At 66.4% G+C, this 55,749-nt stretch carries 58 protein-coding genes (2 of these 58 cut by a window edge); 28 read left to right on the top strand and 30 right to left on the bottom strand.

From position 1 onward, the window contains the following. The 4 genes from KHO41_RS15505 to KHO41_RS15490 all read right to left on the bottom strand — a co-directional run. Positions 1–450, bottom strand: the 5' portion of a protein-coding gene (locus tag KHO41_RS15505) for a 2-dehydropantoate 2-reductase (protein ID WP_211954166.1). 474 nt of this gene lie to the left of the window's left edge; only the first 450 of its 924 coding nucleotides appear in the window; its start codon is at positions 448–450; its stop codon lies off the left edge, out of view. A 14-nt stretch (positions 451–464) separates the two neighbouring features. After that, a complete protein-coding gene (locus KHO41_RS15500) occupies positions 465–1,649 on the bottom strand; it encodes a thiolase family protein (RefSeq protein WP_211954165.1) in 1,185 nt (394 codons plus the stop codon). 302 nt (positions 1,650–1,951) lie between these two features. Next, a complete protein-coding gene (locus KHO41_RS15495; RefSeq protein ID WP_211954164.1) occupies positions 1,952–2,206 on the bottom strand; it encodes a hypothetical protein in 255 nt (84 codons plus the stop codon). Positions 2,207–2,399: 193 nt separating this feature from the next. Next, entirely contained in the window at positions 2,400–2,873 is a 474-nt protein-coding gene (locus KHO41_RS15490; RefSeq protein ID WP_211954163.1) for an OsmC family protein, read from the bottom strand. A 234-nt stretch (positions 2,874–3,107) separates the two neighbouring features. On the opposite strand from KHO41_RS15490, the gene KHO41_RS15485 reads away from it, so the two are divergent. Next, positions 3,108–3,533, top strand: a complete 426-nt coding sequence (locus tag KHO41_RS15485; RefSeq protein WP_211954162.1) for a YybH family protein — start codon at positions 3,108–3,110, stop codon at positions 3,531–3,533. A gap of 30 nt (positions 3,534–3,563) precedes the next feature. Here the strand turns inward: KHO41_RS15485 and KHO41_RS15480 are convergent, their stop codons facing one another. The 9 genes from KHO41_RS15480 to KHO41_RS15440 form a co-directional block, all read right to left on the bottom strand. Beyond that, positions 3,564–4,406, bottom strand: a complete 843-nt coding sequence (locus KHO41_RS15480; RefSeq protein ID WP_211954161.1) for an IclR family transcriptional regulator — start codon at positions 4,404–4,406, stop codon at positions 3,564–3,566. A gap of 13 nt (positions 4,407–4,419) precedes the next feature. Next, the gene (locus KHO41_RS15475) at positions 4,420–5,394 is read right to left on the bottom strand and encodes a tripartite tricarboxylate transporter substrate binding protein (RefSeq protein ID WP_211954160.1); all 975 of its coding nucleotides are present in this window, start codon (positions 5,392–5,394) and stop codon (positions 4,420–4,422) included. Then, positions 5,391–6,566: a CaiB/BaiF CoA transferase family protein gene (locus KHO41_RS15470; RefSeq protein WP_211954159.1), complete on the bottom strand. Its 1,176-nt coding sequence runs from the start codon at positions 6,564–6,566 to the stop codon at positions 5,391–5,393. The genes KHO41_RS15475 and KHO41_RS15470 overlap by 4 nt, the downstream gene beginning before the upstream one ends. 45 nt (positions 6,567–6,611) lie before the next feature. After that, positions 6,612–7,856 (bottom strand): CaiB/BaiF CoA transferase family protein, encoded by a 1,245-nt coding sequence (locus tag KHO41_RS15465; protein ID WP_211954158.1) that lies wholly within the window; start codon positions 7,854–7,856, stop codon positions 6,612–6,614. Positions 7,857–7,918: 62 nt separating this feature from the next. Then, on the bottom strand, positions 7,919–9,112 hold the full coding sequence (locus tag KHO41_RS15460) for an acyl-CoA dehydrogenase family protein (RefSeq protein WP_211954157.1): 1,194 nt from the start codon (positions 9,110–9,112) through the stop codon (positions 7,919–7,921). 27 nt (positions 9,113–9,139) lie between these two features. After that, complete coding sequence (locus KHO41_RS15455) at positions 9,140–9,595, bottom strand: MaoC family dehydratase (protein ID WP_211954156.1); 456 nt, start codon at positions 9,593–9,595, stop codon at positions 9,140–9,142. 21 nt (positions 9,596–9,616) lie between these two features. Next, positions 9,617–10,507, bottom strand: coding sequence for an HpcH/HpaI aldolase/citrate lyase family protein (locus KHO41_RS15450; protein WP_211954155.1), 891 nt, complete (start codon positions 10,505–10,507; stop codon positions 9,617–9,619). A gap of 510 nt (positions 10,508–11,017) precedes the next feature. Continuing rightward, positions 11,018–11,614: an AraC family transcriptional regulator gene (locus KHO41_RS15445; protein ID WP_211954154.1), complete on the bottom strand. Its 597-nt coding sequence runs from the start codon at positions 11,612–11,614 to the stop codon at positions 11,018–11,020. 147 nt (positions 11,615–11,761) lie between these two features. Beyond that, positions 11,762–12,715 (bottom strand): LysR family transcriptional regulator, encoded by a 954-nt coding sequence (locus KHO41_RS15440; protein WP_211954153.1) that lies wholly within the window; start codon positions 12,713–12,715, stop codon positions 11,762–11,764. Between the two features lie 321 nt (positions 12,716–13,036). Between KHO41_RS15440 and ybaL the strand changes: the two genes are divergently transcribed. Beyond that, positions 13,037–14,776 carry a YbaL family putative K(+) efflux transporter gene (gene ybaL / locus KHO41_RS15435; protein WP_211954152.1) on the top strand — a complete coding sequence of 580 codons (1,740 nt, stop codon included), beginning with the start codon at positions 13,037–13,039 and terminating at the stop codon, positions 14,774–14,776. Positions 14,777–14,873: 97 nt separating this feature from the next. Further along, positions 14,874–15,791 (top strand): cysteine synthase A, encoded by a 918-nt coding sequence (gene cysK / locus KHO41_RS15430; protein WP_211954151.1) that lies wholly within the window; start codon positions 14,874–14,876, stop codon positions 15,789–15,791. A 40-nt stretch (positions 15,792–15,831) separates the two neighbouring features. Here the strand turns inward: cysK and KHO41_RS15425 are convergent, their stop codons facing one another. Next, positions 15,832–16,662 (bottom strand): universal stress protein, encoded by an 831-nt coding sequence (locus tag KHO41_RS15425; protein ID WP_211954150.1) that lies wholly within the window; start codon positions 16,660–16,662, stop codon positions 15,832–15,834. 261 nt (positions 16,663–16,923) lie between these two features. Between KHO41_RS15425 and KHO41_RS15420 the strand changes: the two genes are divergently transcribed. The 4 genes from KHO41_RS15420 (at position 16,924) to KHO41_RS15405 (ending at position 20,099) form a co-directional block, all read left to right on the top strand. Continuing rightward, complete coding sequence (locus tag KHO41_RS15420) at positions 16,924–17,379, top strand: universal stress protein (RefSeq protein ID WP_211954149.1); 456 nt, start codon at positions 16,924–16,926, stop codon at positions 17,377–17,379. 92 nt (positions 17,380–17,471) lie between these two features. Continuing rightward, positions 17,472–17,993: a hypothetical protein gene (locus KHO41_RS15415; RefSeq protein ID WP_211954203.1), complete on the top strand. Its 522-nt coding sequence runs from the start codon at positions 17,472–17,474 to the stop codon at positions 17,991–17,993. A gap of 97 nt (positions 17,994–18,090) precedes the next feature. Further along, positions 18,091–19,347, top strand: coding sequence for a phosphoglycerate dehydrogenase (gene serA, locus KHO41_RS15410; RefSeq protein ID WP_342344461.1), 1,257 nt, complete (start codon positions 18,091–18,093; stop codon positions 19,345–19,347). A 416-nt stretch (positions 19,348–19,763) separates the two neighbouring features. Beyond that, on the top strand, positions 19,764–20,099 hold the full coding sequence (locus KHO41_RS15405) for a hypothetical protein (RefSeq protein WP_211954147.1): 336 nt from the start codon (positions 19,764–19,766) through the stop codon (positions 20,097–20,099). A 98-nt stretch (positions 20,100–20,197) separates the two neighbouring features. Here the strand turns inward: KHO41_RS15405 and KHO41_RS15400 are convergent, their stop codons facing one another. The 10 genes from KHO41_RS15400 to KHO41_RS15355 all read right to left on the bottom strand — a co-directional run bounded on the left by KHO41_RS15400 (position 20,198) and on the right by KHO41_RS15355 (position 31,159). Next, positions 20,198–21,838, bottom strand: a complete 1,641-nt coding sequence (locus KHO41_RS15400; RefSeq protein ID WP_211954146.1) for a GMC family oxidoreductase — start codon at positions 21,836–21,838, stop codon at positions 20,198–20,200. Between the two features lie 16 nt (positions 21,839–21,854). After that, positions 21,855–23,303 (bottom strand): aldehyde dehydrogenase family protein, encoded by a 1,449-nt coding sequence (locus tag KHO41_RS15395; RefSeq protein ID WP_211954145.1) that lies wholly within the window; start codon positions 23,301–23,303, stop codon positions 21,855–21,857. 29 nt (positions 23,304–23,332) lie between these two features. Beyond that, entirely contained in the window at positions 23,333–24,247 is a 915-nt protein-coding gene (locus KHO41_RS15390; RefSeq protein WP_211954144.1) for a TauD/TfdA dioxygenase family protein, read from the bottom strand. Positions 24,248–24,334: 87 nt separating this feature from the next. Then, positions 24,335–25,336 carry a Bug family tripartite tricarboxylate transporter substrate binding protein gene (locus KHO41_RS15385; RefSeq protein ID WP_211954143.1) on the bottom strand — a complete coding sequence of 334 codons (1,002 nt, stop codon included), beginning with the start codon at positions 25,334–25,336 and terminating at the stop codon, positions 24,335–24,337. A 101-nt stretch (positions 25,337–25,437) separates the two neighbouring features. Then, positions 25,438–26,586, bottom strand: a complete 1,149-nt coding sequence (locus KHO41_RS15380) for an acyl-CoA dehydrogenase family protein (RefSeq protein WP_211954142.1) — start codon at positions 26,584–26,586, stop codon at positions 25,438–25,440. Between the two features lie 18 nt (positions 26,587–26,604). Continuing rightward, the gene (locus tag KHO41_RS15375; RefSeq protein WP_211954141.1) at positions 26,605–27,435 is read right to left on the bottom strand and encodes an SDR family NAD(P)-dependent oxidoreductase; all 831 of its coding nucleotides are present in this window, start codon (positions 27,433–27,435) and stop codon (positions 26,605–26,607) included. A gap of 52 nt (positions 27,436–27,487) precedes the next feature. After that, complete coding sequence (locus KHO41_RS15370) at positions 27,488–27,904, bottom strand: MaoC family dehydratase (protein ID WP_211954140.1); 417 nt, start codon at positions 27,902–27,904, stop codon at positions 27,488–27,490. Positions 27,905–27,914: 10 nt separating this feature from the next. Then, the gene (locus tag KHO41_RS15365) at positions 27,915–28,358 is read right to left on the bottom strand and encodes a MaoC family dehydratase N-terminal domain-containing protein (RefSeq protein WP_211954139.1); all 444 of its coding nucleotides are present in this window, start codon (positions 28,356–28,358) and stop codon (positions 27,915–27,917) included. Between the two features lie 19 nt (positions 28,359–28,377). Next, positions 28,378–29,565 carry a lipid-transfer protein gene (locus KHO41_RS15360; RefSeq protein WP_211954138.1) on the bottom strand — a complete coding sequence of 396 codons (1,188 nt, stop codon included), beginning with the start codon at positions 29,563–29,565 and terminating at the stop codon, positions 28,378–28,380. A gap of 37 nt (positions 29,566–29,602) precedes the next feature. Continuing rightward, positions 29,603–31,159 carry a long-chain-fatty-acid--CoA ligase gene (locus KHO41_RS15355; RefSeq protein WP_211954137.1) on the bottom strand — a complete coding sequence of 519 codons (1,557 nt, stop codon included), beginning with the start codon at positions 31,157–31,159 and terminating at the stop codon, positions 29,603–29,605. 282 nt (positions 31,160–31,441) lie between these two features. Here KHO41_RS15355 and KHO41_RS15350 point away from each other — a divergent pair, with 282 nt between their 5' ends. The 21 genes from KHO41_RS15350 to KHO41_RS15250 all read left to right on the top strand — a co-directional run bounded on the left by KHO41_RS15350 (position 31,442) and on the right by KHO41_RS15250 (position 51,584). Continuing rightward, positions 31,442–34,165 carry a LuxR C-terminal-related transcriptional regulator gene (locus KHO41_RS15350; RefSeq protein ID WP_244873856.1) on the top strand — a complete coding sequence of 908 codons (2,724 nt, stop codon included), beginning with the start codon at positions 31,442–31,444 and terminating at the stop codon, positions 34,163–34,165. A 158-nt stretch (positions 34,166–34,323) separates the two neighbouring features. Then, positions 34,324–34,875, top strand: coding sequence for a hypothetical protein (locus KHO41_RS15345; RefSeq protein WP_211954135.1), 552 nt, complete (start codon positions 34,324–34,326; stop codon positions 34,873–34,875). Positions 34,876–35,127: 252 nt separating this feature from the next. After that, a complete protein-coding gene (gene napE, locus KHO41_RS15340; protein ID WP_211954202.1) occupies positions 35,128–35,292 on the top strand; it encodes a periplasmic nitrate reductase, NapE protein in 165 nt (54 codons plus the stop codon). A gap of 92 nt (positions 35,293–35,384) precedes the next feature. Further along, a complete protein-coding gene (locus KHO41_RS15335; protein ID WP_211954134.1) occupies positions 35,385–35,723 on the top strand; it encodes a chaperone NapD in 339 nt (112 codons plus the stop codon). Then, positions 35,695–38,190, top strand: a complete 2,496-nt coding sequence (napA, locus tag KHO41_RS15330) for a periplasmic nitrate reductase subunit alpha (RefSeq protein WP_211954133.1) — start codon at positions 35,695–35,697, stop codon at positions 38,188–38,190. Before KHO41_RS15335 ends, napA begins: the two co-directional genes overlap by 29 nt. Positions 38,191–38,221: 31 nt before the next feature. Continuing rightward, on the top strand, positions 38,222–38,722 hold the full coding sequence (locus KHO41_RS15325; RefSeq protein ID WP_211954132.1) for a nitrate reductase cytochrome c-type subunit: 501 nt from the start codon (positions 38,222–38,224) through the stop codon (positions 38,720–38,722). 21 nt (positions 38,723–38,743) lie between these two features. Next, on the top strand, positions 38,744–39,331 hold the full coding sequence (locus tag KHO41_RS15320; protein ID WP_211954131.1) for a NapC/NirT family cytochrome c: 588 nt from the start codon (positions 38,744–38,746) through the stop codon (positions 39,329–39,331). A gap of 3 nt (positions 39,332–39,334) precedes the next feature. Further along, complete coding sequence (gene ccmA, locus KHO41_RS15315) at positions 39,335–40,015, top strand: cytochrome c biogenesis heme-transporting ATPase CcmA (RefSeq protein WP_211954130.1); 681 nt, start codon at positions 39,335–39,337, stop codon at positions 40,013–40,015. Positions 40,016–40,022: 7 nt separating this feature from the next. Beyond that, entirely contained in the window at positions 40,023–40,691 is a 669-nt protein-coding gene (gene ccmB, locus KHO41_RS15310; RefSeq protein WP_211954129.1) for a heme exporter protein CcmB, read from the top strand. Between the two features lie 5 nt (positions 40,692–40,696). Further along, complete coding sequence (locus KHO41_RS15305; RefSeq protein WP_211954128.1) at positions 40,697–41,488, top strand: heme ABC transporter permease; 792 nt, start codon at positions 40,697–40,699, stop codon at positions 41,486–41,488. Next, a complete protein-coding gene (locus KHO41_RS15300; RefSeq protein WP_211954127.1) occupies positions 41,485–41,631 on the top strand; it encodes a heme exporter protein CcmD in 147 nt (48 codons plus the stop codon). Before KHO41_RS15305 ends, KHO41_RS15300 begins: the two co-directional genes overlap by 4 nt. After that, on the top strand, positions 41,628–42,107 hold the full coding sequence (gene ccmE / locus KHO41_RS15295) for a cytochrome c maturation protein CcmE (RefSeq protein WP_211954126.1): 480 nt from the start codon (positions 41,628–41,630) through the stop codon (positions 42,105–42,107). The genes KHO41_RS15300 and ccmE overlap by 4 nt, the downstream gene beginning before the upstream one ends. Then, positions 42,104–44,125, top strand: a complete 2,022-nt coding sequence (locus KHO41_RS15290) for a heme lyase CcmF/NrfE family subunit (protein ID WP_211954125.1) — start codon at positions 42,104–42,106, stop codon at positions 44,123–44,125. Before ccmE ends, KHO41_RS15290 begins: the two co-directional genes overlap by 4 nt. Beyond that, a complete protein-coding gene (locus KHO41_RS15285) occupies positions 44,122–44,661 on the top strand; it encodes a DsbE family thiol:disulfide interchange protein (protein WP_211954124.1) in 540 nt (179 codons plus the stop codon). Before KHO41_RS15290 ends, KHO41_RS15285 begins: the two co-directional genes overlap by 4 nt. Then, a complete protein-coding gene (locus KHO41_RS15280; protein ID WP_211954123.1) occupies positions 44,654–45,145 on the top strand; it encodes a cytochrome c-type biogenesis protein in 492 nt (163 codons plus the stop codon). Before KHO41_RS15285 ends, KHO41_RS15280 begins: the two co-directional genes overlap by 8 nt. Then, positions 45,142–46,359 (top strand): c-type cytochrome biogenesis protein CcmI, encoded by a 1,218-nt coding sequence (gene ccmI / locus KHO41_RS15275; RefSeq protein ID WP_211954122.1) that lies wholly within the window; start codon positions 45,142–45,144, stop codon positions 46,357–46,359. Before KHO41_RS15280 ends, ccmI begins: the two co-directional genes overlap by 4 nt. A 92-nt stretch (positions 46,360–46,451) precedes the next feature. After that, on the top strand, positions 46,452–47,342 hold the full coding sequence (locus KHO41_RS15270) for a LysR substrate-binding domain-containing protein (RefSeq protein ID WP_211954121.1): 891 nt from the start codon (positions 46,452–46,454) through the stop codon (positions 47,340–47,342). A gap of 180 nt (positions 47,343–47,522) precedes the next feature. After that, on the top strand, positions 47,523–48,272 hold the full coding sequence (locus tag KHO41_RS15265) for an SDR family NAD(P)-dependent oxidoreductase (protein ID WP_211954120.1): 750 nt from the start codon (positions 47,523–47,525) through the stop codon (positions 48,270–48,272). 84 nt (positions 48,273–48,356) lie between these two features. Then, entirely contained in the window at positions 48,357–49,685 is a 1,329-nt protein-coding gene (locus KHO41_RS15260; RefSeq protein WP_211954119.1) for an MFS transporter, read from the top strand. Positions 49,686–49,743: 58 nt separating this feature from the next. Continuing rightward, positions 49,744–50,589 (top strand): transketolase, encoded by an 846-nt coding sequence (locus tag KHO41_RS15255; protein WP_211954118.1) that lies wholly within the window; start codon positions 49,744–49,746, stop codon positions 50,587–50,589. Next, on the top strand, positions 50,586–51,584 hold the full coding sequence (locus KHO41_RS15250) for a transketolase family protein (RefSeq protein WP_211954117.1): 999 nt from the start codon (positions 50,586–50,588) through the stop codon (positions 51,582–51,584). Before KHO41_RS15255 ends, KHO41_RS15250 begins: the two co-directional genes overlap by 4 nt. 25 nt (positions 51,585–51,609) lie before the next feature. Here KHO41_RS15250 and KHO41_RS15245 read toward each other — a convergent pair whose 3' ends face one another. The 6 genes in view from KHO41_RS15245 to KHO41_RS15220 are tightly spaced (at most 27 nt apart) and all read right to left on the bottom strand, a layout consistent with a single transcriptional unit that may run on beyond the window. Then, entirely contained in the window at positions 51,610–52,032 is a 423-nt protein-coding gene (locus KHO41_RS15245; protein WP_211954116.1) for a PaaI family thioesterase, read from the bottom strand. 14 nt (positions 52,033–52,046) lie between these two features. Then, on the bottom strand, positions 52,047–52,817 hold the full coding sequence (locus tag KHO41_RS15240; protein WP_211954115.1) for an enoyl-CoA hydratase/isomerase family protein: 771 nt from the start codon (positions 52,815–52,817) through the stop codon (positions 52,047–52,049). 16 nt (positions 52,818–52,833) lie between these two features. After that, the gene (locus KHO41_RS15235) at positions 52,834–53,496 is read right to left on the bottom strand and encodes a 4-carboxy-4-hydroxy-2-oxoadipate aldolase/oxaloacetate decarboxylase (RefSeq protein WP_211954114.1); all 663 of its coding nucleotides are present in this window, start codon (positions 53,494–53,496) and stop codon (positions 52,834–52,836) included. A gap of 2 nt (positions 53,497–53,498) precedes the next feature. Next, entirely contained in the window at positions 53,499–54,161 is a 663-nt protein-coding gene (locus KHO41_RS15230; RefSeq protein ID WP_211954113.1) for an RraA family protein, read from the bottom strand. A 13-nt stretch (positions 54,162–54,174) separates the two neighbouring features. Continuing rightward, the gene (locus KHO41_RS15225) at positions 54,175–54,837 is read right to left on the bottom strand and encodes an RraA family protein (protein ID WP_011300897.1); all 663 of its coding nucleotides are present in this window, start codon (positions 54,835–54,837) and stop codon (positions 54,175–54,177) included. A gap of 27 nt (positions 54,838–54,864) precedes the next feature. Then, positions 54,865–55,749: the 3' portion of a DODA-type extradiol aromatic ring-opening family dioxygenase gene (locus KHO41_RS15220; protein WP_211954112.1), read on the bottom strand. The gene runs 114 nt beyond the window's last position; the window shows 885 of its 999 coding nt (coding positions 115–999); its start codon lies beyond the right edge, outside the window — the gene reads right to left on this strand; its stop codon occupies positions 54,865–54,867.

Here is a 55,749-nt window from a genome sequence, read left to right as displayed (position 1 = left end):
CCGTGCACCGACGATCAGCCTGTCGTGGCTGCCCGCGTGGGTGACCGTCCCATCGTCAGCGAGCGTCGTCGCGATGTACGACACGCCACCAAGCACGCGCTTCCTGCCGAAGCGCGCGTCGAGCTGGTCATAGGCGGACATCCCGTTGAGCAGCGGCAAGATGGCCGTGTCACTGCCCACGGCCGGGGCAATCGCCAACATGGCGTCTTCGAGGTCATAGGCCTTGCACGCCATGAGCACGAGGTCGTACTCGGGCCTGACCGCCCCCGCCTGCACCGTCTTCACGGCGCGCTTGAAATCACCAAGCGCGCTGCGTACGACCAGTCCATGTTCCGCCAGCGCTTGAGCACGTCCCGCACGCACGAGGAACGTGACATCAGCGCCGGCCTCGATCAGGCGTGCGCCATAGTAACCACCCATGGCGCCGGCACCTAGCACAAGTATCTTCATTAGGTCTCGCCTGTTCAGAGGGATTCGATGGCAAGCGCAATGCCCTGCCCGCCGCCAATGCACAGCGTGACAATGCCGCGCCGGATGCCATCCGACTGCATCGCATAGAGCAGCCGCGTCGTCAGCACCGCACCGGTCGCGCCGATCGGATGCCCGTGCGCAATGGCACCGCCGTCCACGTTGATGATGTCGTGCGGCAGGCCTAGCTCGGCCGCGACTGCGAGCGGCACGGCAGCGAAGGCCTCGTTGATCTCGATACGCTCGATATCGCCGAGCGTCCAGCGGGCGCGCTCGAGCGCCTGGCGCACGGCAGGAACAGGGCCAAGCCCGAACAAGCCCGGTTCCACCGCGCCGACACCGTAGGCAACCAGCCTTGCCATCGGCTTCATGCCCTGGCTTTCAGCAAAGGCGCGCTCGGCCACGAGCATGGCGGCGGCGCCACTGTTGATGCCGGGTGCGTTGCCGGCGGTAATCGTCCCCCCCTCACGGAATGCCGCCTTCAGTCGCGCCAGTGTCTCCAGCGTGGTATCGGGACGATTGGCCTCGTCGACCTTGAACGCGGCCGGAGCGCCCTTGGCCTTCACGGCGACTTCAACGATCTGCGACGCGAACCGGCCTTGCTCCTGCGCTCTTGCAAAGCGCTGCTGCGACCGCTCGGCCCAGCGGTCCTGGGCATCGCGGCTAAGCTCGTAGCGGGTGGCGAGTTCTTCGGTATGCCAGCCCGAGTGCTGGCCGGAGAACGCATCCTGCAAGCCGTCGAACAGCATGCTGTCATGCATGACCGTATCGCCCATGCGTTGCCCCCAGCGGCCGGACGGCACGAGGTACGGCGCGCGGTCCATGTTCTCCATGCCGCCGGCGACCGCGACATCGGCATAGCCGAGCCTGACCTCGTCCGCGGCGGTGGCAATGGCCTGCGCACCGGACCCGCACACGCGGTTGACGGTCATGGCCGGGACGGATACCGGCAAGCCCGCGCGGATGGCGGCCTGCCGTGCGGGGTTCATCCGGTTGCCGGCCTGGATCACGTTGCCGAACACCACGCTGCCGACGCGGCCGGCATCGATACCCGAACGCTGGAGCGACTCTGCGATTGCCGCTGCCCCAAGCTCAACCGCTGGCGTGCCTTTCAAAGTGCCGTTGAATGCACCGATCGCGGTGCGGACGGGGTGACACAACACGACTTCGCGCGTACTCATGAAACTGCCCTCCTACGGACATCGACGACGGTTGCCGGCGCCACAAGCGGCACCTGCGCGCATTGACACAGCGGTAGCGTCAGTTCGGCCACCCATCAACTAGCATTATGCTAGTAACTACTCTAGCCTAACTTTCAACATGAAAGCAATAGAAGTTTCGGGAGTTCCGTGGCGCAGGAAGAAGCATGGACATCGCCCGGGTGCCCCGCCGGTTTGGCCAGGCACTCCAGACGATGTCCATGGTGCGGTCGCTCTGCTGCCCGGCGCTTGACGCGTCCAGGCAACCGAGGAGGGACAGGTGCTTACAGCGGCACGATGTGAGGCGGCTTGGGCTGGAACGGGAATCCCGGCGGAAACTCGGGCAGCTTCAGCATCGGCGGGAGCGATGGCAGCGGTGGCATCGAAGGCAACGACGGCCCTGGCAGGTGCCCGTTCGGGTCGGGCTCGCCCACCGCGATGGAAGCAGGCATGTAGGCAACGCCGCCGCGGATGGCAGCACGGGCAGCCCGGTCCAGTTCGAGGACGCGGGGCAGGTTTTCGATCAGTAGCGTGGACATGGGAATCTCCTGTAGTCATGGAAAGCGAACGGCGGATACGACGTTCACCCTTGACTATGCAGATGCCATGCCACCGACTGCGCGCGCTCTCAGGTGTAGGCAACGGCCTGTCAGAGGCTGATTTTGGTGGGCAACGGCCAACAGGCGCACAAAGCGTCGGGGCGGCCCGAACAGCGGGACCGCGACGCTTGGTCTAAGCGGGCGACTGCTCGAAGGTCGGCTCGCACAGCACCGGAAAATTGAGCGAGTTGGCGATAAAGCATTGTTCGTGGGCGGCGTGATGCAACCGCGCTGCCAGTTCCAGGTCATCGCCCGCGCGCACGGTGACGCGCGGCCGCAGGACGATCCTTGTGAAGCGGCCCGACTGCGCTTCGATCATCGTGCCTTCCGCATCATCGACATACGCAAGCACGACAATGCCCGCGTCGGCGCACAGATGCAGGTACCAGAGCTTGTGGCACGCCGCGGCGGAGGCCACGAGCAGGTCCTCCGGATTCCAGCGCGCCGCATCGCCGAGAAATGACGGGTCCGATGAGCCGGGGATGACGGGCTTTGCGCCCGAGCGGATCACATAGTCGCGCGCATAGGCGCGGTAGCCCGACGTCCCGCTGCCCTTGTTGCCAGTCCACTCGACCGAAACCCGATAGTGATGCTCTCGATCTGCCATGTCTGTGTCCTCCGCCGATTCAGTGATTGCGCCAGTCCCTCATTATTCCCCATCGTGGGATGACGATGACCAACTGACTGCCTCGGCTTCCACTGTACGGAACCTTGCGCGTCGCACACCGCCCGCTCCCGCGATCCGGACTTACGATGGAACTACGGCACGACCGCATATGGTGGTTGCTGCCGGACAGAATGAATCCACGGCAATCAGGAATCAGGAATCAGGACGGAAGACATGACTAGCGCCAACGCAGCCCCCGCCAGTACCCACGATACCGTGCATGACGTGGCGAACCGGTGGAATGCCGCGGCGGCCACTTGGAATCCCGATGCGCTGGCAGCGCTGTACGCGCCAGAGGCTGTGTTCTTTGGCGGCAGGCCCGGCCATGCTGTCGGGTATCAGGCAATTCTGGGCTACTTCGTTTCCTATGCCGAGACACTACGGTCGGCGCACATGAGTCTGGTGGAACCGTGCGTGATCGAACTCGGCCCCGATACGCTGCTGATGCAGGGGCATGCCGACTTCCGCTTCGTACTCGCTGATGGCAGCGCAACGTCGTCGACGCTGCGGGCAACGTGGATTCTGGCCAGGCGACAAGGCGCGTGGCAGATACTCCAGCACCACGTGTCGCCAACGCCGGAGGCTCCGCCTATCCGATGACGTGAAGGGTTGAAGGGTTGCGCGGTGCGCTTAACACTGCATACCCTGCAACGTCCGCGCCGTGTCAGCCAGGCGGGGGCCGAGATCGCGCTCGACGCGCGCACGAGGCATGCTGCCGCTTCGGCCCACGCACGCCAGCACTGCCGGCGGGTGATCCGGCACCTGGACGGGAACGGCCACCGACACCAGGCCTGCCTTCTCGTCCGCGAGCGATGTGCAGAAGCCCTGCCGCAGCAGTTGCGACATGCCTTCGGCCATGCGGCGCCTCAGCACGGGCCAGTCGCGGCCGCTGCGGCGCTCCAGATGATCCTCGAGATAGAAGCGCTCCTGCTCCGGCAGCGCTGCCAGCAACGCCCAGCCCATCGGGCACGAGGCGATCGCAAGCCGGCTGCCGGCGCTGAGTTGCAGGTCAAGCACGGCCTGCTCGCCGACCTGCGTCTCCAGCACGCTCACATCGAGCTTGTCGCGCGTACCGAGGATCATGTAGGTGTCGGTTCCCTCAGCAAACCTGCGCATTTCGGCGCGGACGGCCCCCGGTGCCTCCGCATCCGCGATCGCGGCGTAGCCGAGCGACAGCGACGCAGCCGCCAGCCGGTACTTGCGGCGTCCGCTGTCGTAGTGAAGGTAACCGAGCGTGGTCATGGACGCGAGCATCCGCGACACCGTGGGCGCGGGCACGCCGGTACGCTCGGCGATCTCCTGGCTGCCGAGCCACTGTTGCTCCGGACTGAACGTCGACAGCATGGCGAGTCCGCGGGCCAGCGGCACAATCCGGGCATCGCCATGCCGGTCGTCACGTCGAGGCGCCACACGGCGGGCCGCTTCAACGGCGGGCCGACCGGCAGCGCCGCTGGTAACGTTGGTGTGCAGCATGGTTTTCCTCCAATCAGCCTGATTTCGTCTGGCTCAGTGCCACGAGCTTCTTCCACCGCTCCAGTTCAAGCGGGGCTCTTGCGCGCGCCGTCGCGGCATCCTGGATATCGACTTCCAGGCCTTGTTCATGGCAGAACGTCTTGAAGCCGGGCGTCGCGGCGGCCTTCGTCAACGCATCGGACAACTGCGCGATGATGGCCGGCGGCGTACCGCGGCGGGCCAGCGCCCAGATCGGCGACACGAGTTCATAGCCCTTCAGGCCGACCTCGTCCATGGTCGGCGCATCCGGGAAGTAGGTCGACCGGCGCAGGCTGGTGACGGCAAGCACCCGCAGCCGTCCGGCCTTTACCAGCGGCAGCGATGTCGCCACGCCGCCGAAGCCCACGTCGAGCTGCCCGCCCGCGACATCGACCACGACCTGCGACGGCGCCTTGTACGGCACGTGCGTCATCTGGATACCCGCCTTGCTGCTCATCAGCGCCGCGGCCATGTGTGCCGTGGTGCCGTTGCCGGGAGAGCCATAGGACAGGCCACCCGGCTTGCGCTTCGCGGCGGCAATGAAGTCCTGCACCGTGCGGTAGGGGGAGTTGGCGGCGGTGACCAGCACCATGGCCGACGTGGCCAGCCTGGCGATCGGGTCAAAGTCGCTGACCGCGTCGTATGGGGTCTTCTCGACGAATTGGTTCGAGTAGTGCGCCGCATAGCTGAACAGGATCGAATAGCCGTCGGCGGGCGCCTTGGCCACGAAATCCGTGCCGATGATCCCGCTCGCGCCAAGGCGGTTCTCGACCACGAACGTGCCGCCGAGCGAGCGCGACAGTTCCGCGCTCATGTAGCGCGCCACGATATCGGAGCCCGAGCCTGGACTCACGGGTACGACAAAGCGCACCGGGCGGGACGGGTACGTTTGCGCGCGCGCCGACAGAGGCAGCGATGCCAGCGCCGGCAGCGCCGGTAGCAACAGCAGGCAGGTACGGCGTGAAATCATTTCATAGTCTCCAGTTGGTTTTGTCTGGCGGCCCCGCCCGCGCTCGCGGCGGCCAGCGCGGCAAGTTCGTCTGGCGCGAACCATTCAGCAAGTGCGGCGGCCTCGTTTTCCGCAGTGATGGCGGCGGGCGGCCGCGGTTCTGCCGGCCGCGTGCGCGAGAAGCGCGGCGCCGGCGCCGGCTGCATGACGCCGCCCACCTCGACAAAGGTCCCGCGCGCTTTCAGGTGCGGATGCGCAACGGCCTCGTCCAGGTCCAGCACAGGCGCAAAGCAGGCATCGGTGCCTTCCAGCAGTTCGGTCCACTGCGCACGCGTCCGGGTCTTGAAGTGGGCGGCAAACAAGCGCCGCGCGGCGGGCCAGCTGGCACGGTCTTCGGGATTGGCCAGCTCGGGCGCATCGAGTCCGATGCGGTCCAGCAGCAGCCGGTAGAACTTCGCTTCGATTGGCCCGATGGAGATGTACTTGCCATCGGCGCATTCGTAGGTGTCGTAGAACGGGGCGCCGGTATCGAGCAGATTGGTGCCCCGCTCGGGCCCGACCAGTCCGGCCGCGCGCAGGCCCGTCTGGATGGTCAGCAGCGAAGCAACGCCATCGGCGATTGCCGCATCGACGACCTGCCCCTTGCCCGACGAACGCGCTTCCAGGAGCGCGCTGACAATGCCGAGCGCCGCATACACCGAGCCGCCCGCATAGTCGCCGACGACATTGAGCGGCGCCGTCGGCGCCTGTCCTGCCCGTCCGATTGCACTCAGCAGCCCGGTGATCGCAATGTAGTTGATGTCATGGCCTGCCGACTGCGCGAGCGGCCCGTCCTGACCCCAGCCGGTCAGCCGCCCGTAGACGAGCTTTGGATTACGGGCCAGACATGCATCAGGACCAAGGCCAAGGCGCTCGGTCACGCCCGGACGGAAGCCTTCGATCAGCGCGTCGGCCTTGTCGATCAGCGCGCGAACCAACTCCAGGCCAGCCGGGTCCTTGAGATCGACACGGATCGACTTGCGGTTGCGCAGCACGAGGTCGAACTGCAGCGGGCGCGACAGGCCGAGTCCCGACGGCTCCTTGCGATCGACACGGATCACGGTCGCGCCGAGGTCGGCCAGCAGCATCGCGCAGAACGGCGCCGGGCCAATCCCTGCCAGTTCCACGATCCGCACTCCTTGAAGCGGTCCCAATTTCTGTCTCCTTGTGTTGGTGCTTGCGGTTCGGCACTGGCTGCCTTAAACCACGCCCACTTCCTCGAGCGCCGCGATCTCCTGCGGACTCAGCTTCAGCAGCCCGCCATAGATCTCCGCATTCGCCGCGCCGAGCGCCATGGCCGGCTGGTCGAACTGCGAGGGCGTGGCCGAGAAGCGGATCGGCAGGCCCATGCCTACCGCACCGATCGGCCCGAACTCGGGATGGACCAGATCCATCACCGCGCCGCTGTCATGCAGGCGACGGTCGTGCAGCACCTGTGTCGGCGTACGCACCGGCGCGCACGGTACGCCGCGCTTGTCGAGCAGTTCGCCGACCACCTCGCGCGTGCTGTGCTGCCTGGTCCAGGCTTCGATGACCGCGTTCAGTTCGCTGGCATTGCGCATGCGCGGGCCGCGGGTGCTGAAGCGCGGGTCGTCCAGCAGTTCCGGCTGGCCGACCGCATCGAGCAGTCCGCGCATCCAGTCCGGCTGGAACGCCACGATTGCCACATGGCCGTCGCGGGTCTGGTACACGCCGAACGGCGCCAGCCGGTCGTGGTAGTTGCCAGTGCGGCTCGGATAGCCCTCACGCCCCATGACGTCGAAATGCTCTTCGGCCACCCACGAAGCCAGGCAGTCCAGCATCGACACCTGCACACGCTGCCCGACGCCGGTGCGGCCACGATGGATCAGCGCGGCCAGGATGCCGTTGACCGCATACATCGGCGTCACCAGATCGGCAATCGGCAGGCCGCAGCGCGTGGGCGGCCCGTCGGCGTAGCCGGTCACTTCCATGATGCCGCTGAGCGCCTGGACGATGATGTCCATGCCCTTCAGCCCGGGGAACGCGCTCGGCTCGCCCATCGCCTTGATCGACGCGTAGACGATGCGCGGATTGCGCTGGCGGACCCGTTCGTAGTCCACCCCGAGCTTGGCGGTCGTGCCTTCGCTGTAGTTTTCGATCACGACGTCCGATTCCTCGACCAGCCGCATGAACAGCTCGCGGCCGTGTTCGGACTTCAGGTCGAGCGTGATGCTCTTCTTGTTGCGCGCGCGGTTCAGGATCGTCAGCGATACCTCGTCATCCTCGCGCTTGCCGAAGTGGATGCCCTGACCACCCACGAATGGTGGATTCGTGCGCGCGATGTCGCCGCCGCCGGGCGCTTCCACGCGAATCACTTCCGCGCCCATGCCACCGAGCATCATCGAGCCATACGGCCCGGCAAGCGCCACGGTCAGGTCCAGGACCCGAATGCCTTCCAGCGGGCGCGATTGTTCTGCTGCCACGGCTGTCTCCTTTTGTTATCGGCCCGGCCGCCTCGCGGCCGGGCAACTGCCAGCTTCCTGCCTCAGTACGACTTCGGCAGCCCGAGCACCTTGTTGGAAATGTAGTTGCAGACCATCTCCTGCGAGATCGGCGCCAGGCGCAACAGCCGCACCTCGCGCCACAAGCGCTCGATGTGATACTCCTTGGCGTAGGCATAGCCGCCATGCGTCTGCATCGCCTGATCGCACGCCAGGAAGCCGGCCTCCGCGCCCAGGTACTTGGCGGTGTTGGCTTCCGCGCCGCACGGCTGGAAGTTGTCGTACAGTTCGGCCGCTTTCAGCGCGACGGATTCGGCGGCCGTCAGCCGCATCCAGCACTCGGCCAGCGGATGCGCGACGGCCTGGTTCTTGCCGATCGGACGGTCGAAGATCACGCGCGAATTCGCGTATTCCACGGCCAGGTCCAGCGCCGCGCGGCCGATGCCGATGCCTTCCATGCCCACCACCACGCGCTCCGGGTTCAGGCCGTCGAGCAGGTAGTAGAAGCCCTTGCCAACTTCGCCGACGACGTTCTCTTCCGGCACTTCGAGACCGTCGATGAAGACCTCGTTGGAGTCCACCGCGGCACGGCCCAGCTTGTCGATCACGCGCACATCGCAGTGCTTGCGGTCCATGTCGGCAAAGAACAGCGTCATGCCATCGAGCGGACGCTTCTCGTCGCGCGGCGACGTGCGCGCCAGGATCAGGTACTTGGTTGCGTTCTGTGCGTTCGTACTCCACACTTTCTGGCCGTTGATGACCCAGCGGTCGCCCTTCTTCTCGGCGCGTGTGCGGATGCGCGAGGTATCCACGCCCGACGTCGGCTCGGTCACGCCGAATGCCATCAGCAATTCACCGCGCGCCAGTGCGGGCAGGTAGCGCTTCTTCATCTCTTCGGAGCCGTGGCGCAGGATCGGCGCCGGCGGGAAGACATAGAAGTGGATGGCCGAGGCGCCGCTCATGCCCGCGCCCGACGCGCCGATCTCCTGCAGCATCACGGCCGCCTCGGTCAGGCCCAGGCCCATGCCGCCGTACTCCTCGGGCATCATGATGCCCATCCAGCCCGCTTCGGCGAACGCCTTGACGAAGTCCCACGGGTACTGCTCTTCCTTGTCGCATTCGCGCCAGTACGCATGCGGGAACCGGTTCGCCAGCGTGCGTGCGGCCTCGCGGACTTCGCCAAGGTGCTGCTCGCGCTCGAGCCGCGCGGCGTAGGACGAGGAAATGATTTCTGCCATATTCGTTCTCCGTTTTGTCGTGCCGGCTTACTGTTGCGGGCGCAGTTTCATCAGGCCCGTGCGGACCGCCACGCAGACTTCCTCGTCGCGCTGGTTCAGGCCGACATGGCGGAACGTCACGATGCCCGAGTCATTGCGGCTCTTCGACAGGCGCGCATTGACGATCTCGGTGCGCACGCGAATGGTGTCGCCATGGAACGTCGGCTTCGGGAACTTGATCTCCTGGAAACCCAGGTTGCCCAGCGTGGTGCCGAGCGTGGTCTCGTAGACCGTGACACCGGCCACGAGCGCCAGCAGGAACATGCTGTTCACAAGCCGCTGGCCGTAGAGGGAATCCTTGCAGTACTCGGCATCGATATGCAGCGGCGCGCAGTTGTAGGTCATCGCGGAAAACAGGATGTTGTCCGTCTCGGTGACGGTCCTGCGGATCGCGTGTTCGACCACCAGGCCTTCACGGCAATCTTCGAAATAAAGTCCGGCCATCTTGATGTCTCCTTCTGGAATTCAGGCGTTGAACGATTCGGCAAGCGCGACGATCTCGCGCGCGGTCTTCACGTGGGCGATGTCGATGTGCTCGCCGTCATAGATGGTCGCGGCACGGCCGGTGGCCTGTGCCTGTTCGAGCGCGGCGATCATGCCCTGGTAGTAGGCGACCTCTTCCTTCGACGGGCTGTACACCTCGTTGATCACGGCGACATTGGTCGGGTGCAGCGCCAGCTCGCCGCTCATGCCGAGATTGCGGTCCAGCAGCGACGACTGGCGCAGGCCGTCAAGGTCGCGCACTTGCTGCCACACGCCGCCGATGGGCAGCTTGCCGGCAGCGCGCGCGGCCATCACGGCACGCGACTTCAGGTACTGGCTCTCGCGCCCTTCCGGCGTCCAGACATAGCCGAGTGCGCGGGCCACATCGGCGTTCTTCGCGGTGCAGCCGCAGATTGCGGCGACGCGGTCGCGCTTCGCGATCTCGTAGGCAAGCTCGAGCGAGCGAGCGGTTTCCAGCAGCGGGATCACGCGTGTTGCGCCCAGCGCCGTGCCGTTGCGGTACTCGGCTTCGGACAACATCATCGACACGGTATCGATGTCCTCCGGCCCGCACGGCTTCGAGATCACGATGCCTTCGACATGGGGGCCGACGACCGCAACGATGTCCTCGAAGTCATAGAGGTGCGGACTGCGGTTGATCCGCACGAATACGCGCTGGCCCTGCTGCGCCAGCCACGCGAGCTTCGCGCGGACGATGCCGCGCGCCTCGACCTTCAGGTCCGCGGGCACGCTGTCTTCCAGATCGAGGATCAGCGCGTCGGCTTTCGACGTGATGGACTTCTCGATCCATTCCGGCCGGTTGCCCGGCACGAACAGCATCGATCGGACCGGCTTCATGGAAGGGGTGCTCATGCATGTCTCCTGGTCATTTGTCTTTACCTTACAAACGTTAGATATATGGTCGATTGCATAAAGGCCCGGTTTCCCGGGCTGATTCGAATTCGCGGATGGTTGAGGACGCGCGCCCCCGGATCGCCTGCCGCGGCGGACGCATGGATGCCGCGCGGGGCTGGGGCTGCGGAACGGCTGCGATGCTCGCCGAGCCGCTCTGCTTGTCTCCGTATGGATCTGTCTGTTCGATTGCCTTGATGCTAGTTGAGCTTCCCGCTTGCGCTCAAGTAGTCACTGGCGAATCACCGATTCGCGTAGCGCGAATCGCCGTGGCGTGGGAATGCATGGACGACGATGGCCGCACGCATGGCCTAGGCCTGCGTGAAGTCGTAGTCATATTCGGAGAAGACGTCGCACGCGACAATGCGCTACGCACCGCACTCAGGGTACGGAACGCATTCGTTCGCGATCAGCTTTGCCAATGGCTATTGGCTTTTGGCTTTTGGGTTGCTGCAGGGAGATGCGGTGCGCTCAGGCAATAGACCGCCGCAGTTCGGGGACCCGATGACTGGCCAGCCGTCTCGCGGTCTGTACGGACACACCGAAGCGATCATAGAAAGCGGACTCCACATCACCATTGGGTGGCCATCCGACAAACCGCTTCAGGTCCGCCATGGCCACGTCGCCCGCCATGGCTTCGAACAGCAGGCGCATGAGTCGCTGCGTGCGGCAAAGGTCTGTCAGCGCAGTGCCTTGCGAGAACAGCAGGCGGCGCAGTTGCGATGCCGGCATGTCGATCCGTTCGGCGATGAAGCCGGCGCTCCACGCATACTGCGGCTGCAGGAAAACGCGCCTGGAAATCCGGTGGTGCAAGGCATCCTGCGGCGTGCCGGGCATGCCGCGCCGGATCTCGAACGTGCACGACGACGGCTGGCCGCTGCTGCCGTCCAGATGCAAGTCGACGGTCTCGAACGGTTCGATCGTGACCTCGTGTCCCGGCACCAGCAGCCGCTCGTGGCCGCGCCGCCTGACAACAGACCTGCCATGCGTGGGCACGATGGTCAGCGGGAACGCCAGGAACAGTCGATGCAGGCTGACGTGCGAGTAGGACTGCAGGTGGACGCGCATGGTGGATCGGAAGACTCGGAAAACGGTCGGTAGCAGGATATCGGCACCGATCATCGCCGCTAACCGGGCCGCGCACCATCTGCAATTTCCGAACGCACCGTTTAGCTGCGCCACACGCTGGCGCACGGCCCGGGCGGCTTGGGGCTCCTACTTGCCGTGGTCCGAGGGGCTCCCGGCGGGCGCCGGCTGCTCGGTAAGCTGGCGGATCAACGCGCGCGTCGCCGCGGTCAGGGTCCGGCCGCGCCGCGTGCCGATATGCACGCCGCGCAGTGCCCACGGCTCCTTGAGTTGCAGCATGGCGACGCGCGCGCTGGCTTCGAGCGAGACCATGCATTCGGGCTGGATGGTGACGCCGAGTCCCGCTTCCACGAGGCTGCGCGCCGCCTCCACGCTGCCAACGCTGAAACGCGGCTCCAGCGCCTGGCCCAACGCGCGCGCGGCGTGGTGGGCGTCGGTCATCAGCGTCGTGTACGGCGGAATGCCGATAAACGGCTCGCGCAGCAGGTCGGCAAAGGCCACGTCCGGCTGGTCGGCCAGCGCATGGCCGAGCGGCACCAGCGCGACCAGGCGCTCGGTGCGGTAGGCGACGGTATCGAGGGCGTCCTCGTCCGGCTGCTTGCTGGCAACATAGATGGCAACGTCGGCCTCGCCCGACACGACCGCGCGCACGACATTCGCGTTGGCGTCCTGCTTCAGCTCCACGTCGACCAGCGGGAAATTGCGCGAAAACTCGCCGATCTCGCGGGCCAGGTACTGGATGATGATCGAGCCCGTGGTGGCCACCGTGATGTGCCCGCGCACACCGTCCGAGAACTCGCCGATCTCCCGGCGCATGTCCTCCAGGTTCTCGAACAGCAGGCGCACATGGCGCGCGAGTACCTCGCCTGCCGCGCTCGGAACGACGCCACCCGGCTGGCGGTCCAGCAGCTGGACGCCGGCGATTTCCTCGAGGTCCTGGATGCGCTTGGTGGCCGCCGACGCGGCAATGTTCTCGCGGATCGCCGCACGGCGGATCTGGCGCTCGTCCACAACAGTCAGGAACAAGCGGAGGGTGAAGAGGTCTACCCGGCGTGTCAGGGCATGCACGCTTAGTGTGCCCATTTTGGTCTCCTTGCTTTGGCGATCAGTCGCTCTGTGTGGGGGCAAGCGTAGCGTTGGCGCTACCACCTCGTCAATGTGGCAGTTCAGGCACCTTGCGGACAACCAAGCGGGTTCGCGCGACGGTGTATGCGTGGATTGGAGACTTACCATGCGACTGAATCTGCCCTTCTGACCGGCTTTTCTTCATATGCCGTTATCATGAAGGGGCCTGGTATGTCTGCCGGCGCACGGCAGACCCGACCTTGCCCGACCGGCAACCGGACTGCCGGGCTCCGCCGCAGGACCGCCCCGTTTTCAATCCGCCGCTCCCATTCGTCCTGCATGGAACACAACATCCCTCTTATCACCACGCTTGCCGCCGGCTTCGGCATTGCCCTGGTTCTCGGCTTCCTGGCCGAGCGGGTCAAGGTGCCGGCGCTGGTCGGCTACCTCGTGGCCGGCATCATCATCGGCCCGGGCACGCCCGGCTTTGTCGCGGACGTACATCTGGCCTCGCAGCTTTCCGAGATCGGCGTGATGCTGCTGATGTTCGGCGTGGGGCTGCACTTCTCGCTCAAGGACCTGCTGGCGGTCAAGCGCATCGCCGTGCCCGGCGCGGTAGTGCAGATGGCGCTGGCCACGGCGCTCGGCGCCGGCGTCGCATGGCTGTGGGACTGGCATTGGGGCAGCGGACTGATCTTCGGGCTCTCGCTCTCGTGCGCGAGTACGGTCGTGCTGCTCAAGGCGCTGGAAACGCGCGGCGTGCTGGAAAGCATGAACGGACGTATCGCGGTGGGCTGGCTCGTGGTGGAAGACCTGGCCACCGTGCTGGTGCTGGTCCTGCTGCCGCCGCTGGCGGGCATCCTGGGCGGCTCGGACGCATCGGCCGCGGCGGAGACCCGGCCGCTGTGGACCACCATCGCGCTCACGCTGCTGCAGGTCGGTGCCTTTATCGCGCTGATGCTGGTGGCGGGCCGCCGCTTGCTGCCGTGGTTCCTGTGGCTGGTCGCGCGCACGGGCTCGCGCGAGCTGTTCACGCTGTCGGTCATTGCGGCGGCGATTGGCATCGCCTATGGCGCGGCGCAGTTGTTCAGTGTCTCGTTCGCGCTGGGCGCCTTCTTCGCGGGCATGGTCATGCGCGAGTCCGAGTTCAGCCACCGCGCGGCGCAGGAATCGCTGCCGCTGCGCGATGCGTTCTCGGTGCTCTTCTTCGTCTCGGTGGGCATGCTGTTCAAGCCCTCGATCCTGATCGAGCAGCCGCTGCACGTGCTCGGCACGGTGGCGATCATCATCCTCGGCAAGTCGATTGCAGCGTTCGCGCTGGTGCTGGCGTTCCGCTATCCGCTCAATACCGCGCTGACTGTCTCGGCCAGCCTGGCGCAGATCGGCGAGTTCTCGTTCATCCTGGCCGGGCTCGGGCTCTCGCTCGGCCTGCTGCCGGCCGAAGGCATGAGCCTGGTGCTGGCAGGCGCGCTGATCTCGATCGCGCTGAACCCGGTGCTGTTCGCCGTCAACGAGCCCTTCCGCCGCTGGGTCCTCAAGCGCTCGGCACTGGCCCGGCGCCTGGAGCAGCGTGGCGACCCGTACGCCGAATTGCCGATGACGACCGAGCGCAAATATCTCGAGGGCCAGGTCGTGCTGGTCGGCTATGGCCGCGTGGGACGTCGCATCGGCAGCGCGCTGCAGTCGCGCGGCATTCCGTTCGTGGTCGCTGAACAGAACCGCGAGTTGGTGGAGAGCCTGCGCAATCGCGGCATCGCAGCGGTTTCCGGCAACGCGGCCGATCCCGCTGTCCTGATCCAGGCCCATATCGCGCGCGCCGCCATGCTCGTGGTCGCCATTGCCGATCCAATCGATGTCAGGCAAATGGCCGATACCGCCCGCACGCTCAATCCATCGATCGAGATCGTCCTGCGTACGCACAATGAAGACGAGTCCGTCATGCTGCGCAAGGAGGCAATCGGCACGGTCTTCTACGGCGAGGAAGAACTGGCCAAGGGCATGACGGCCCATGTGCTGGAACGCTTCGCGCCCGGGCCGCAGGCCTACACCGATGGCCATGCAGCGGGCCACGCGGCGTGACGCATGCGACCAAGGCTCTCCAAACTTCAATAGAATCCCGGTCTGGCACGCATTCGCGCCGCGGTTCGCCGCGCCCGCATAACTCTCCGGAGAGAACATGAAGGCAGACAACATCCTGCAGACCATCGGCAATACGCCGCATATCCGTATCCGACGGCTGTTCGGTAACGCCCACGAAGTCTGGATCAAGTCGGAGCGATCCAACCCGGGCGGCTCGATCAAGGACCGTATCGCGCTGTCGATGGTCGAAGACGCCGAACGCCGCGGCGTGCTCAAACCCGGCGGGACCATTGTCGAGCCGACCTCCGGCAATACCGGCATCGGCCTGGCGATGGTGGCGGCAGTCAAGGGCTACAAGCTGATCCTGGTGATGCCGGACAGCATGTCGATCGAACGCCGCCGGCTGATGCTCGCCTACGGCGCGACCTTTGACCTGACCCCGCGCGAGAAAGGCATGAAGGGCGCGATCGCCCGCGCCGAGGAACTGATCGCCTCGATCCCCGGCGCGTGGATGCCGCAGCAATTCGAGAATCCGGCCAACATCGACGTCCATGCGCGCACCACCGCGCAGGAAATCCTGGCGGACTTCCCCGAAGGCCTCGATGCGCTGATTACCGGCGTGGGCACGGGCGGACATATCTCGGGCTGCGCGCAGGTGCTCAAGCAGAAATGGCCGCAACTGAAGGTGTTCGCCGTAGAGCCGACGGCATCGCCGGTGATTTCGGGTGGCGCGCCCGCGCCGCATCCGATCCAGGGCATCGGCGCCGGCTTTATCCCGGACAACCTGAAAACCGGCCTGCTCGACGGCGTGATCCAGGTCGATGCCGAACCGGCGCGCGAGATGGCACGTCGCTGCGCGCGCGAAGAAGGCATCCTGGTCGGCATTTCGTCCGGCGCGACGCTGGCCGCCATCGCGAGCAAGCTGCCCGAGCTACCGGCCGGCGCCCGCGTGCTCGGCTTCAACTATGACACCGGCGAGCGTTACCTGACGGTCGAAGGCTTCCTGCCCGCCTGAGGCTCTGCCGATTGCCTGCGCGCCAGCGCACGGGCGCGCGTCAGTGCGACATGAACAGCGGCACCCCGGCGCGCCACACCAGCGTGCGCGTGGTGCCGCCCAGCACGCGTTGGCGCAGGCGGCTGCGGCCGTAGCCGCCTGCCACCAGCAGGCCGGCACCGAGTTCCCGGGTCAGCCGCAGCAGTTCATCGCCCGGCTGTCCGCCACGCTCGACGCGCAGCCAGGCCTCGATCCCGTGCGCTGCCAGCCACTGCAGCAGCCGTTCCCCACCTGCTTCCTTCTCGTCTTCGCCACTGGCGCCGGCCACCACCACCACGGTTACGCTAGACGCCCGCGCCAGCAGCGGCAGCGCATCGCTCACCGCCCGCGCGGCCGGCTGGCTGCCATCCCAGCCCACCAATGCATGCCCCTGCGGTGCCAGCGTGGCACCGGCCGGTACCAGCAGCATCGGACGCCCCGCATTGAGCAGCGCATACTCGGCTTCCTCGGCCATCAGCGCCGGGGCGTTATCGCCAGCCTGCAGAGCCGGCGGCAGAACCAGGTCCGCAAAACGGCCTTCCATCGCGAGCGCCCAGCCTGTCTCTGCCTCGACCACCGCATGTCGGCAGGTCATGCCGCTGGCTGATGACGTGACTGCAGCCTGCAGCGCCGCCAGATGCTCGTCCACGGTGCGCTGCAAGCTTGCCGCCGCCTGTTCGGCATACTTGCCCGCCTCGTCGCCGGCGCCGCGGAACGGCTCGAGCTGCGTGCCCGTTGCGGTCAGCCCGACCAGCCCCGCACCGAAGTGCCGGCACAGGACCAGCGCGGCTTGCAAGCGCGCCGCACGCGCGGGATCGTCGCCCAGCGCGACAAGGATCGTCTTGTAGTCCATCGGTTCATTGCTCCTTGCAAAGGCGTGAGTGCGGCGCCGCGGACGGCCTGGGACGTGAACCAGTGTAGGCACTTGCCGGCTAAGGTGCTTGACGGGCATCAATGCGGCACGACCGGACCGTGATTCCGCGTCGGCCGCAGCAAGCCTTGATGCACGTCAAGCCACCACCGGCAGACGCAACTACGCTGAATCCACGCGTTCACGCGTACCGGCAACCGTTGCCACTCCCGACTATCCGCCATCACGCTCCGGAGATCCGCCATGTATCAACGCATCCTGCTCGCCGTAGATGGCAGCCAGTCTTCCGATCTGGCATTGAGCCAGGCCATCGCAGTCGCCAAGGCCACGGGGGCGGAGGTCAAGGCCCTGTTCGTTGCCGACGACAGCGACGCGTTCTTCGACGTCGCCTACTTCGACGCCAAGGCCCTGATGCAAGGCATCCTGACATTCGGCAACAAAGTCCTTGCCGAGGCCGCGAGCAGGCTCGATGCAGCCGGCGTCAGGCATGTGACCCAACTGATCGAAAAGCCCGTGGCCCCCGGGCAGATCTCCTCGACCATCGTCGCGCAGGCCGATACCTGGAATGCCGACCTGATCGTCTTGGGCACCCACGGCCGGCGCGGCGTACGGCGTCTGTTGATGGGCAGCGTTTCCGAGGGCGTGGTTGGCAAGACCAACCGCCCGGTGCTGCTGATCCGCAGCGAGGTCGAGGGCTAGTTCCGTCGCGCCGCCGCAGCCGGCGCTATTGCGCACGCCGGGCCGCAGGCCGGACAATCCGGGCATGCGGGATTCCCCCGCCGGAGCCCATGATGCGAATCCGCCTGGCCACCCTGGCTTGCATGGCAGCCCTTACCCTTACCCTGAGCGCCTGCTCGGCGCTGCAACCGGAACAGACCGGCCAGCGGCTGATCGGCAGTGACCAGAGTGCGGTGCGCAGTACATTCGGCGAGCCCACAGACACCTTCAGGTTTCCGAACGGCACGTCGCGCTGGCTCTACTCCGGGCAGCCGCTCGGGCACACGGTCTATGCCGCGGACTTTGACGCGACCGGCAAGCTCGTCAACTATCGGCAGATGCTGACGGAAGCTGAAATCTATCAGGCGCAGGTGGGAGCCTGGACCAAGCAGGATGTGCTCGAGCGCTTCGGCAAGCCACGCGAGCCCACCCAGTATTACCCGCTGATGAAGCGCGAGGCCTGGACCTACCGGATGTACAAGGACGGCTACCAGACCGCCCATTTCAGCTGCTACTTCGACGACAGCGGCGTGCTGCAGCAAAGCATGATCATCGTCGACCCGCTCGGCGGCGACCGGCGCGGACACTCCCGTTAGGCCGGGCGGATCCGATGGTGCCAACGTTGGCGGAAGGGGCACCCGGAGCACGGCAGCTTTTTCGCGCAGAATAGACATTGCCGCGCCGCAGCAGAGACTGCCCGCGCGCCCTTGTTCTCTCCTAGTCCTCTTATTGCGCGGAAAACTGAACGTGACGACTGCGATCCTGCTCGAAAACATCCATGCAAGCGCCACGGCGCGCCTTGGCGAGGCCGGCCTGAAGGTCGAGCGCCGCAGCGGCGCGCTCGCCGGCGACGAACTGCGCCAGGTGCTGGCAAGCCATGACCTGGTGGGTATCCGCTCCGCCACGCACCTGCGCGGCGACGATATCCGCAGCGCGCCCGACCTGCTCAGCATCGGCTGCTTCTGCATCGGCACCTCGCAGGTCGACCTGGACGCCGCGACCGCGGCCGGCATCCCGGTCTTCAACGCGCCGTTTTCGAACACGCGGTCGGTAGCCGAACTGGTCGTGTCCGAGGCCGTGATGCTGCTGCGCAAGATCCCGGAAAAGAATGCGCTGGCCCATGCCGGCAAGTGGGCCAAGGGCGCCAGCGGCGCGTTCGAGGCCCGCGGCAAGACCATCGCCATCGTCGGTTACGGCAATATCGGCTCTCAGGTCGGCGTACTGGCCGAGTCGATGGGCATGCGCGTGGTGTACTACGACGTGCTGGCCCGGCTGTCGCTCGGCTCGGCGCGCGCCGCCGGCACGCTCGAAGAAGCCGTGTCGCAGGCGGACGTGGTCACGCTGCACGTGCCCGCCACGGCCCGCACGCGCAACATGATCGATGCCCACGTGCTTGCCCAATTCAAGCCGGGTGCGATCCTGATCAACGCATCGCGCGGCACCGTGGTGGATATCGACGCGCTTGCGGCGGCGCTGCGCGACAAGCGCCTGGGCGGCGCGGCAATCGACGTGTTTCCGGAAGAGCCCAAGACGAACAACGATCCGTTCGTCAGCCCGCTGCAGCAGCTTCCGAATGTCCTGTTGACGCCGCACATCGGCGGCAGCACCGAAGAGGCGCAGGAGAACATCGGCACGGAGGTCGCCGCCAAGCTGCTGAATTTCCTGAACACCGGCGGCACCATCGGCGCCGTCAACTTCCCTGAAGTCGATCCCGGCCCGCTGCACGCGCCGGCACGCCTGCTCAACATCCACAGCAATGCTCCGGGCGCGCTCGCCGCACTGAACACGCTGCTGGCCCAGGATGGCGTCAACATCAACGGCCAGCATCTGCAGACGCGCGGCCATACCGGCTACGTCGTCACGGATCTGGACCGCGCGCCGTCCGACGCGCTGATGGAATCGCTGCGAACGCATGCCGGCTTCGTGCGTTCGCGGCTGCTGGTGCGGTAACTCCCGCGCTTCGCGCCGACCTTCCCTGTCCCACCACATCCGCTGCCGGACCGCATGCAACGCATGAAGCCCGACAGCGGATGACGCTTCTTTTCCGAGAATCTGCCCGCATCTTCTTCCGCTGCGCTCGAAAGTCCGCCGCGGCCGGTAAGAATGCGCTGCAGCGCAGCCACCGACCTTGCCCGAAGCTATCCCGCGGGCGCCAAATAGCTTCAGCGCGAACATCGCGTTTTCGCGCCATCGGCCGTACTCGTCGCCGCCGGACCGCATCAGAAGTCAACAGGCTGCAATATTTTTAAGGGAATTACTAAAGCCCGGCCCTGGCACGCCGCTATTGGCGACAGGAGCACTGACAGCGGTCGCGCTCCGCGCCACACGGCAACAGTCACGTGGCATCCACCATGGAGGGAATCGATATGGACGGAAGGGAAAGGCGCGTGCCGGCATGGGCACGACGGGTCGGATTATCGTTGTGTGTAGCGGCCGGTATCGCCGGCGGTGCGGCCGCGCAGTCCGGCACCATCACGTTCCAGGGTGCGATCACCGAGCCCTCGTGCGGGTTCGAAGCGGACGCGCAAGGGGTCAACGCCACCTGCCTGACACCGGCGGGGCGCCCGGTCAGCAAGGCGTTGCGCGCGGCAGGCCTCGGCAAGCCCACAAGCGCCCGAGTGGGCGCGGCCCAGTTGAGGCTGGAGCCGATTGGCCGCCGTGGCGCCACGAACGCGTACGTGGTCGTGGCTACCTATCTCTGAAACCGGCTCCGGACGTTCTCGCGAAGAAGCGTCCGACGCCCCGGCCCGCAGCACCTCACAGCCTCGCGGGCCGGCGCGACCATTGCAGCGCCGTTCCCTTAGTCGCCGGCCCGGATCAGGTCCGCCGCCTTCTCGGCGATCATGATCGCCGGCGCATTGGTGTTGCCTGCCACCAGCGTCGGCATGATCGATGCATCGACCACGCGCAGACCCTGCACACCGCGTACACGCAAGGCGGGATCGACCACCGCCATGTCATCCACGCCCATCTTGCAGGTGCCGACCGGGTGGTAGACGCTGTCGGTCCGCTCGCGCACGAAGGCTTCGATGGCTTGCTGGTGACCCTCACCCGGGCCAAATTCGTCGGTGAACAACTCGCGGCCGCCGGCGCTGGCCAGCGCCTGCTGCGCGAAGATCCGGCGGATCGCGCGCACGCCGGCCACCATGCCAACCATATCCTCCTCGTCGCTGAGGAAGCGGGGATCGATCAGCGGCGCCTCGCGCATGTCCGCCGAACGCAGGCGCACTTCGCCGCGGCTTTGCGGTCGCAGCACGCAGGCGTGGCAGGAATAGCCGTGGCCAAGCCTCTTCTTGTCGCCGCCATGGTTGAGCAGCGCCGGCACAAAGTGAAGCTGGATGTCCGGAGCCACCAGTCCCTGCCGGCTCCGGATAAAAGCGCCCGCTTCGGCGAAGTTGCTGCTCGGCATGCCGGTACGCTTGCGCCGATAGCGCAGCAACTCCATGGACAGCCTGGCGAAGCCCGGCAGCGAATGGCCGAACAGGTCGAACGACCGCACCTGCTTGTTGACGATCACATCTGGATGGTCCTGAAGGTTCTTGCCCACGCCGGGCACGTCGGCGACCACACGGATGCCGAGGTCAAGCAGTTCCTGCGCAGGCCCCACGCCCGACGCGAGCAGTAGCTGCGGCGAGTTGAACGCCCCGGCGCTGACGATGACTTCGCGCCGTGCCGCCAGCCTCTGTTGGACGCCGCCGCGCACGACGGTCAGGCCAGCCGCGCGGGTACCATCAAAGTCAATGCGCAGCACCTCGGTCTCGACCAGCACCGACAGATTGCGGCGGCGGCCACTCAGGGTCTTGTCGCCCGCATCGCCCTGGTGCAGGTAGGCCCGCGCTGTGTTCCAGCGCTCGCCGCGATGCTGCGTGACGTGGTAAAGCCCGGCGCCATCCTGCTGCGCGCCGTTGAAGTCGCCGTTAGCCGCATAGCCAGCCTGGATCGCCGCCTGGACGAAGCGGTTGGAGAATGGGTTGGGCGAGCGCAGGTTGCTGACGCGCAGCGGGCCCGCGCCACCGTGCCATGGGTTGTCGTCGCGGCCGCTGAAGTCCTCGTGGTGCTCGCTGCGCCGGAAGTACGGCAGCACGTCTTCGTAGCCCCAGCCGGTACAACCCAGACGCGCCCAGTCGTCATAGTCGTTGCGGTGGCCGCGAATATAGACCATGCCATTGATCGACGAACTGCCGCCGAGGCCCTTGCCGCGCGGCTGGTAGCTCTGACGGCCATTGAACGCATCCTGCGGCGCGGTGTAATAGCCGTAGTTGCGCGCACCGGCCTTCGGCACGGTCGATGCCATGCCGATCGGCATCCACACGCTGATGTGGTGGTCGCTCGGACCCGCCTCGATCAGAGCCACCGTCACGGCGGGATCCTCGGCCAGCCTTGCCGCAATGGCGCAGCCTGCCGATCCCGCGCCCACCACAAGATAGTCAAACGTTTCCATGTAAGCGGTCACTCCTTCATGCAACCACGGCACAGCCGGCGACCGACTTGTATTCGAGGAACTCGGCCAGGCCATACGCGCCGAACTCGCGGCCATTGCCCGATGTCTTGTAGCCGCCGAACGGCGCGCTGAAATCCATCTTCGCGCCGTTGATCTGCACGGAGCCCGCGCGCAGTTCTCCCGCCACGCGGCGCGCACGCGCCGGGTCGCCCGACCAGACATAGGCAGCAAGCCCGTAGGGCGTGTCGTTGGCGATGCGGATTGCCTCGGCTTCGTCGTCGTAGGGAATCATCGACAGCACCGGGCCGAAGATCTCCTCGCGTGCAATGGTCATGTCGTTGCTGACGTCAGCGAATACCGTCGGGCGGTTGTAGAAGCCCTGCGCAAGTCCTTCCGGGCGGCCCGGACCACCGGCCACGACGCGTGCGCCTTCCCGGATACCGGCTTCGATCATGCGCTGGACACGTTCGTATTGCGCACGGTTGGAACTGGGTCCGAGCTTGCTGTCGGGCGAACCGGGCTCGCCGACGGTCAGCGCCTGCACCGTCGCTTGCGCAATCGCGATGGCCAACTGGTATTGCGCGCGCGGCACCAGCATGCGCGTCGGCGCCGTGCAGGTCTGGCCGGAATTCAGCATGCAGCTCACCACGCCCTGAGAGACCGCGGCCTTGAGATCGGCATCATCGAGGATGACATTGGGCGACTTGCCGCCAAGTTCCTGCGCGACGCGCTTCACCGTAGGCGCGGCCTGCATGGCCACGTCCACGCCGGCGCGCGTGGAGCCTGTGATGGACACCATGTCGACATCGGGATGGCGCGACAACGCCGCGCCGACCGCCGGCCCCGTGCCGAACAACATATTGAACACGCCTGCGGGCGTCGACGTGGCCTGGCAGGCCTCCTGCACGATCTCCGCAAAGATGCGCGCGTCGAGCGGCGCGATTTCCGATGGCTTGAGCACCACAGTGCAACCGGCCGCCAGGGCCGGCGCCACCTTGGCGGCAATCTGGTTGACCGGCCAGTTCCACGGCGTGATCAGCGCGGCCACGCCGACCGCCTCGCGCACGACCTGCGTCGTGCCCTTGACCGTGACAAACTCGAACGCTTCGAGCGCTGCAATGGCCGCCTGGATCTGTACCAAACCCATCGGGGCCTGGTATTCACGGCATAGCCAGATTGGCGCGCCAATCTCCGTGCTGATGGCCTCGGCAATCTCGCCGATGCGCGCCTTGTAGCCGTCGGCAATGCGGCGCAGCAGCGCCAGGCGTTCCTCGCGGCTGGACCTGGACCACGATGCGAACGCGTCGCGCGCGGCCGCCACGGCGCGGTCGACATCGGCGGCACCGCCCATGGCGATGGTGCCGATCACGGCCTCCGTCGCCGGGTTGACGAGGTCCGCCAGCGTAGCGCCATCAGCGGGCTTCACCCACTCGCCCCCGATATAGAACGTATTGAGATTGTGCATCGATCGTTGCTCCTGAAAGTGGGGGCGCTTCAGAAAGGTTTGTCGCCGATGATGGTCGCGCGCATCATTCGGCGTACCGCGGGGAAATAGTCCTGCACGGCGTAGTGCTGCGTGGAACGGTTATCCCAGAGCGCAATGGTGTTGGGCCTCCACTTCAGGCGGACCTGGTACTCGGGCACGGCGGCCTGGCGGTACAGGTACTGCAGCAGATCGAGTTCGCCATAGCGGAAATCGAAGCCCACGCGGAACTGCGCCTTCTCGCCGAAGTTCGCGAGATGCGTGACGAACCCTTCATTGACGTAGAGGATCCTTTCGCCGCTCTCGGGGTGCGTGCGTACGACCGGGTGCGTGACGGCAGGGAATTTCTTGCGGTTGACCTCACGTTCCTCCGGAGTCATCCGCGCGCCGAAGCCGGGCATGATGTCGTGGACCGCATAGAGTCCATCGATCCGCTCCTTGACGGCGTCGGGCAGGGCCGCGTAGGCACGTGCCATATCGACCCAGATCGTGTCGCCGCCGGCGTCGGGGCATTCCACGCAGCGCAGCATCGACGCCATCGATGGCACCTCGCGCCACGAGACGTCGGAGTGGTAGATGTTCTCGCGGCCGCGCATGTCCTTGTTTCCGCCGAGCAGCACCAGTTCGGGATGGTCCTCGTGATGCGCAAATACAGGATGGACTTCGAGTTCGCCAAAGCGGCGCGCAAGCTGGACGTGCTGGGCCGGCGTGATGTCCTGGTCGCGGAAGAACAGCACCTTGTGGCGCACCAGCGCCTGGCGCAGCGAGGCGACGGTGGCGTCGTCCAGCGGCGATCGCAGGTCGATCCCGTCGACCTCGACGCCAATCGTGGGCGTCATGCGGGTAATGGTGAAGCCCTGGTAGCCAGCCGTTTCCGGTGCGGCGGATGCATCCTTCAGTTGAACGGCAGCGTTGCTATGGATCATATTGTCTCCTCGCATAAGGTACAGGGTCGTGGGGGGGGGGGCGCGCCCGCCCCCCCCACGGCGGTTCGCAGCGTGTTCTCGCGCGCGTCAGTCGAGACGGATGTCGGAAGCCCGGATCGCTTCGGCCCAGTAGGCCTGTTCGGCCTTGACGACTTCGGAGAAGGCCGATGGCGTGCTGCCCTTGAGCACGATCCCAAGATCGACCATGCGCGCGCGGAAATCGGGGTTGGTCAGCGTGCGGTTGACGTCGGCCGACACCTTTTCCACGATGGCACGCGGCGTCGCGGCGGGCGCGAACATGCCCACCCATCCCTGCCGCTCGAGCCCACGCACGCCAGCTTCGGAAAACGTCGGCACGTCAGGCAGCATCGGCGAACGCGCCGCGCCGGCGACAGCGAGCACCCGCAACTTGCCAGCGGCGACATGCTGGCGCGCACTGACCGCGGCGATCATGCCGGCCGGAAGCTGCCCGCCCAGCAGGTCGTTGATCATTGGCGCCTCGCCCTTGTAAGGCACATGCGTGAGCGCCACTTTCGCGTTGCGTCCGAAGATTTCCATCTGCAGATGGCCGCTCGAACCCAGGCCATAGGAGCCATAGGCCAGCGGCTTCCCCTGCTTGCCGATGTATTCGATCAGCTGCTTCACGCTGTTCACGCCCAGCGAGGGCTGCACCACCAGCGCAAGGTTCGACGTGGCAAGCTCAGAGACCGGAGCGAAATCGCGCACCGGGTTGTACGGCGCCTTGCTGTACAGGCTTGGCGCCTGCACCATGCCGGTCAGCGTCAGCAGCAGCGTATGGCCGTCCGGATCGGCCTTAGCGACCATGTCGGCACCGATCATGCCGCCGGCGCCGGGCCGGTTGTCAACGATGACCGGCTTGCCCCACGCCTTGGCAAGGCCCTCGGCAATCTGCCTCGCGACCACGTCGCCGGTACCGCCCGCCTGGTACGGGTACACCACGCGCACCGCGCGCGAAGGGAACCCGGCCGCATTGGCCTGCGCCCTGGCATTGAGGCCGATGCCTCCGAATGCCGCGCCTGCCAAACCGAACCCCAACTGCTGCAAAACCTTTCGCCTTTGCTGCTGCATCTTGCTGTCTCCACTTTGTCATTGGTTCTGGCTGATTAGCGGCTGCAGCCGGCCTCTGGCGGGCCTGGTCATGCAGCCACGGTCCTGCGGTGCTGCTGATATCAGAGCGTGCGCGCGATGATCTCCTTCATGATCTCGTTCGAGCCGCCGTAGATCTTGCCCACGCGAGCATTCACGTACATGCGCGCGATCGGGTACTCCATCATGTAGCCGTAGCCGCCGTGAAGCTGCAGGCATTCGTCGATGATTTCGCAGCTCGTCTGCGTGCCCCACCACTTGGCCATGGCGGCGGTCTCGGGATCGAGCTCGTCGCGCAGGACCTTGGCCATGCAGTCGTCGACAAAGGCCCCGGCGATGACCGCCTTGGTCTTGCACTCGGCCAGCGTGAAGCGCGTGTTCTGCATGTCGAGCAGCGTCGCGCCGAACACCTTGCGTTCGCGCACGTAGTCGGCGGTCAGTTCCACCGCGCGCTCCATGGCGGACAGCGCGCCCAGCGCGATGATCATGCGCTCCTGCGGAAGCTGCTGCATGAGCTGGTAGAAGCCTTTGCCTTCCTCCGTGCCCAGCAGGTTCGAGCAGGGCACGCGCACGTCGTCGAAGAACAGCTCTGCCGTGTCCTGCCCCTTCTGGCCGATCTTTTCCAGGATGCGGCCGCGGCGGAAGCCCGGCAGGTTTTCCGTCTCAACCACGACGATCGACACACCCTTCGCGCCCTTGTCCGGGTCGGTCTTGCAGACCACGAGGATCAGGTCGGCCAGGTAGCCATTGGTGATGAAGGTCTTCGAGCCGTTCAGCACATACTGGTCGCCGTCGCGAACGGCGCGCGCCTTGATGCTCTTGAGATCCGATCCCGCACCGGGCTCCGACATGGCAATGGCCGCCACCATTTCGCCGCTGGCCATCTTCGGCAGCCAGTTGCGCTTCTGCGCTTCGGTGCCGTAGCGCAGGATGTAGTGGGCGACGATGCCGCTGTGCACGTTGGTGCCCAGGCTGCTCACGCCAGCACGCGACTGTTCCAGCGTGATGATGGCCTCGTGCGCAAAGGTGCCGCCGCCACCGCCGTATTCCTCGGGAATGCTCGCGCACAGCATGCCCATCTCGCCGGCCTTGCGCCAGATCTCGCGGTCGACGTGCTGCTGCTTCCACCAGCGGTCCTCATGCGGAACCAGTTCGCGCTCGATGAACTTGCGGATGGCGTCCTGGAACATCGCCAGGTCGTCGGTGATCCAGGGTCGTTGATTGAATGCCATATCCTCGCTCCGCTTCAATCAGGGACGGCCGCCGCCGCAGATCAGCACCTGGCCGGTGATGTAGTTCGACTCGGGAATGCACAGCAGGTACACCGAGCCTGCTGCCTCAACCGGCGTGCCCCCGCGGCCCAGCGGAATCATCGCCTCGATGTTCTTCATGAGCTGCGGATTCACGCCGACCTTGATCTCGTTGCCGCCGATGTTCAGCGTCGAGGTGTTTTCCGAGCCAGCGGTAGCCTCCGTGAGGCGAGTTTTGATCAGGCCGAACGCCACGCTGTTGACGTTGACCTTGTAGCGGCCCCACTCCTTGGCGAGCGCCTTGGTCAGGCCGTTGATGGCGGCCTTGCCGGCCGAGTAGTTGGCCTGGCCGGCGTTGCCCATCACGCCCGATACCGACGAGATGTTGACCACCTTGCGGAACACTTCCTGGCCGGCCTCGGCTTCCTTCTTGGCGGCTTCGCGGAAGTAGTCGGCGGCGGCGCGCAGGATGCGGAACGGCGCGGTCACGTGCACGTCCATGATGGCCGACCACTGTTCGTCGGTCATCTTCTGGATCACGTTGTCCCAGGTGTAGCCGGCGTTGTTGACGATGATGTCCAGGCGACCGAAGGTCTGCAGCGCGGTACCAACGAAGCGGGTGCCGAAATCGGCTTCGGTCACGCTGCCCACACACGCCACGGCCTTGCCGCCAGCGGCGACGATCTCCTGCACCACGGCCTGTGCCGGTTCCGCGTCCAGGTCATTGATCACGACGGCCGCGCCTTCGCTGGCGAGCTTCAACGCGATTTCTCGGCCGATGCCGCGGCCCGAACCCGAAACGATGGCGACCTTGTCGACGAGCTTGCTCATTTCCTGTACTCCTTTGCTGATCTGTTGATTGGTCCGGCTGCCAGATGCCGCGTCACGCGGCAAGGGCGATCAGTGCATCGCCCGACAGCTTGATTTCACCCGCCTGGTTGCGGGTCTCCAGTGCCACGCGCACGGTGCGCGCGGCGTCGTCCTTTTCCACAACCTTGCCCGTGCAAACGATCTCGTCGCCAACATGGGTGATCGCGGCAAAGCGCACCGAGAAGTTGTGAATGGCCTGCTGCGGCACCCAGTTGGTCAGCAGCCGGCCAAGGTAGGCCATCGACAGCATGCCGTGCGCGAACACGTCCGGCATGCCGGCCTTGCGCGCGAAGTCGATATCGACATGGATCGGGTTGTGATCGCCCGAGGCACCGGCGTACAGCGCCAGCGTGAGGCGGCTCAACGGTGGCGCGGTGAAGGACGGCAGCTCCGTGCCGACCGCGATCTCATCAAAGCGGAGGGTCTGCATGGCTGTCTCCTTAGCTGTTGCGCACGACGATGGTGCTGCGCAGGTCGGCGACCGGGTCGCCCTTGGCGTCGGTCACGCGGGTTTCACGCACCACGAACTCCAGTGCGCCGCCCTTCTTGTCATAGATGTCGGCCACGCGGGTTTCGAAAGTCAGGCACTCGCCCGCATAGGCCATGCGGTGGTATTCGAAATGCTGCTGGCCATGCAGGACCTTGCCGATATCGATGTTCAGCCGCTCGATCATGGCGCGCGGGTTCGGCGATTCCATTTCGAGGCAGAACAGGAAAGTGGGCGGTACCGGCAGATCCGGATAGCCCGCAGCCTCGGCCGCGGCGAGGTCGGTGTAGCGCGCGTCGGTCTGGCCCGTCGCCTTGGCGAAGAAGCGCAGGCGTCCGGCCTCCACGTCGACGGAATGGCGCGAGATCAGCGCGCCGATATGCATCTTGTCGATCATCTTGCTGCGTCCTTTGCGCTTACTGCTGGCGTTCGTACAGCGTCACCACGCAGGCGCCGCCGAGGCCGAGGTTGTGCTGCAGTGCCAGGCGCGCGCCTTCGACCTGGCGGTCACCGGCCTTGCCGCGCAGTTGCCAGACGAGTTCGGCGCATTGCGCAAGGCCGGTGGCACCCAGCGGATGGCCCTTGGACAGCAGGCCGCCCGACGGATTGGTGACCACGCGGCCGCCGTAAGTGTTGTCGCCATCGACGATGAATTTCTCGGCGGTACCGACCGGGGTCAGGCCCAGGCCTTCATAGGTAATCAGCTCGTTGGCGGTGAAGCAGTCGTGCAGTTCCACCACGTCGATGTCGGTCGGCGCAACACCGGCCTTCTCGTAGACTGAGCTCGCTGCGGCAGCGGTCATGTCGTAGCCCACCACCTTGCGCATATCCCCTTCGTCGAAGGTGCTGTTGCGGTCCGTGGTCATGGCTTGTGCGGCGATCCTCACGCGCGTGTCGAGGCCATGCTTGCGCGCGAACGCTTCCGTGCACAGGATTGCGGCGGCAGCGCCGCAGGTCGGCGGGCAGCACTGCAGGCGTGTCAGCGGGTCGAACACGGTCGGCGCGGCCATGACCTCTTCCAGCGTCACGGTATTGCGGAACACTGCGAATGGGTTGCGCGCGGCATGCTGGCGCGCCTTGACCGAGATGCGCGCGAAGGTGTCCGGGCGGATGCCGTATTCCTTCATATACGCACGGCCCGCGCCGCCGAAGAACTGGGCCGCGCGCGGCGCCTGCTCGTCGAAGCCCTGGACCTGCGCCATGGTCTTCGCAAAGCGCTCCATCGGGCCCGGTCGGTCGGTATAGGCGCCCTTGAGCGCGCCCGGCACCATCTGCTCGAAGCCGACCGCGATGGCGCATTCGATCGCGCCGCTTTCCACTGCCTGGCGTGCCAGGAACAGCGCGGTCGAGCCGGTGGCGCAGTTGTTGTTGACGTTGATGACCGGAATGCCGGTCAGGCCAACGCCGTAGATGGCGGCCTGGCCCGAGGTCGAATCGCCGAAGACATAGCCCACATAGGCCTGCTCGACCAGCGCGTAGTCGATGCCGGCATCAGCCAGCGCGGCCTTGGCCGCATTGGCGCCCATCACGCCATAATCATCGCTGGCGCCCGGCTTGGTGAACGGGATCATGCCGACGCCGGCCACTACCACTTTGTTGCTCATGTCGATTTCCTGTTGGGAGTTGAAGGAGGCGGCCGCTTCAGTTGACCTGCCGGGTGCTGTCTTTCCAGTACGGGGAGCGCAGATCGCGCTTGAGGATCTTGCCGGCCGCGGACAGCGGCATCTCGGCGCGGAACTCGATGCTCTTCGGGCACTTGTAGCCCGCGATGAACTGGCGGCAGTGCTCGCGCAGGCCAGCTTCGTCGACCAGTGCGCCGGGCTTCAGGACGACCACCGCATGCACGGCCTCACCCCAGCGCGGATCAGGCACGCCGATCACGGCACAAGACGCCACGGTCGGATGGCGCGAGAGCACGTTCTCGACTTCCGCCGAGTAGACGTTCTCGCCGCCGCTGACGATCATGTCCTTGAGGCGGTCGACGATGAACAGGTAGCCGTTTTCATCCATGTAGGCGCCGTCGCCGGTGTGCAACCAGCCGTCTTTCAACGTCGCAGCGGTCTCGGCGGGCTTGTTCCAGTAGCCCTGCATGACGTTCGGCCCGCGCACGATGATTTCGCCGACGGTATTACGCGGCACCTCGACGCCCTGCTCGTCGACGATCTTCACCGTGACGCCGTAGCCGGGGCGGCCGGCCGAGCGGTACAGGCCGCTGGTACGGCCTTCCGGACCGTGATTGACGGGCGGGTTGACGGAGACCACCGGCGCCGCCTCGGTCAGGCCGTACGCGTGGAAGAACTGCACTTGCGGCAGCGCGGCCAGCGCGGCATCGAGCAGGCCAGCGCTGATCGGCGAGGCACCGTAGTTGATGCGCTGCAGGCCGCTCAGATCATGGCTGGCAAAGTCCGGATGCGAGAGCACCGCCTGCAGCATGGTCGGAACCAGCAGGATCTCATTGACCCGTTCGCTGACCATGGTCTGCAGCACTTCCTTCGCGTCGAAGGCGGGAATCAGGGCATGCGTGGCGCCAGCGACGAAGAGCGTCACCGCCTTGGCCATGGCCGCGGTGTGGAACAGCGGGCAAGCGTGCAGCGTGATGGTGTCTTCGGGGCACGGATACTGCGCCATGCGCGAAATGGCCGACGACCACAGGTTCATATGCGACTGCATCACGCCCTTGGGCTTGCCCGTGGTGCCGCCCGTGTACATGATGGCGGCCAGGTCGTCGCCGCCGCGCTGCGCGTCTTCAACCGGCGTGGCATTCGCGATGAGCTGCTCGTACGACAGCATGCCGTCGGGCGTGGGGTAGTCGCCCGCATGGATCAGCACCGGCTTGCGGCTGGCGCTGGCGACGATGCCGGGCACCATCGGCAGGAAGTGGTCGTCGACGATCAGGATGCCGGTATCGCAATCGTCCAGCGAGTAGACGATCTCGGGCACGCTCCAGCGGGTATTGACGGGATTGAGCACGCCGCCGCCCCACCAGACCGACAGCATGTATTCGAGATAGCGGTCCGAGTTCAGCGCCAGCATGCTGACGCGGTGGCCTTCGGCCATGCCCAGCTGGCGCAGCGCGCCGGCCAGGCGCGCGACGCGGTCGCCAAGCTGGCGAAAGGTCTGGCGGCGGGTACGGAAGATAGTGGCCGTGCGATCGGGCGTTTGCTGCAGACAGCGATGCAGCCCCTGGGTCAGGTACATACTGCGAAGTCTCCGGAGTGCGTTGGCGGCGGGGCGGGCGTGGCGCCCCGCTGTAGTCGGCCACTTTAGGAGCCGCACTGTCGGCTGTCGTCCGTCGAAGGGAGGAAAATCCCGGCGGGTGCCGAATCGTTCGAAAGAACTACGACAGGCGTATCCGGGCGTGGAACAATCGCGTTTTTCCTGATTCCGATGGCCGATATGCGTAGAATTGATCACAAATCAGGCAAAACTGCAGTCAGACGCGTCGGATAAGCCATGCACAAAGGAGTAGAGGACATCCCCTTGCCTGCCCCCCCTCCCACTCGCGGGCTGGTGGCGTCGAAGCTCGTGCCGCCGGCCAGCGGTCCGACGACCCTGCCGCGACCGCAGCTCGTACAGGGCATGCTCGATGCCAGCGCGGCGCGGCTGATCCTGATCCGCGCGGCAGCCGGCTTTGGCAAGACCACGCTGATGCAGCAATACGCGGCCCAATGCGCGGCGCGCCAGCGCAGCACGGCATGGTTGCGCGTGGACGGCGGCGATAACGACCTCGAACGGTTCCTGGTCCACCTCGACGCCGGCCTGCAGGCCCTGAATGGCAAGCGCAAGGCCGCGCGCGCCGCCGCGCCCGCCGATGACACGACCGGGCCGCGGCTTGCGCACCGCATCATCGAACAGGTGGCAGGCGCCGTGCTGCCGTTCAGCATCCTGCTCGACGACTTCGAGACCGTACAGAGCGCGTCTGTGCTGAACTTCGTACAGCAACTCGTCGAAGCCATGCCGCCGTGCGGCACGCTGGTCATCGCCTCGCGCATCACGCCCGAAATCGGCCTGGGACGCATCCGGGCGCGCGGGCACCTGCTCGAGATCCACCCTGCGCAGTTGCGCTTCACGCTGGAGGAAGCCACCGCGCTGATCCGCGAGCGCTGCCACCTGCCGCTGCGCGACAGCGAGATCGCCACGCTGCACCGCTGCACCGAAGGCTGGGCCACCGCGATCTACCTGGCCACGCTGTCCTTGCAGACGCGCACGGACCATGCGGCCTTCGTGGCCTCGTTCTCCGGCACCAACCTCGAACTGGCCGAATACCTGGCCGAGGACATCCTCGCGCAGCAAAGCGATGCCTGCCGGTCCTTCCTGCTCGAAACCAGCGTGCTCGGGCAGCTCAGCGCGTCGCTATGCGACGCCGTCACGGGCCGGCAAGACAGCCGCGCGATGATCGATTACCTCGAGCGCGCCAACCTGCTGCTGTTCCCGCTGGACGGCGACCGCACCTGGTATCGCTACCACCAGCTCTTTGCCGGCTTCCTGCAGCACCGGCTCGACCTGCAACAGCCGGGCCGTGCGACGGACCTGCACCGCGCGGCGGCGCGCTGGTACCTGGAGCACAACCGACCCGTGCCGGCGGTGGACCACCTGCTCCAGGCCGGCTTGCACGACGAAGCGCTGCCCGAGATCGCACGGCAGGCCGATGCGCTGCTGAGCGCCGGCCGCGTCCGGTTGCTGGTGCGCTGGCTCGACCCGATCCGCCCCGAAGCGCTGGCGCGCCATCCGCGCCTGCGGCTGGCACGAGCGTGGGCATTGCTGCTCAACCGGCGCTATGCCGATGCCCTGCAGGCCGTCGAGGCGATCCAGGCGCTCGAAGCCAGTGAGGGCAGCGGGGGCAGCGAGCCGCTCGCCGTGGAGGCGGAAACCATCCGCTGCGTGCTGCTCGTCATGACCGATCAGGTTGACGCCTGCCGCCAGGCCAGCACGGTGCAGATCAACCGGCTGGGGCCCGACGACCTGTTCCAGTACTGCATCCTCGCCAACTCGCTCGCCTACAGCCTGATCTGCACGCACCGCTACGACGACGCGCGCAGCGTGCTGTCGCGCGCGATCCAGCGCGGTGCCGATGAGCGCTCGGTATTCATGCGCAGCATCGCCGATTGCCTGGAAGGCCTCATCGACCTGGTGCAGGGCCGACTCGGCAACGCGCTGGCACGCTTCCACACCGCATCTTCCCGCACGTGGAACGACACGAGGGGGGACGTCACCGGTGACAAGCCCGCGATCGACACCTCGTGGTCGCTGGCGCTGTACGAGAACGATGCTTTGGACGAGATGGCGCGGCTGCTCGCCGACGCGCTGCCCTACACCAAGGCCAACGGACCGCCCGACTCGGTAATCGGCTGCCATGTGCTGAGCGCGCGCCTGGCGCTGCTGCGCGGCGACAAGGAACAGTGGCTGCGCGTGCTGGCCGAACTCGAACTGCTCGGCCAGCAGATCAACGCCGAACGGTCGGTGTGCTCGGCGTGGCTCGAACGCGCCCGCGTGGCCACGCTCGAAGGCCGGCTCGAAGCCGCCGAGCAGGCGCTGCGCGCAGTCGATCTGTATGGCGGCTGGGAAGCACTCGATACCGCCGGCCATGCCAATGACATCGACCGCCCGTCGATCACGCGGCGCCGCCTGGAAATCGCGCAGGGGCAGCATGCCGTGGCACTCGTCGCACTGGACGAAGCCATTGGCGCCGCCATCGCGCATCAGCGCTACTGGCGCCTGATCAAGCTGCGCATCCTGCGCGCCGCCGCGCTCGACGGCCTTGCGCGGCGCGACGAGGCGCTGCAGGAAATCACCGAAGCGCTGCGGCTGGCCAGCCACGAAGGCTTTGTGCGCTCGTTCCTCGATGAAGGGGAGCGTGTGGCCATGCTGGTACGCAGTTGGGCTTCGGCATACCAGGCACAAGCGGCGGGCCTGGGCATTGCTCCGCAGTTCGTCACGCGGCTGCTGGCAAAGCTGCCGGGCGCGCCTGTCGCCAACGAAGCGGAACCCACTTTGGTGGCCGGCCTGTCGGACAGCCTCACGGCGCGCGAACTGGAAGTGCTGCAGATGCTGTCGGCAGGCCTGCGCAACCGAGCGATTGCGGAGAAGCTCTTTCTCTCCGAACTGACGGTGAAGTCACACCTGCGCAAGATCAACACCAAACTCGGCGCGCAGAACCGCACAGAGGCTGTCGCCATCGGGCGCTCTCGCGGCCTGATCCCGTGAAGCGCACAGGCCGGTCTGCGCACATTGACGCACGAACCGGCCTGGCAGGGCGACGCCGACGCCTCCCCACTATTCCGCATTGCACAATGCCTCATAAACTTGCTTGTCCAGGCAAGGATTCGCGCCCAAGCTGGAGGTGTTGAACAGGAGGACTTGTCATGAAACCCACCAACTTCGTCTGGCACTACACGGTCGGCACGAGGTTGCCAGCCATCTCCGAATCCGGCTTGCTGATTCCCGCAAGATCGCTGCACGCCACGGCGTCGCTCGGCGTGCTGTGGTTTTCGCGCCAGCAAACATGGGAGCCGTCGACCGCCAGGACCGGCTGGAAACGCCACCCCGCCGCCAGGACTGCCTTCCCCGAGAAGGACGGCGTGTTCCGCTTCGGCCTGCCCGCCTCGGATAGCCGTCTCGTGCCGTGGCCCGCGGTCACGCGCCTGGCCGATATCGACATCCCGGAAGCCATGGCCATGGTTTCGGCCGGGCTGCGCCGCGGCGCCAGCCCGACCGACTGGCTCGGCGTGGTGGCGCAGGTGCCACTGGCTGAACTGCGCTTCCAGCGCTGGGACGGCGCCACCTGGCGCGACGCACAACTCGACGAACTTGACCTCGCTGCGCTGTCTGCGATGCGCCCCACCGTGCCCCCCGAACACGGCAAGCCCCGATCCGTAGCTGCGGCCCGGGGCGGCGCAATGCATGACGTACACTGATCCGGAGCCGTCCGCGAGTCGCTTGCGCCACACCGCAAGCGCCCGCTCGCGCTGCCATCGCCGCAAAGCCCATCCAGTGGCGCCGGGCGCAGCGAGAATACGGCCCGATCCGGCTGGACTGACGCGCGTGCTCCGGCATTCTGCGGCGCTGCAAGCAGGTGCAGTCTTGACACCTTGGCACCTGCTTTCTTTAATGGGTAACACATATCAAGCCTGCCGCACGAAAGGCCCCACCCATTACATCAAGCCATGATGGAAAAAGGCGGCGTCGAAGATCCGCAGCGCAAGAAGGAAGAATTGCGCAGCTTCCTGTTTCTTACCGCGGTGATGGTACCGGTGCTTTCGGTCATCACCGTGGCCGGTTACGGCTTCATTGTCTGGATGAGCCAGCTCATCAGCGGCCCACCTTCGCATTGAGTCCGGAGCCACCTCGCCAGAGAGAGTGCATCCAGGGCAACCATAAAAAGGCTGCAATACAGAATTAAACGGCCTTTAGCTGGAGTTACCGCATGCCAGCTGCAAGACCCATTATCCCCATCGGGCCGGTCTCCACCGGCGAGGAATGGCATATCGCCGGGATCGTCGTGTACGCGCATCCTGACAGCGTGAGCCGCGTGCGCGCCGCCGTCGAAGCCATGACGGGCGTGGAGATCCATGCTGCCAGCGATACCGGCAAGCTGGTCGTCACCGTCGAAGCCCCCTCCTCCCGCGCCGTTGCCGCGCAGCTGACCTGCCTTCACCAGCTCGAAGGCGTGCTGTCGGCCACCCTGGTCTATCAGCACAACGAAGACGCCGAAGCCATGAACGAGGAGATCGACGATGACAGTCTCTCGTCGGGATTTCATTAAGCAGACCGCGATCGCCGCGACAGCGTCGGTTGCCGGCATCCCGCTTGCGGCCGACGCCGCCAACTTCGTCACCGACAGCGAAGTCACCAAGCTGAAATGGTCGAAGGCGCCATGCCGTTTTTGCGGCACGGGCTGCGGCGTCACGGTGGCCGTGCGCGACAACAAGGTGGTGGCCACGCAGGGCGACCCGCAGTGCGAGGTCAACAAGGGCCTGAACTGCGTCAAGGGCTACTTCCTGTCGAAGATCATGTACGGGCAGGACCGGCTCACCAAGCCGCTCATGCGCATGAAGAACGGCAAGTACGACAAGAACGGCGAATTCGCACCGGTCACGTGGGACCAGGCGTTCGACGAGATGGAGCGCCAGTTCAAGCGCGTACTCAAGGAAAAAGGCCCGACCGCGGTGGGCATGTTCGGCTCCGGCCAGTGGACGGTGTGGGAAGGCTACGCGGCGTCCAAGCTCTACAAGGCGGGCTTCCGCTCCAACAATATCGACCCGAATGCACGTCATTGCATGGCATCGGCCGTGCAGGGCTTCATGCGCACCTTCGGCATGGACGAGCCGATGGGCTGCTATGACGATTTCGAGGCCGCCGACGCGTTCGTGCTGTGGGGCTCGAACATGGCGGAGATGCACCCGATCCTGTGGACGCGCATCACCGACCGGCGCCTGAGCCACCCGAAGACGCGCGTAGCGGTGCTGTCCACCTTCACGCACCGCTCGTTCGACCTGGCGGATATCCCGATCATCTTCACGCCGCAGACCGACCTGGCGATGCTCAACTACATCGCCAACTACATCATCCAGAACAACAAGGTCAACAAGGACTTCGTCAACAAGCACACGGTGTTCAAGGAAGGCGTGACCGAAATCGGCTACGGCCTGCGTCCTGACCACCCGCTGCAGAAGGCCGCAAAGAACGCGGCCAATCCCGGCGATTCGAAGCCCATCACCTTCGACGAGTTCGCCAAGTTCGTCTCCAAATACGACGCCGACTACGTCAGCAAGCTCTCCGGCGTACCGAAGGACAAGCTCAAGCAGCTCGCCGAGCTGTACGCAGACCCCAACGTCAAGGTGATGTCGTTGTGGACCATGGGATTCAACCAGCATACGCGCGGCAGCTGGGTCAACAACATGGTCTACAACGTCCACCTGCTGACCGGCAAGATCGCCACGCCAGGCAACAGCCCGTTCTCGCTGACCGGGCAGCCGTCCGCGTGCGGCACCGCGCGCGAAGTCGGCACGTTCTCGCACCGGCTGCCGGCCGACATGGTGGTCACCAACCCCAAGCACCGCGAGGAAGCCGAGCGCATCTGGAAGCTGCCGCCGGGCACCATCGTCGACAAGCCGGGCTACCACGCCGTGCTGCAGAACCGCATGCTCAAGGACGGCAAGCTCAACGCGTACTGGGTGCAGGTCAACAACAATATGCAGGCGGCGGCCAACATCATGGAGGAAGCCCTGCCGGGCTACCGCAATCCCGCCAACTTCATCGTCGTGTCGGACGCGTACCCGACCGTGACGGCGTTGTCGGCGGACCTCATCCTGCCCAGCGCGATGTGGGTGGAAAAGGAAGGCGCCTACGGCAACGCCGAACGCCGCACGCAGTTCTGGCACCAGCTTGTCGATGCGCCGGGCGATGCGCGCTCCGACCTCTGGCAGCTCATGGAGTTTTCCAAGCGCTTCAAGGTCGAAGAAGTCTGGCCCGCCGAACTCGTGGCAAAGAAGCCCGAATACAAGGGCAAGACACTGTTCGACGTGCTGTACCGCAACGGCCAGGTCGACAAGTTCCCGATCAAGGAAGTCAGCACCGAATACCACAATGCCGAATCCAAGGCATTCGGCTTCTACGTGCAGAAAGGCTTGTTCGAGGAATACGCGAGCTTCGGCCGCGGGCATGGTCATGACCTGGCGCCGTTCGACCGCTACCACGAGGAACGCGGTTTGCGCTGGCCCGTGGTCAATGGCAAGGAAACACGCTGGCGCTACCGCGAAGGCAGCGATCCGTATGTCAAGGCCGGCACCGGCTTCCAGTTCTACGGCAACCCCGACGGCAAGGCCGTGATCTTCGCGCTGCCGTATGAGCCGCCACCTGAATCGCCGGACAAGGAATACCCGTTCTGGCTCGCCACAGGGCGCGTGCTGGAACACTGGCATTCCGGCTCGATGACGCGGCGCGTGCCCGAGCTGTACCGGGCCTTCCCCAACGCCGTGGTGTTCATGCATCCCGAAGACGCCAAGGCCATGGGGCTGCGGCGCGGTGTCGAGGTCGAAGTGGTGTCGCGGCGCGGCCGCATGCGTTCGCGCGTGGAAACACGCGGCCGTGACGCACCGCCGCGTGGCCTGGTGTTCGTGCCGTGGTTCGATGCAAGCCAGCTCATCAACAAGGTCACGCTCGACGCGACCTGCCCGATCTCGCTGCAGACCGACTACAAGAAGTGCGCGGTGAAGATCGTCAAGGTGTAGCCGCCCACGCCAACCTACAAAAGGAGACGCCATGATGCCGAGCCGATCCTGGGCACCGCTGCTGGCCTTGTGTACCTGGCTGCTGGCGGCATTCGCCATGTTCGCAGCCGCGCCCGCCGGCGCGCAGGGCGTGGTCGACGCCATGCGTGGCCCCACGCCCGTGGCCAACGAGACCAAGGCCCCGATCCTGTACCCGACCGAGAACAAGGATATCCGGCGCACGCGCAACTACACCATGCAGCCGCCGACGATCCCGCACAAGATCGACGGCTACCAGCTCGACAAGGACTTCAACCGCTGCATGTTCTGCCATGCGCGCACGCGCACCGAAGAGACGCAGGCCATTCCGGTCAGCATCACGCATTACATGGACCGCGACAACAATGTGCTGGCCGATGTCTCGCCGCGGCGTTACTTCTGCACGCAATGCCATGTGCCGCAGGCTGACGCCAAACCGCTCGTGGGCAACAGCTTCGTCGATGTGGAAACAATGCTCAAGCGCAAGCCAGGCGCCAAGAGCGCGGGCAAATAAACAACAAGACAGGTGCGCGCCATGCTGGATCTCATCAAGCGCTACTGGCGGACCATCAACCGGCCCAGCGCCTATTTCAGCCTGGGCTTCCTGACGCTGGGCGGCTTCATCGCCGGGGTGATGTTCTGGGGCGCGTTCAACACTGCGCTGGAGCTGACCAATACCGAGCAGTTCTGCACCGGTTGCCATGAGATGCGCGACAACGTCTACCAGGAACTGCAAGGCACCATCCACTTCACCAACCGCAGCGGCGTGCGCGCCAAGTGCTCGGACTGCCATGTGCCGCACAACTGGACCACCAAGATGGCGCGCAAGATGCAGGCGTCCAAGGAGGTCTGGGCCAAGATCTTCGGCACGATCGACACGCGAGAGAAGTTCCAGGAACACCGCCTGGTGCTGGCGCAACACGAGTGGGCGCGCTTCAAGGCCAACGATTCGCTCGAATGCCGCAACTGCCACGATTACCAGTCGATGGATTTCACGCGCCAGAGCCCGCGCGCGCAGGCCATGCATTCGACCTACCTGGAAAACAAGGAAAAGACCTGTATCGACTGCCACAAGGGCATTGCCCACCACCTGCCCGACGTGTCAAAGGCCGAGGAAAAATAGCGCGTGCCGATCCCCTCTCCCGGGCTCTCCTGTGATGGCATTGCCGGTGGCCCGGCGTTGCGGGCCAGCGAGCTGGCGTTCGCGCGCGGGGGGCGCCCGGTCTTTGACGGCATCGACTTCGGAGTCGGACCCGGTGGCCTGGTGCAGGTCATGGGTCCGAACGGCAGCGGCAAGTCTTCGTTGCTGCGCGTACTGAGCGGGCTGCTGCAGCCGTCAGGGGGCAGCGTCAGCTGGCTTGGCAGAGCCGTGCGCGCGGGCGATCCGGCCTACCTGCAGTCACTCGCCTACCTGGGCCATGCCGACGGCATCGATACGGACCTGACCGCAGGCGAGCATCTGCGCTACGCGGCGCGGCTCGCCGGCCTGCAGCAGTCGGACGAGGCGGTGCGCGCGGCGCTCTCCCGGCTCGGCATCGGAAAGGCCATGCACGTTCCGGTGCGGACGCTGTCGCAAGGCCAGCGCCGCCGCGTCGCGCTGGCGCGGCTGGCGCGGGTCCGGCGTGCGCTCTGGCTGCTCGACGAACCGCTCACCTCGGTCGATGACGAATCGGCCGCCCGCTTTCACGACCTGCTTGGCGAGCACCTGCGCGACGGCGGCATGGCGGTAATCGCCACGCACCGGCTGTTGCCCGGCGGCGGCGAAGTGCTCCAAATCGGCGGCGCGCAAGCGCTTGCGCCCGTCTGACCGCGCCATGCTCGCGACCCTTGGCGCCATTGTCATGCACGACCTGTCGCTCGCCTGGCGGCGGCGCGGCAGCCTGCTTGGCAGCGTGGTGTTCTTTGTCATCGCCGCGAGCCTGTTCCCGCTAGCCATCGGCCCCGAACCGCAGCAACTGCGCGCGCTCGCGCCGGGCATCCTGTGGGTGGCGGCGCTGCTGGCGTCGATGTTGTCGCTGTCGCGGCTGTTCGCTCAGGAGTACGCCGATGGCAGTCTCGACCAGTTGCTGCTTTCGCCGCAACCGCTGGCCTTGCTGGTGCTGGCGAAGATCTGCGCGCACTGGCTGACCAGCGGGCTGCCGTTGCTGCTGCTCACGCCGCTGCTGGCGCAGCAGTACAGCCTGCCCGCCGGGTCCGCGCTGCTACTGTCGGCATCGCTGCTGGTCGGCACGCCGGCGCTGAGCCTGATCGGCGCGGTCGGTGCCGCGCTTACGCTGGGCGTGCGCGGCGGTGCCGTGCTGCTATGCATCCTGGTACTGCCACTGTGCGTGCCGGTGCTGGTGTTCGGCGCGAGCGCGGGCGCCGCGGCCGATGCCGGGCTCGATGTGATGCCGCAGTTCTCGCTGCTGGGCGCGTGCCTGGCGCTGTCGCTGTTCCTGTGCCCGCTCGCCACCGCGGCGGGGCTGCGCATCGCCATGGAGTAGACGGCATGAGCCAACCGCTGCATCCCGCCCACGTTGCCAGTGACCGGATTCCAATGCGGCGATCGCGCTGGCTTGCGTTCGCCGCGCCGGTGCGCTTCTACCCGCTTGCCGGCAAGCTCGCGCCATGGTTCTTCGCCGCCGCCGCGCTGCTGCTCGTGGCCGGACTCTGGATCGGCTTCGTCGTGGCGCCCACCGATGCGCAGCAGGGCGAGGTCTACCGCATCATCTTCATCCACGTACCGGCCGCCTGGATGTCGATGTTCATCTACGTGGTCATGGCCGGCTATTGCGCGCTGGCGCTGGTGCTGCGCACGCGGCTGTCGTCGATGATGGCCTCCGCGCTGGCGCCGACCGGCGCGCTGTTCACCGCGATTGCGCTGTGGACCGGCGCGCTGTGGGGAAAGCCGACCTGGGGCACGTGGTGGGTGTGGGATGCGCGGCTGACATCGGAGCTGATCCTGCTGTTCCTGTATCTCGGCTTCATCGCACTGGAGGCCGCCATCGACGAGCCGCGGCGTGCCGAGCGCGCCTGCGCGGTGCTCGCGCTGGTCGGCGTGGCGAACGTTCCCGTGATCTACTTCTCCGTGCAGTGGTGGAACACGCTGCACCAGGGCGCGTCGGTCAGCCTGACCGCGGCGCCTTCGATGGCCGCGACCATGCTGGCCGGCATGCTGGTGATGACGCTAGCGTGCTGGATGTACACGATCGCCGTGGCGCTGGTGCGCGTGCGCTGCATCCTGCGGGAGCGCGGCGAAGCCGGCACGCTGGCGGCCGACCTTCGGGAGACTGCACCATGAGTGGATTCACACTGGCTTCGCTGACCGGTCATGCCGGGTATATCGCGGGCGCGTTCGGCATGGCGTTCGCGCTGATCGGCATGGAACTGGTCCTGCTGGCACGGCGCAGCCGCGCGAGCGCTGCACAGCGCGCACTGCGATGACGCCACGCCAGCGCCGCCTCGGCATGCTACTGGCCGCGCTGGCCTGCGCGGGTGTCGCGCTTGCGCTGGTCCTAAACGCCTTCCGCTCGAACCTGGTGTTCTTCTTCAGCCCGAGCCAGGTCGCCGCGCACGAGGCGCCGGCCGCGCGCAGCTTCCGGCTCGGCGGGCTGGTCGCGCCCGGCTCCATCCGCCGCGAGGGCGATGGCATGACCATACGCTTCATCGTCACAGACAAGGCGCGCGAGGTACCCGTACTCTACCGCGGCCTGCTGCCGGACCTGTTCCGCGAAGGCAAGGGCGTGGTGGCGCGCGGTACGCTCGACGGCAGCGGCACCTTCATCGCCAGCGAGGTGCTGGCCAAGCACGACGAGAACTACATGCCGCCCGAAGCCGCCGATGCGCTGAAGCAGGCCGAGCAGGTCAACCGCCGCATGGCCAGCCAGCTCGCGGAAGGCGAACGGGGGGCGCAGCGATGATCCCGGAACTGGGACACTTTGCACTGATCGTGGCGCTATTGGCCGCCATGGTGCAGGCTATGCTGCCGCTGGCCGGCGCCGCGAGCGCCAGCGCGGCGTGGATGTCCGTCGCAAGGCCCGCAGCGCGTGTGCAGTGCGCGCTGGTAGTGCTGGCCTACGTGACACTGACGCTGGCCTTCGCGGGCAACGACTTCAGTGTGCGCTACGTCGCCGCAAATTCGAACAGCGACTTGCCACTCGCCTACCGGCTGGCTGCCGTGTGGGGCGGACACGAAGGCTCGATGCTGCTGTGGACGCTGATGCTGGCGTTGTGGTCGCTGGCGGTCTCGGTCTTCAGCCGCCGCCTGCCGCTGCCCGTGGTGGCGCGCGTGCTCGGCGTGATGGGCGCAATCAGTAGCGGCCTGCTGCTGTTCCTGCTGTTCGCGTCCAATCCGTTCATCCGCCTGCTGCCGCCTGCGATGGCTGGCCGCGACCTCAACCCGCTGCTGCAAGACCCGGGCATGGTGTTCCATCCGCCGATGCTCTACATGGGATACGTTGGCTTTGCCGTGACCTTTGCCTTTGCCGTGGCGGCGCTGCTGGAAGGGCGCCTCGACGCCGCTTGGGCACGCTGGGCGCGGCCGTGGACCACCGTCGCCTGGATGTTCCTGACGCTCGGCATCATGCTGGGCAGCGCGTGGGCGTACTACGAGTTGGGCTGGGGCGGCTGGTGGTTCTGGGATCCGGTGGAAAATGCATCGTTCATGCCGTGGCTTGCCGGCACGGCGTTGATGCATTCGCTTGCCGTCACGGAAAAACGCGGCGCGTTCCGCGCCTGGACCGCGCTGCTCGCCATCTTCACGTTCTCGCTGAGCCTGCTCGGCACCTTCCTGGTCCGCTCGGGTGTGCTGACTTCAGTCCACGCGTTCGCGGTGGACCCGAAGCGCGGCATCTTCATCCTCGCTCTGCTGGGGCTGGTAACGGGACTGGCGCTGGCACTGTTTGCGTGGCGCGCGCCGCGACTCGCGCGGCGCACGGCGTTCAGCCTGCTGTCGCGGGAATCATTCCTGCTCGCCAACAACGTGCTGCTGGCCATCGCGGCCGCCACAGTGCTGCTCGGCACCCTCTACCCGCTGCTGGTCGATGTGCTGGGCCTCGGCAAGATCTCGGTGGGCCCGGCGTACTTCGAGCAGGTTTTCGTCCCGCTGATGGCGCCTGCCGTGCTGCTGATGGGCGCCGCGCCGCTCGTGCGCTGGCGGCAGGGCGAGTTGCCGGACATGACGCGCCGGCTGCGCTGGGCCGCGGCGGCCAGCCTCGTGATTGGTGCCGGGCTGCTGCTGATCCTGCGCAATGCATCCGCACTGACCGGCCTCGGCCTGCTGCTCGCGGCCTGGTGCGCAGCAAGCGCGGCGGCAAGCGTGGCCGCACGGCTGCGCAATCAGCGCGGACGCCGGCTGGCCGCGCTGCGGCAACTGCCTGCCGGCTTCTACGGCATGCTGCTGGCGCACCTTGGCGTGGGCGTGTTCATCGCGGGCGTGACGCTGGTGAGCAGCCAGGAAAGCCTGCGCGAGCTGCCGATGCGGCCCGGCGAGACTGCCGCGGTCGGCGAGCATGCATTCCGCTTCGGCGGCGTCAGTCCCGCCACGGGCCCGAACTACGAAGCGCTGCGGGGCACCATCGGCGTGTCGCGCCACGGCAGGACGGTAGCCACGCTGATGCCGGAGCGCCGCATCTACCGCAGCCAGGACATGCCCACCACCGAGGCCGCCATCGACAGCGGCTTCACGCGCGATCTCTACGTGGCGCTCGGTGAATCGCTCGGCGACGGCCGCTGGGCCGTGCGCATCCACGTCAAGCCCTTCGTCGACTGGATCTGGGGCGGCTGCGTGCTGATGGCGATCGGCGGGCTGCTCGCGACCTGTGACCGGCGCTACCGGCTGCAACGGCAGGCTGCCAGCGCCGTGGCACCGGAGGCGATTGTCCCCGAGCCCCAGGCGCCCGCACTGGCGCTCGCCGGCGGTGAGGAGACGCAGGCATGATGCGCTTCCTGCTGCCGCTCGCGGTGTTCCTGGTGCTCGCTGTGGCGCTGGCCGCAGGCTTGCGTCACGATCCACGCGAGCTTCCGTCACCGCTGGTCGGCAAGCCCGCGCCCGCGTTCGTGCTGCCGGTGCTCGAACAGGACGGCCACAAGCTCGGTGCGGCCGACTTGCGCGGCAAGGTGTGGCTGCTCAATGTCTGGGCCTCATGGTGCACGGCGTGCCGCGCTGAGCATCCGGTGCTGGTCGACTTCGCGGCGCGTTCGCAAGTGCCGCTATACGGCCTCAACTACAAGGACCACGACGATGCCGCGCGCGACTGGCTGCGGCGCATGGGCAATCCGTATGCGGCGTCGCTCGTCGACGCAGACGGGCGCGTGGGCATCGACTTCGGCGTGTATGGTGTGCCGGAGACCTTCGTTATCGACAGGAACGGCGTGGTGCGCTACAAGCAGGTCGGTCCGGTGACGCAGGAGGTGCTGGAACACAAGCTGATCCCGCTGCTGGAATCGCTGGAAAAGGGAGATGGCCATGCGTAGGCATGCGTTCGCTTGCGGCGTGATGGTGTTCGCCCTGCATGCCAACGCCGCCGCCCCTACCGACGCCGACCTCGACGCGCGCGTCCACGCGCTGTCGGAACAACTGCGCTGCCTCGTCTGCCAGAACCAGACGCTGGCCGACTCCAACGCCGAACTCGCAGTCGACCTGCGCCGGCAAATCCGCGAACAATTACGCCAGGGCGCCAGCGACGAGGCCGTCAAGCAATACCTCGTACAGCGCTACGGCGACTTCGTGCTCTACAAGCCGCCGCTCAAGCCGATGACGTGGCTGCTGTGGTTCGGGCCGCTGCTGTTGTTGATGGTGGTGCTGGCGGCCCTGTGGCGCGCCCGTTCGCGCCGCGCGGCGCCGACTGCTCCGCTGGACGACGCCGAACGCCGCAGGCTGGCGGAATTGCTTGACGAACCGCCACCGCAGCGGTCCTCGCATTCGATCGACACGTTGCCACCGCTATCGCCGCCATGACGACCTTCTGGTTCCTCGCCGCCGCGTTGATGGCCGTCACCATGGCCGGCCTGCTGTGGCCGCTGTTGCGCCAACCTTCCGGTGCGGCGGTGTCAGACCGTCCCGCGCCGGCTCTACGCGAGATCTACCGCGACCAGTTGCGCGAACTCGACACCGACCTACGCGCCGGCACGCTGAGCCCGGCGCGCCATGAGCAGGCGCGCGACGAACTTGCACGCCGCCTGCTCGACGACGCTGGCGAGCCAACGATCGCGGCCCGCAGCCAGCGTTCCTCCACGCTGCTCGCCGCAGCATTGCTCGCGCTGCTGCCAAGTGCGGCCATCCTGCTTTATCTGCATCTCGGCAACCCTGTCGCACTCTGGGATGCCAGCGATATGCACGCTCTCGGGGACGGACAGCACGACCTCAGCGTCGCGCAGGTCGAGGGCATGGTGAACCAGCTCGCGACACGCCTGCACGACAAGCCAGACGATCCCGAAGGGTGGTCGATGCTCGCGCGTTCGTACACCGCGCTGCAGCGCTATGACGATGCCGCCGCGGCCTACGCGAAGGCAGTCGCGCTCGCGCCCGACGTAGCGGCACTGCGCTCCGACTATGCCGATGTGCTGGCCAGCCTCAGCGGCGGCTCGCTCGAAGGACCGGCGATGGAGCAGATCCAGCGCGCGCTCGCGCTCGATGCCGATGACCCGAAGGGCCTGGCGCTGGCCGGGAGCGCCGCCGCCGAGCGCGGCGAAACCGCGCAGGCCATCCGTTACTGGGAGCGCCTCTATCGCCTGCTGCCGCCCGATTCGCAGACCGCCGCACGGGTCGCGGCAAACCTGGCCGCCGCGCGGGGCGACACCAAGGCGCCCGTTGCGACCAACGGCAGCATCAGCGGAATCCTCACGCTCGCGCCCGATGCCGGCCGCACGCCCGGCCCCGATGAAACGGTCTTTGTCTATGCGCGCACTGTGGACGGCCCACGCATGCCGCTGGCCGTGCTGCGCCGGACCGTGCGCGACCTGCCACTGCAATTCACGCTGGACGATTCCCTTGCGCTGACGCCCGAACGCAAACTGTCGGCGCAGGAGCAGGTCATTGTCGAGGCGCGCATTTCGGCAAGCGGCAATGCGATGCCGCAGGCAGGAGACCTCGTAGGCCACGCGGGCCCCGTGCGGATCGGCACAGGCGACGTGCGCATCGTCATCAGCGCCATGGGGACCGCCGCACGTTGACCCACCCGCCGCGCGCCACCTGGCAAGCGGCGGAAGTAGAATGCCCCAATCCCCAGCACTTTGCCGCCGGCTTCCGGCGTCGCACCGCAAGCATGCGCATTCCACCGATGAAGGCAGTCATCGCCTTCGAAAGCGTTGCACGAACCAAGAGCGTCAGCCGCGCGGCGGAAGAGCTTGGCCTGACAGCCTCGGCCGTGAGCCACCAGATCAGCAACCTTGAATCGGTCATTGGCCGTCCGCTGTTTTTCCGCCAGGGGCGCGGACTGGTGCTGACGCCGGTGGGCGAACAGTACCTGCGCGAGGTGACTGGCGCGCTGGCCGACCTGAATCGTGCGACCGAGCGCGCCTCGAGCCAGCCGGACGTGGAAATCCTGCGCGTCCATTCGAGCCCGAGCTTCGGGCTCATGTGGCTGCTGCCACGGCTGGCCTCGTTCCAGGCCGAGCACGGCGACATCCGGCTGAATCTGTCGTGCTCGTATGAGGACATATCGTTCACCAGCGGCTTCTACGATGTGGATATCCGCCACGGCTACGCCCACTGGCGCGACCTGCAGGTCAAGACGCTGCGCAAGGAATTCATCGCGCCGCTGGCCTCCGCGGATTACCTGCGCCAGCACGGTATCCAGTCTCCGCAAGACCTGCTCGGGCAACGCCTGATCTGCTCCGAGACACCGCTGGTCCAGTGGCAGCAGTGGTTCGCGCGCTTTGGCATCAACCCTGTGCGCAAGACCTTCGACTTCTCGTTCGACCGGTCCTACATGTCGCTCGAAACCGCGGCGCTTGGCCTTGGCGTGGCGCTGGAAAGCACGCTGCTGGCTTCGGTCCTGCTGCGCAGCGGCCGACTGGTCCGCGTGCTGGACCCGACCCACGCGGTAGAGGTCGGGGCCCACCACGTCGTCTATCCCCCGCAGAACGGCGACCTGCCACGCGTCGCGCGTTTCCTGGCCTGGATCGATCGCGAACTGCTCGCCGACGACATGTGACGGTACCGGCTCCAGCCGGTGCTATCGGTGCTATCGGTGCGCCTGCGTGGCCACCTGCGCTGCCAGCCGCAGCGGCCGATATCTGAAAATTTCTCAGCCATAGTTGAGGCGGACCGCGTTGATCGGGGGCCGGCCGTCGCCCAAACTCGACCCATCATTTCAACAGTCAGGAGACAAGAAATGCTGGTCGAAAACAAAGTCATCATCATCACCGGCGCCGCTTCACCGCGCGGCATCGGCAAAGCCACCGCGCGAGCGCTATCCGCGCAGGGCGCAAATGTCGTGATCCTCGACCTGAAGCTCGAAGATGCCCAGTCCGCCGCCGCGGAACTTGGCCCGCGTCATCTCGGGCTGGCCTGCGACGTCACCGACAAGGCCGCTTGCGAGCGCGCCGCGCTGGCGGTCGTCGAACGGTATGGCCGCATCGACGGTCTGGTCAACAACGCCGGTATCACGCAGCCGCTGCGCACACTCGACATCCAGGCGGCCAACTTCGACGCCGTCGTGGACGTCAACCTGCGCGGCACGCTGTACATGTCGCAGGCGGTGCTGCCGCAAATGAAGGAACAGAAAAGCGGCAGCATCGTCTGCATGTCTTCGGTGTCGGCGCAGCGCGGCGGCGGGATCTTTGGCGGCCCGCACTACAGCGCGGCCAAGGCGGGCGTGCTGGGCCTGGCGCGGGCCATGGCACGCGAGTTCGGCGCCGACAGCATCCGCGTGAACTCGATCACGCCGGGGCTAATCCAGACCGACATCACCGGCGACAAGCTGACCACCGACATGCGCGCGGACATCATCAAGGGCATACCGCTGGGCCGCCTCGGCGACGCCGGCGATGTCGCCAACGCATGCCTGTTCCTGGTCAGCGACCTGTCGACCTACCTGACCGGCATCACGCTCGATGTCAACGGCGGCATGCTGATCCACTAGATTTCCATTGAAGCCGCCCGCAGAGGCGAACCACCACACGCCCGTGCAGCCGGAGACTTCCGGCGCACATGGCAGGAGACAACAATGAAGACCAAGTACGCCACTTCGCCCCTCGCGGGCGAAGCGACGCCGCACGTCGATGCGGCCACGTTCGAGTCCCGCACCTACGCCAAGGTGGTCCGCCGGCTCATACCGTTCCTGATGCTGTGCTACCTCGGTGCGTATCTGGACCGGGTCAACGTCGGCTTCGCCAAGCTGCAGATGCTCAACGACCTGCACTTCAGCGAAACGATCTATGGACTCGGCGCCGGGATCTTCTTCCTTGGCTACTTCATCTTCGAAGTACCAAGCAACGTCATCCTGCACAAGGTCGGCGCCAAGCGCTGGCTCGCGCGCATCATGCTGACGTGGGCGGTGATCTCCGCGTGCTTCGCCTTTGTCAGCACGCCCACCCAGTTCTACGTCCTGCGCTTCCTGCTCGGCGTCGCCGAAGCCGGCTTCGCCCCCGGCGTGATCCTGTACATGACGTACTGGTTCCCGTCCGAGCGGCGTGCCAAGGCCTTGTCGATGTTCTTCATGGCGATTCCGCTCGCGGGCATCGTGGGCGGTCCTCTGTCGGGCTACATCATGCATGCGTTCCACGGCATGGGCGACTTGGCAGGCTGGAAGTGGTTATTCCTGATCGAGGCGCTGCCGTCGCTGGTGCTGGGCGTGGCCATCCTGCTCTACCTCGACAACGGCATCCATAGCGCGAAGTGGCTGACCGACGCGGAGAAGGCCCTGCTGGAGCGCAATATCGAAGGTGACAACGCGCAGAAGCACGAGCACTTGTCGATCCGCGCGTTCCTGGCTGACCGCCGCTTGTGGCTGATGGCTGCCATCTACTTCTGCGTCGTGCTCGGCCAGTACGGGCTCACCTTCTGGCTGCCGACGATCATCCGCAAGTCCGGCGTGGCGGACCCGTTGTGGGTCGGCATCTTCACCGCACTGCCCTACCTGTGCGCCATCGTCGCGCTGCCGCTGATCGGCATGAGCGCCGACCGCCGCCGCGAGCGTCGCCTGCACCTGGCCGTGCCGATGCTGGTGTCCGCAGCCGGCTTTGCCACCCTGCCTTTGCTCGGCGGCGTGGAAGCTTCGCTGCTGTGCCTGTGCGTGGCGGCAGCCGGCATCCTGGCCTCGTCCTCGCAATTCTGGGCGCTGCCCACGGCGCTGCTGGGCGGCATGTCGGCAGCGGCTGGCATCGCAGCGGTCAACTGCGTCGCCAACCTGGCCGGCTTCTTTTCGCCCGCCATCGTGGGCTGGCTCAATGACCTGACGGGCAAGTCGACCGCCGGCCTGGTCTTCATCTCGGTCACCGTGGTAACAGGCGCGCTGCTCGTCTTCCTGGTGCCGGCCAAATCCGTCAACCGCTGAGCCAGCCATGTACGCAGGCTTTCCCTTCTCTCCGATCACCAAATCCGCAGGAGACACCATGCATTACGCACCCAACGAGGTGGCCACGCCCCTCGCCGAACGCGCCTACCGTATCCGGCGCAACGCCCTGCTGATGGGCGAAGTGCAGGGACAAGGCTACATCGGGCAGGCGCTCGATATCGCCGATGTCCTGGCCGTCGCCTACTTCGGCGCCATGCGCTACCGCCCGGAAGACCCGGAATGGGAAGGCCGCGACCGCTTCCTGCTTTCCAACGGGCACTACGCGATCGCGCTGTACGCAGCGCTGCTCGAAGCCGGCATCCTGCCGATCGAGGAACTGGAAACCTACGGCAGCGACGACAGCCGCCTGCCCATGTCCGGCATGGCCAGCTACACGCCCGGCATGGAGATGTCCGGCGGCTCGCTGGGCCAGGGCCTGACGATTGCGGTGGGCCGCTGCCTCGGCCTCAAGCGCAAAGCATCCGACGCGTTCGTCTACACGCTGTTCTCCGACGGAGAACTCGATGAAGGCGCGATCTGGGAAGGTATCCAGTCGGCCAGCCACTGGAAGCTCGACAACCTGATCGGCATTGTCGACGTCAACAACCAGCAGGCCGATGGCCCGTCCAGCCAGATCATGGCGTTCGAGCCGTTGGTCGAAAAGCTGCAGGCCTTCGGCTGGTTCACGCAGCGCGTCGACGGCAACGACATCGACGCGGTCGCGGCTGCCTTCGACGCCGCGCGCAAACATCCGGGCGAACAGCCGCGCATGATCGTTTGCGATACGCGCATGGGTCGCGGCGTACCGTTCCTCGAACAACGCGAAAAGAATCACTTCATCCGGGTCGATGCCCACGAATGGCAACTCGCCCTGCAGGCCCTGGAAGCCGGGAGACAAGCATGAGCAGCAACAATGGCAAGCCGAAGCTGAAGACCTCGGCAATGATCGCCTCCATCGCGAGCGAAGGACAGGCGACGCGTTCGGCCCCGTTCGGCCACGCGCTGGTGGAACTGGCAAAGCAGAAGTCCAACGTGATCGGCATGACCGCGGACCTCGGCAAGTACACGGACCTGCATATCCTGGCGCAGGCATTCCCCGAGCGCTACTACCAGATGGGCATGGCCGAGCAGCTGCTGATGGGCGCGGCGGCAGGCTTCGCGCATGAAGGTGCGCAACCGTTCGTGACGACGTACGCCGTGTTTGCCACGCGCCGGGCCTATGACTTCATGCACCAGACCATCGCCGAGGACAACCTCGACGTGAAGATCGTCTGCGCGCTGCCGGGGCTGACCACAGGCTACGGGCCCAGCCACCAGGCCGCCGAAGACCTCGCACTGATGCGCGCCATGCCCAACATGACCGTGATCGATCCGTGCGACGCCGTCGACATCGAACAGATGGTGCCTGCCATCTCGGCGCATGCGGGTCCGGTCTACGCGCGGCTGCTGCGAGGCAATGTGCCCGTGGTGCTGGACGAGTACGACTACAAGTTCGAGCTCGGCAAGGCCAAGCTGCTGCGCGACGGCGCCGATGTACTCGTGATCTCGTCAGGCATCATGACCATGCGGGCGCTCGAAGTGGCCAAGGCACTGGAGAAGGATCGCGTCGGCGTGGCGGTGCTGCATGTGCCGACGATCAAGCCGCTCGACACCGAGACCATCGTGCGCGAAGCCAGGCGTTCGGGCCGGCTGGTCGTGGTCGCGGAAAACCATACCGTGATCGGCGGGCTCGGCGAAGCCGTCGCGACCGCGCTGATGCAGGCTGGCGTACATCCGCCGTTCCGCCAGGTGGCGCTGCCCGACCTGTTCCTCGATGCCGGGGCCTTGCCCACGCTGCATGACCGCTATGGCATCTCGACGCAGGTCATGGCGGCGAACATCAAGGGCTGGCTGGTGTAACCAGCCGCATGGCGGCGCGCCACGCTCACGCGCGGCGTACCACCATGCAGGTGGCCGTGGCAGTCGCCACCAGCTTGTCGTCCTGGCTCAGTTCGCCCACCACGTTGCAGACATTGCGCCCGCGCCGCTCGAGCCGTGCACGCCCTTGCAGCGGACCGGCCTGTGCCGGCCGCAGGAACGAAAGATTCAGGTTCAGCGTCGAGCAGAACGCCCCGTCTTCGAGCGTCGCGGTGACGAGCATCGCCGTCACGTCGTCGAGCATCGCGCCCAGCATGCCGCCCTGCACCTGGCCTGCCGGGTTGAGGAACGCGTCGGTTGCAACGTAGTCGGATTCGAGCGACCCTGCTTCCAGGTCGACCCAGCGGACTACGCCGCCCAGCGTGCCGGCGACGGCCGGCACGGGCGCTTCACCGCGGAGCATGCGCGTGAAATAGTTGTCTTGGCTCATTCAGTGAATTCCCATCAGCGACCATTGAAGCGCGGCGCGCGCTTCTCCCGCCATGCCAGCGCACCCTCCCGCAGGTCGTCGGAGGCATCGGCCGCGGCGATGTCGCGAGCGAGTTCGGCAGTATCGAGCTCGCCGCGCGCAATGTGGTTCAGGTGCTTCTTCATGCCAAGCAGTGCCAGCGGCGCCATGCCAGCCAGCTCTGCACTCCATCGCTCCGCAAGCGCGCGCAGCGCCTCGGGGCTGTCCTCGATGCGGTCAAGGTAGCCACAGGCCAGCATGGCAGTCGCGTCGAACTTGTCGGCCATCAGCAGAATGCGCTTGGCCGTGGCCAGGCCCAGTCGCGTCACATAACGCTCCATGCCGCCGCGATAGAACAGCAGTCCCAGGCGCGCGGCCGGTACCGACATCTCGGTTGCAGCCGCGCCGAAGCGAAAGTCACAAGCAAGCGCGAGATCCGTGGCGCCGCCATACGCACCGCCATGCAATACCGCGATGGTCACCGGCCGCGCCTGTTCCAGCGCATTGGCCAGTGCCTCGAAACGCGCACCGACATCGGCGCCGCCAAGCCGGCCGATGTTGAAGCCACTGCAGAAATGACGGCCCTGCCCCTCAAGGCGCAGTACGCGGATCTGGCTGTCCGCGTTCACGGCCTCCAGATAGCTGCGCAACAGGTCCAGGTCTTCCGGCTCCAGCCGGTTCGCCACCTCGGGGCGACGCAGCGTGATGACGGCGACATGGCCATCGACGGTCAGTTCAGGCGCCTTTCCTTGCGGAGTCTCGCTCATGGCATCCGGCTCCGGTTCAGTGAAAGCCGTAGATCCGCATGGTGGTCTCGCCGGCCTCCACGCGCTTGAGAATGGCGGCTTCAGTCGCCTCGCGGTCCTGCGCCTTGCCGACGACCTCGGCTGCGCGCTGGCGCGGGACGACCACGACGCCGTCGCGGTCGCCCACGACCAGGTCGCCCGCTTCGACACGCGCGCCGCCGATCAGCACCGGCGCGTTGAGCCAGCCGATCGCGCCATAGTCCTTGCCCGTGCCACGGATGCACAGGCCGCGCGCGAACACCGGGAAGCCGATTTCCTCGAGCAGCACGCCGTCGCGCACGCAGCCATCGATGATGAGGCCGCCGAGCTGCTTCACCTTGGCGGCGGTGGTCATGATCTCGCCCCAGTATCCGTGGTCATACGCGCCGCTCACATGCACCACCAGCACGTCGCCGGGCTGCGCAATGTCGATGGCACGATGCAGCCACAGGTTGTCACCGCCGGGCGAATGGACCGTCAGTGCCGGGCCGCAGATTCGGAACTCCGGTGCGACGGGCTTAATGGCCGGCGACACCACGCCGATCTTGCCGCCGGCTTCATGCAGCGTCGCGGTGGGCAGCGCGCGTGCGTCATTGACGATATCGGCGCTCACGCGTTCAAATTCGCGGATCGTGGTGCTGGTTGCGTCGTGTTCCGCCATGATCAGGCTCCCTTCGTCTGCAGCTGGTGGTAGCGGAACTGGCGGCGCGCCTCGTCCAGGCGCATGCCGCCACGCACGGCTTCGCGGATGGCATTCTCGGCGTGCTCGATCTGCTCGGCGGTATCAAGCACCGCGGCCTCATGTTCACGCGGAATCACCACCACGCCATCGGCATCGCCGCGCAGGATGTCGCCGGGCTGCACGCGCGCATCGCCGATATTGACGGCCACATTGGTCGCTTCGACCTGCACGCGGTCCTTGCCCGTGCGCATCCAGTGGTCCTTGCTGAACACCGGGTAGCCAAGCTTGCGGCACAACGCCACGTCTCGGCACACGCCGTCGATGACCGTGCCGGCAATGCCGCGGCGATGCGCGATCTCCGTGAGGATGTCGCCCCACACCGTGGCGTTTTCGCGGCCGCCATTGTCGAGCACGAGGATGCTGCCCGGTGGCACGTCGTCGATGTAGTCGCCGACAGTGCCCGGCGGATTCGACGCCGGGCCGTACAGCAGCGTAAAGGCGCGGCCTGCCGTGGCAAAGCCGTCTCCGCGCGCCTTGATGCGGTAGCACTGGCCTGCGATACCGTGCTTGTCCAGCGCGTCGCTCAGCGTGGCCGTGTCCAGCTTCGCGGCGCGCGCGACGTTGATGTCCTGTTGCTCGCTCATGTTTTTCAACCTCTCAACCCTTCAGCATGTGTTCGTAATTGCCGCCCATGACGTCGCCGATGGGCGTGCCGCCCAGGATGGCTTTCGCCATCACGGCTTCCTTGCGCACGATGGCTTCGGCGGTCTCCAGCACGCGCGCGATGTCGCGCGCCGCAATGAAGATCACCGCGCTGCGGTCCGCCACCACGTAGTCACCCTCTTCGACCGTCACGTTGCCGATCTGCACCGGCACGTTCGTGCCTTGCTCCACCACACGGCTGCGCGCGGTGAACGCGGTCAGCGCGCGGCTGAACACCGGGAAGTCGAAATCGAGCGCTTCGTCGATATCGCGCACCGGACCATCGGCCACGACGCCGGCGACGCCGCGCACCTTGGCGCCCAGCGACAGCAGGCCGCCCCAGCTACCGGCTTCCACGCCGGTGCGCTGCTCGACGACGATGATGTTGTCCGGGCCCGCCTGCTCGATGGCCGTGCAGCCGAGATGCCGCGTCGGTCCGGGCGGCGGCGCGCCGGTGCCGAGCTTGACGGTAATGGCGCGGCCGGCAATGCGCCCGGCGCCGGAGCGCTGCGGCAGGCCCGTGACGGTGCCCGGCAATTGCAGCTTGTCGAGCGCGTCTGACACTGCGCAGCAGTCGAGCCGGCGCAGCCTTTGTACGTTGGATTCGGTTTCACTCATGGTCGTGACAGGGTCCGGTTCAGCAGTTCAGTCGAGAGTGCGCCAGGCGGCAAAACACAGCCCGGTGCCAGTCATGGCGGGCGTGCGGTAGCCCGGCACGTAAGAAGTCCATTCAAGGTCGAGGTCGCGCACGGCTTCGACCGCGATCAGCCAGTTACGGATCTCCGAGCTGCCCGCCTGGAGTTGGCGGGGGTCCAGCGAGGCAAGGAAGCCGGTGTCCTTCCTGCGAATGGCGTCGATGATCGCGTTGTCGAGCTCGGCATCGACCACGAAGTGGCTCAGGCCACCCGAAGCCAGCACGCCCACGCGCAGGTCTTCGGGATACGCGGCGATCAGCTCGCGCAGCGCGGCACCAAGCTGGATGCAGCGGCGCGGCGTGGGCTGGTTCGGCGGATCGAAGGTGTTGACGATGACCGGCACCACCGGCAGGTCCAGCCCCTGCAAGTAGCGGCGGTGGATGAACGAAAACGCATGGCCTTCGAACTGGCCGCGCTCGAGCCCGTCCATCGCGGTGATGTCGAAGTCGCGGTCGCACAGCTCGCGGATCATCCAGCGGCCCATGTCGGCGTTGACGGGATAGTCGCGGTCGGCATCGGGCTCCTGGCGCGCCATGCGGGCCTTCTTGTACCAGCCGTCGGACGGGCTTTCCTCGCGCTTTGCGTTGCGGATGGTGTCGCCGTAGTAGATCGCGAAGGCCGGGTTGTTGGTGGTGCGGAACAGCTCGGTCTGGTCATCGCCGACCACCAGCAGCACGTCGAGCCGTGCGGCACGGATGCGCTCGCGCAGTTCGTCCATGGCCGCTTCGGCCTGGTCGTAGCGCTCGCCCATGCGCTCGGGCGTCACCATGGACTCGGCATCGTCCGGGGCGATCGCGAGCAGCGCTTCGTAGGTGGTGGGGTTGCCGGCCCGGTC

This window comes from Cupriavidus numazuensis (genome assembly GCF_905397435.1).
Taxonomy (GTDB): domain Bacteria; phylum Pseudomonadota; class Gammaproteobacteria; order Burkholderiales; family Burkholderiaceae; genus Cupriavidus; species Cupriavidus numazuensis.
The sequence above is the reverse complement of the archived record's forward strand: the minus strand, read 5'-3'. Positions and strand labels throughout refer to the sequence as shown.

Excerpts from the sequence above, each read along its gene's own strand:
- KHO41_RS15500 (WP_211954165.1), bottom strand. The coding sequence starts at position 1,649 with ATGAGTACGCGCGAAGTCGTGTTGTGTCACCCCGTCCGCACCGCGATC.
- KHO41_RS15495 (WP_211954164.1), bottom strand. The coding sequence starts at position 2,206 with ATGTCCACGCTACTGATCGAAAACCTGCCCCGCGTCCTCGAACTGGAC.
- KHO41_RS15490 (WP_211954163.1), bottom strand. The coding sequence starts at position 2,873 with ATGGCAGATCGAGAGCATCACTATCGGGTTTCGGTCGAGTGGACTGGC.
- KHO41_RS15485 (WP_211954162.1), top strand. The coding sequence starts at position 3,108 with ATGACTAGCGCCAACGCAGCCCCCGCCAGTACCCACGATACCGTGCAT.
- KHO41_RS15480 (WP_211954161.1), bottom strand. The coding sequence starts at position 4,406 with ATGCTGCACACCAACGTTACCAGCGGCGCTGCCGGTCGGCCCGCCGTT.
- KHO41_RS15475 (WP_211954160.1), bottom strand. The coding sequence starts at position 5,394 with ATGATTTCACGCCGTACCTGCCTGCTGTTGCTACCGGCGCTGCCGGCG.
- KHO41_RS15460 (WP_211954157.1), bottom strand. The coding sequence starts at position 9,112 with ATGGCAGAAATCATTTCCTCGTCCTACGCCGCGCGGCTCGAGCGCGAG.
- KHO41_RS15455 (WP_211954156.1), bottom strand. The coding sequence starts at position 9,595 with ATGGCCGGACTTTATTTCGAAGATTGCCGTGAAGGCCTGGTGGTCGAA.
- KHO41_RS15450 (WP_211954155.1), bottom strand. The coding sequence starts at position 10,507 with ATGAGCACCCCTTCCATGAAGCCGGTCCGATCGATGCTGTTCGTGCCG.
- KHO41_RS15445 (WP_211954154.1), bottom strand. The coding sequence starts at position 11,614 with ATGCGCGTCCACCTGCAGTCCTACTCGCACGTCAGCCTGCATCGACTG.
- KHO41_RS15440 (WP_211954153.1), bottom strand. The coding sequence starts at position 12,715 with ATGGGCACACTAAGCGTGCATGCCCTGACACGCCGGGTAGACCTCTTC.
- ybaL (WP_211954152.1), top strand. The coding sequence starts at position 13,037 with ATGGAACACAACATCCCTCTTATCACCACGCTTGCCGCCGGCTTCGGC.
- cysK (WP_211954151.1), top strand. The coding sequence starts at position 14,874 with ATGAAGGCAGACAACATCCTGCAGACCATCGGCAATACGCCGCATATC.
- KHO41_RS15425 (WP_211954150.1), bottom strand. The coding sequence starts at position 16,662 with ATGGACTACAAGACGATCCTTGTCGCGCTGGGCGACGATCCCGCGCGT.
- KHO41_RS15420 (WP_211954149.1), top strand. The coding sequence starts at position 16,924 with ATGTATCAACGCATCCTGCTCGCCGTAGATGGCAGCCAGTCTTCCGAT.
- KHO41_RS15415 (WP_211954203.1), top strand. The coding sequence starts at position 17,472 with ATGCGAATCCGCCTGGCCACCCTGGCTTGCATGGCAGCCCTTACCCTT.
- KHO41_RS15405 (WP_211954147.1), top strand. The coding sequence starts at position 19,764 with ATGGACGGAAGGGAAAGGCGCGTGCCGGCATGGGCACGACGGGTCGGA.
- KHO41_RS15400 (WP_211954146.1), bottom strand. The coding sequence starts at position 21,838 with ATGGAAACGTTTGACTATCTTGTGGTGGGCGCGGGATCGGCAGGCTGC.
- KHO41_RS15395 (WP_211954145.1), bottom strand. The coding sequence starts at position 23,303 with ATGCACAATCTCAATACGTTCTATATCGGGGGCGAGTGGGTGAAGCCC.
- KHO41_RS15390 (WP_211954144.1), bottom strand. The coding sequence starts at position 24,247 with ATGATCCATAGCAACGCTGCCGTTCAACTGAAGGATGCATCCGCCGCA.
- KHO41_RS15385 (WP_211954143.1), bottom strand. The coding sequence starts at position 25,336 with ATGCAGCAGCAAAGGCGAAAGGTTTTGCAGCAGTTGGGGTTCGGTTTG.
- KHO41_RS15380 (WP_211954142.1), bottom strand. The coding sequence starts at position 26,586 with ATGGCATTCAATCAACGACCCTGGATCACCGACGACCTGGCGATGTTC.
- KHO41_RS15375 (WP_211954141.1), bottom strand. The coding sequence starts at position 27,435 with ATGAGCAAGCTCGTCGACAAGGTCGCCATCGTTTCGGGTTCGGGCCGC.
- KHO41_RS15370 (WP_211954140.1), bottom strand. The coding sequence starts at position 27,904 with ATGCAGACCCTCCGCTTTGATGAGATCGCGGTCGGCACGGAGCTGCCG.
- KHO41_RS15365 (WP_211954139.1), bottom strand. The coding sequence starts at position 28,358 with ATGATCGACAAGATGCATATCGGCGCGCTGATCTCGCGCCATTCCGTC.
- KHO41_RS15360 (WP_211954138.1), bottom strand. The coding sequence starts at position 29,565 with ATGAGCAACAAAGTGGTAGTGGCCGGCGTCGGCATGATCCCGTTCACC.
- KHO41_RS15355 (WP_211954137.1), bottom strand. The coding sequence starts at position 31,159 with ATGTACCTGACCCAGGGGCTGCATCGCTGTCTGCAGCAAACGCCCGAT.
- KHO41_RS15345 (WP_211954135.1), top strand. The coding sequence starts at position 34,324 with ATGAAACCCACCAACTTCGTCTGGCACTACACGGTCGGCACGAGGTTG.
- napE (WP_211954202.1), top strand. The coding sequence starts at position 35,128 with ATGGAAAAAGGCGGCGTCGAAGATCCGCAGCGCAAGAAGGAAGAATTG.
- KHO41_RS15335 (WP_211954134.1), top strand. The coding sequence starts at position 35,385 with ATGCCAGCTGCAAGACCCATTATCCCCATCGGGCCGGTCTCCACCGGC.
- napA (WP_211954133.1), top strand. The coding sequence starts at position 35,695 with ATGACAGTCTCTCGTCGGGATTTCATTAAGCAGACCGCGATCGCCGCG.
- KHO41_RS15325 (WP_211954132.1), top strand. The coding sequence starts at position 38,222 with ATGATGCCGAGCCGATCCTGGGCACCGCTGCTGGCCTTGTGTACCTGG.
- KHO41_RS15320 (WP_211954131.1), top strand. The coding sequence starts at position 38,744 with ATGCTGGATCTCATCAAGCGCTACTGGCGGACCATCAACCGGCCCAGC.
- ccmB (WP_211954129.1), top strand. The coding sequence starts at position 40,023 with ATGCTCGCGACCCTTGGCGCCATTGTCATGCACGACCTGTCGCTCGCC.
- KHO41_RS15305 (WP_211954128.1), top strand. The coding sequence starts at position 40,697 with ATGAGCCAACCGCTGCATCCCGCCCACGTTGCCAGTGACCGGATTCCA.
- KHO41_RS15300 (WP_211954127.1), top strand. The coding sequence starts at position 41,485 with ATGAGTGGATTCACACTGGCTTCGCTGACCGGTCATGCCGGGTATATC.
- ccmE (WP_211954126.1), top strand. The coding sequence starts at position 41,628 with ATGACGCCACGCCAGCGCCGCCTCGGCATGCTACTGGCCGCGCTGGCC.
- KHO41_RS15290 (WP_211954125.1), top strand. The coding sequence starts at position 42,104 with ATGATCCCGGAACTGGGACACTTTGCACTGATCGTGGCGCTATTGGCC.
- KHO41_RS15285 (WP_211954124.1), top strand. The coding sequence starts at position 44,122 with ATGATGCGCTTCCTGCTGCCGCTCGCGGTGTTCCTGGTGCTCGCTGTG.
- KHO41_RS15280 (WP_211954123.1), top strand. The coding sequence starts at position 44,654 with ATGCGTAGGCATGCGTTCGCTTGCGGCGTGATGGTGTTCGCCCTGCAT.
- ccmI (WP_211954122.1), top strand. The coding sequence starts at position 45,142 with ATGACGACCTTCTGGTTCCTCGCCGCCGCGTTGATGGCCGTCACCATG.
- KHO41_RS15270 (WP_211954121.1), top strand. The coding sequence starts at position 46,452 with ATGCGCATTCCACCGATGAAGGCAGTCATCGCCTTCGAAAGCGTTGCA.
- KHO41_RS15265 (WP_211954120.1), top strand. The coding sequence starts at position 47,523 with ATGCTGGTCGAAAACAAAGTCATCATCATCACCGGCGCCGCTTCACCG.
- KHO41_RS15260 (WP_211954119.1), top strand. The coding sequence starts at position 48,357 with ATGAAGACCAAGTACGCCACTTCGCCCCTCGCGGGCGAAGCGACGCCG.
- KHO41_RS15255 (WP_211954118.1), top strand. The coding sequence starts at position 49,744 with ATGCATTACGCACCCAACGAGGTGGCCACGCCCCTCGCCGAACGCGCC.
- KHO41_RS15250 (WP_211954117.1), top strand. The coding sequence starts at position 50,586 with ATGAGCAGCAACAATGGCAAGCCGAAGCTGAAGACCTCGGCAATGATC.
- KHO41_RS15245 (WP_211954116.1), bottom strand. The coding sequence starts at position 52,032 with ATGAGCCAAGACAACTATTTCACGCGCATGCTCCGCGGTGAAGCGCCC.
- KHO41_RS15240 (WP_211954115.1), bottom strand. The coding sequence starts at position 52,817 with ATGAGCGAGACTCCGCAAGGAAAGGCGCCTGAACTGACCGTCGATGGC.
- KHO41_RS15235 (WP_211954114.1), bottom strand. The coding sequence starts at position 53,496 with ATGGCGGAACACGACGCAACCAGCACCACGATCCGCGAATTTGAACGC.
- KHO41_RS15230 (WP_211954113.1), bottom strand. The coding sequence starts at position 54,161 with ATGAGCGAGCAACAGGACATCAACGTCGCGCGCGCCGCGAAGCTGGAC.
- KHO41_RS15225 (WP_011300897.1), bottom strand. The coding sequence starts at position 54,837 with ATGAGTGAAACCGAATCCAACGTACAAAGGCTGCGCCGGCTCGACTGC.